Annotated in this window: 55 protein-coding genes; 25 read left to right on the plus strand and 30 right to left on the minus strand. The window is 64.4% G+C overall.

Translation table 11 applies throughout. The annotated features are described in order from the left end of the window. Positions 1-311 precede the first annotated feature (311 nt). The 3 genes from DCO45_RS22695 to DCO45_RS11690 all read right to left on the minus strand — a co-directional run bounded on the left by DCO45_RS22695 (position 312) and on the right by DCO45_RS11690 (position 3181). The gene (locus tag DCO45_RS22695) at positions 312-1589 is read right to left on the minus strand and encodes a S1 family peptidase (protein ID WP_133248139.1); all 1278 of its coding nucleotides are present in this window, start codon (positions 1587-1589) and stop codon (positions 312-314) included. Positions 1590-2159: 570 nt separating this feature from the next. Further along, positions 2160-2954, minus strand: coding sequence for a type I methionyl aminopeptidase (gene map / locus DCO45_RS11685; protein ID WP_116926017.1), 795 nt, complete (start codon positions 2952-2954; stop codon positions 2160-2162). After that, a complete protein-coding gene (locus tag DCO45_RS11690; protein ID WP_116926018.1) occupies positions 2951-3181 on the minus strand; it encodes a ParD-like family protein in 231 nt (76 codons plus the stop codon). Before DCO45_RS11690 ends, map begins: the two co-directional genes overlap by 4 nt. A 173-nt stretch (positions 3182-3354) precedes the next feature. Between DCO45_RS11690 and DCO45_RS11695 the strand changes: the two genes are divergently transcribed. Continuing rightward, positions 3355-4020 (plus strand): PadR family transcriptional regulator, encoded by a 666-nt coding sequence (locus DCO45_RS11695; protein ID WP_133248140.1) that lies wholly within the window; start codon positions 3355-3357, stop codon positions 4018-4020. A gap of 125 nt (positions 4021-4145) precedes the next feature. Beyond that, entirely contained in the window at positions 4146-5054 is a 909-nt protein-coding gene (gene bla, locus DCO45_RS11700; protein ID WP_116926020.1) for a class A beta-lactamase, read from the plus strand. A gap of 12 nt (positions 5055-5066) precedes the next feature. Here the strand turns inward: bla and DCO45_RS11705 are convergent, their stop codons facing one another. Continuing rightward, the gene (locus DCO45_RS11705) at positions 5067-6044 is read right to left on the minus strand and encodes a hypothetical protein (protein ID WP_116926021.1); all 978 of its coding nucleotides are present in this window, start codon (positions 6042-6044) and stop codon (positions 5067-5069) included. Positions 6045-6089: 45 nt separating this feature from the next. Then, positions 6090-6887 (minus strand): tyrosine-protein phosphatase, encoded by a 798-nt coding sequence (locus tag DCO45_RS11710; protein ID WP_116926193.1) that lies wholly within the window; start codon positions 6885-6887, stop codon positions 6090-6092. Positions 6888-7077: 190 nt separating this feature from the next. Here DCO45_RS11710 and DCO45_RS11715 point away from each other — a divergent pair, with 190 nt between their 5' ends. After that, positions 7078-8310, plus strand: a complete 1233-nt coding sequence (locus DCO45_RS11715; RefSeq protein WP_116926022.1) for an acyl-CoA dehydrogenase family protein — start codon at positions 7078-7080, stop codon at positions 8308-8310. Further along, a complete protein-coding gene (locus DCO45_RS11720) occupies positions 8307-9341 on the plus strand; it encodes a phosphotransferase family protein (protein ID WP_116926023.1) in 1035 nt (344 codons plus the stop codon). The genes DCO45_RS11715 and DCO45_RS11720 overlap by 4 nt, the downstream gene beginning before the upstream one ends. A 111-nt stretch (positions 9342-9452) precedes the next feature. On the opposite strand, the gene DCO45_RS11725 is transcribed toward DCO45_RS11720, so the two are convergent. The 4 genes from DCO45_RS11725 to DCO45_RS11740 all read right to left on the minus strand — a co-directional run bounded on the left by DCO45_RS11725 (position 9453) and on the right by DCO45_RS11740 (position 14583). Next, entirely contained in the window at positions 9453-11096 is a 1644-nt protein-coding gene (locus tag DCO45_RS11725; RefSeq protein ID WP_116926024.1) for an MFS transporter, read from the minus strand. A 45-nt stretch (positions 11097-11141) separates the two neighbouring features. Next, complete coding sequence (locus DCO45_RS11730; protein ID WP_116926025.1) at positions 11142-13040, minus strand: amidohydrolase; 1899 nt, start codon at positions 13038-13040, stop codon at positions 11142-11144. 73 nt (positions 13041-13113) lie between these two features. Next, the gene (locus tag DCO45_RS11735; RefSeq protein ID WP_116926026.1) at positions 13114-13809 is read right to left on the minus strand and encodes a hydrolase; all 696 of its coding nucleotides are present in this window, start codon (positions 13807-13809) and stop codon (positions 13114-13116) included. 63 nt (positions 13810-13872) lie between these two features. Further along, complete coding sequence (locus DCO45_RS11740; protein WP_116926027.1) at positions 13873-14583, minus strand: pirin family protein; 711 nt, start codon at positions 14581-14583, stop codon at positions 13873-13875. 122 nt (positions 14584-14705) lie between these two features. On the opposite strand from DCO45_RS11740, the gene DCO45_RS11745 reads away from it, so the two are divergent. Continuing rightward, complete coding sequence (locus DCO45_RS11745) at positions 14706-15653, plus strand: LysR family transcriptional regulator (RefSeq protein ID WP_116926028.1); 948 nt, start codon at positions 14706-14708, stop codon at positions 15651-15653. Here the strand turns inward: DCO45_RS11745 and DCO45_RS11750 are convergent. Next, complete coding sequence (locus DCO45_RS11750; RefSeq protein ID WP_116926029.1) at positions 15650-16606, minus strand: DMT family transporter; 957 nt, start codon at positions 16604-16606, stop codon at positions 15650-15652. The two genes, DCO45_RS11745 and DCO45_RS11750, sit on opposite strands and share 4 nt — an antisense overlap. 289 nt (positions 16607-16895) lie before the next feature. Between DCO45_RS11750 and DCO45_RS11755 the strand changes: the two genes are divergently transcribed. Then, positions 16896-17279: a VOC family protein gene (locus tag DCO45_RS11755; RefSeq protein ID WP_116926030.1), complete on the plus strand. Its 384-nt coding sequence runs from the start codon at positions 16896-16898 to the stop codon at positions 17277-17279. Positions 17280-17343: 64 nt separating this feature from the next. On the opposite strand, the gene DCO45_RS11760 is transcribed toward DCO45_RS11755, so the two are convergent. Then, the gene (locus DCO45_RS11760; protein WP_116926031.1) at positions 17344-18540 is read right to left on the minus strand and encodes a multidrug effflux MFS transporter; all 1197 of its coding nucleotides are present in this window, start codon (positions 18538-18540) and stop codon (positions 17344-17346) included. 176 nt (positions 18541-18716) lie between these two features. Beyond that, the gene (locus DCO45_RS11765) at positions 18717-20741 is read right to left on the minus strand and encodes an acetoacetate--CoA ligase (protein WP_116926032.1); all 2025 of its coding nucleotides are present in this window, start codon (positions 20739-20741) and stop codon (positions 18717-18719) included. Positions 20742-21488: 747 nt separating this feature from the next. Between DCO45_RS11765 and DCO45_RS11770 the strand changes: the two genes are divergently transcribed. The 4 genes from DCO45_RS11770 (at position 21489) to DCO45_RS11785 (ending at position 24251) form a co-directional block, all read left to right on the plus strand. Further along, positions 21489-22544, plus strand: a complete 1056-nt coding sequence (locus DCO45_RS11770) for an acyltransferase (RefSeq protein WP_116926033.1) — start codon at positions 21489-21491, stop codon at positions 22542-22544. Between the two features lie 103 nt (positions 22545-22647). After that, positions 22648-23292 (plus strand): DUF924 family protein, encoded by a 645-nt coding sequence (locus DCO45_RS11775; RefSeq protein ID WP_116926194.1) that lies wholly within the window; start codon positions 22648-22650, stop codon positions 23290-23292. 110 nt (positions 23293-23402) lie between these two features. Then, positions 23403-23945, plus strand: coding sequence for a ferritin-like domain-containing protein (locus DCO45_RS11780; RefSeq protein WP_116926034.1), 543 nt, complete (start codon positions 23403-23405; stop codon positions 23943-23945). A 63-nt stretch (positions 23946-24008) separates the two neighbouring features. Further along, positions 24009-24251 carry a hypothetical protein gene (locus DCO45_RS11785; RefSeq protein WP_116926035.1) on the plus strand — a complete coding sequence of 81 codons (243 nt, stop codon included), beginning with the start codon at positions 24009-24011 and terminating at the stop codon, positions 24249-24251. A 380-nt stretch (positions 24252-24631) separates the two neighbouring features. Here DCO45_RS11785 and DCO45_RS11790 read toward each other — a convergent pair whose 3' ends face one another. The 7 genes from DCO45_RS11790 to DCO45_RS11820 all read right to left on the minus strand — a co-directional run bounded on the left by DCO45_RS11790 (position 24632) and on the right by DCO45_RS11820 (position 31300). Then, positions 24632-24958 (minus strand): DUF4148 domain-containing protein, encoded by a 327-nt coding sequence (locus tag DCO45_RS11790; RefSeq protein WP_116926036.1) that lies wholly within the window; start codon positions 24956-24958, stop codon positions 24632-24634. A 139-nt stretch (positions 24959-25097) separates the two neighbouring features. Further along, positions 25098-25415, minus strand: a complete 318-nt coding sequence (locus tag DCO45_RS11795; protein ID WP_116926037.1) for a DUF4148 domain-containing protein — start codon at positions 25413-25415, stop codon at positions 25098-25100. A 371-nt stretch (positions 25416-25786) separates the two neighbouring features. Then, positions 25787-26500 (minus strand): tRNA-uridine aminocarboxypropyltransferase, encoded by a 714-nt coding sequence (locus DCO45_RS11800; protein WP_232539637.1) that lies wholly within the window; start codon positions 26498-26500, stop codon positions 25787-25789. Positions 26501-26663: 163 nt separating this feature from the next. Beyond that, complete coding sequence (locus DCO45_RS11805) at positions 26664-27275, minus strand: class I SAM-dependent methyltransferase (RefSeq protein WP_116926039.1); 612 nt, start codon at positions 27273-27275, stop codon at positions 26664-26666. A 103-nt stretch (positions 27276-27378) separates the two neighbouring features. Further along, positions 27379-27741, minus strand: coding sequence for a DUF4124 domain-containing protein (locus DCO45_RS11810; protein ID WP_116926040.1), 363 nt, complete (start codon positions 27739-27741; stop codon positions 27379-27381). 21 nt (positions 27742-27762) lie between these two features. Further along, entirely contained in the window at positions 27763-28296 is a 534-nt protein-coding gene (locus DCO45_RS11815; protein ID WP_116926041.1) for a hypothetical protein, read from the minus strand. Between the two features lie 55 nt (positions 28297-28351). Next, complete coding sequence (locus DCO45_RS11820; RefSeq protein WP_116926042.1) at positions 28352-31300, minus strand: DNA topoisomerase III; 2949 nt, start codon at positions 31298-31300, stop codon at positions 28352-28354. 162 nt (positions 31301-31462) lie between these two features. Here DCO45_RS11820 and DCO45_RS11825 point away from each other — a divergent pair, with 162 nt between their 5' ends. The 3 genes from DCO45_RS11825 to DCO45_RS11835 are packed head-to-tail and all read left to right on the plus strand — an operon-like array spanning position 31463 to position 33916. After that, entirely contained in the window at positions 31463-32185 is a 723-nt protein-coding gene (locus DCO45_RS11825) for an SET domain-containing protein-lysine N-methyltransferase (protein ID WP_116926043.1), read from the plus strand. Next, positions 32182-33033: a biotin--[acetyl-CoA-carboxylase] ligase gene (locus tag DCO45_RS11830; RefSeq protein ID WP_116926044.1), complete on the plus strand. Its 852-nt coding sequence runs from the start codon at positions 32182-32184 to the stop codon at positions 33031-33033. The genes DCO45_RS11825 and DCO45_RS11830 overlap by 4 nt, the downstream gene beginning before the upstream one ends. Positions 33034-33073: 40 nt before the next feature. Beyond that, the gene (locus DCO45_RS11835) at positions 33074-33916 is read left to right on the plus strand and encodes an SPOR domain-containing protein (protein ID WP_116926045.1); all 843 of its coding nucleotides are present in this window, start codon (positions 33074-33076) and stop codon (positions 33914-33916) included. Positions 33917-33928: 12 nt separating this feature from the next. Here the strand turns inward: DCO45_RS11835 and DCO45_RS11840 are convergent, their stop codons facing one another. Next, positions 33929-35383 carry a sensor histidine kinase gene (locus DCO45_RS11840; RefSeq protein WP_116926046.1) on the minus strand — a complete coding sequence of 485 codons (1455 nt, stop codon included), beginning with the start codon at positions 35381-35383 and terminating at the stop codon, positions 33929-33931. Between the two features lie 63 nt (positions 35384-35446). Continuing rightward, positions 35447-36133 (minus strand): response regulator transcription factor, encoded by a 687-nt coding sequence (locus DCO45_RS11845; RefSeq protein WP_021026639.1) that lies wholly within the window; start codon positions 36131-36133, stop codon positions 35447-35449. 277 nt (positions 36134-36410) lie between these two features. Here DCO45_RS11845 and DCO45_RS11850 point away from each other — a divergent pair, with 277 nt between their 5' ends. Continuing rightward, positions 36411-37352, plus strand: a complete 942-nt coding sequence (locus tag DCO45_RS11850; protein WP_133248141.1) for an SdiA-regulated domain-containing protein — start codon at positions 36411-36413, stop codon at positions 37350-37352. 20 nt (positions 37353-37372) lie between these two features. On the opposite strand, the gene DCO45_RS11855 is transcribed toward DCO45_RS11850, so the two are convergent. Then, positions 37373-37861: a helix-turn-helix domain-containing protein gene (locus tag DCO45_RS11855; protein WP_116926048.1), complete on the minus strand. Its 489-nt coding sequence runs from the start codon at positions 37859-37861 to the stop codon at positions 37373-37375. A 188-nt stretch (positions 37862-38049) separates the two neighbouring features. Here DCO45_RS11855 and recA point away from each other — a divergent pair, with 188 nt between their 5' ends. The 4 genes from recA to DCO45_RS11875 all read left to right on the plus strand — a co-directional run bounded on the left by recA (position 38050) and on the right by DCO45_RS11875 (position 40587). Next, complete coding sequence (gene recA, locus DCO45_RS11860; RefSeq protein ID WP_116926195.1) at positions 38050-39126, plus strand: recombinase RecA; 1077 nt, start codon at positions 38050-38052, stop codon at positions 39124-39126. 87 nt (positions 39127-39213) lie between these two features. Next, the gene (gene recX / locus DCO45_RS11865; protein ID WP_116926049.1) at positions 39214-39663 is read left to right on the plus strand and encodes a recombination regulator RecX; all 450 of its coding nucleotides are present in this window, start codon (positions 39214-39216) and stop codon (positions 39661-39663) included. Between the two features lie 84 nt (positions 39664-39747). Then, positions 39748-39999 (plus strand): VF530 family protein, encoded by a 252-nt coding sequence (locus DCO45_RS11870; RefSeq protein ID WP_116926050.1) that lies wholly within the window; start codon positions 39748-39750, stop codon positions 39997-39999. Positions 40000-40107: 108 nt separating this feature from the next. Beyond that, positions 40108-40587 carry a VOC family protein gene (locus DCO45_RS11875; RefSeq protein ID WP_116926051.1) on the plus strand — a complete coding sequence of 160 codons (480 nt, stop codon included), beginning with the start codon at positions 40108-40110 and terminating at the stop codon, positions 40585-40587. A gap of 19 nt (positions 40588-40606) precedes the next feature. Here the strand turns inward: DCO45_RS11875 and yddG (DCO45_RS11880) are convergent, their stop codons facing one another. The 5 genes from yddG (DCO45_RS11880) to DCO45_RS11895 form a co-directional block, all read right to left on the minus strand. Beyond that, positions 40607-41527 (minus strand): aromatic amino acid DMT transporter YddG, encoded by a 921-nt coding sequence (gene yddG / locus DCO45_RS11880; RefSeq protein WP_116926052.1) that lies wholly within the window; start codon positions 41525-41527, stop codon positions 40607-40609. 161 nt (positions 41528-41688) lie between these two features. Then, on the minus strand, positions 41689-41838 hold the full coding sequence (locus DCO45_RS22950; RefSeq protein WP_165841183.1) for a hypothetical protein: 150 nt from the start codon (positions 41836-41838) through the stop codon (positions 41689-41691). Positions 41839-41962: 124 nt separating this feature from the next. Beyond that, entirely contained in the window at positions 41963-42901 is a 939-nt protein-coding gene (gene yddG / locus DCO45_RS11885; protein WP_116926053.1) for an aromatic amino acid DMT transporter YddG, read from the minus strand. 166 nt (positions 42902-43067) lie between these two features. Next, a complete protein-coding gene (locus tag DCO45_RS11890) occupies positions 43068-44024 on the minus strand; it encodes a glyoxylate/hydroxypyruvate reductase A (protein ID WP_207788074.1) in 957 nt (318 codons plus the stop codon). A 65-nt stretch (positions 44025-44089) separates the two neighbouring features. Next, positions 44090-44935 carry an IclR family transcriptional regulator gene (locus tag DCO45_RS11895; RefSeq protein ID WP_021026627.1) on the minus strand — a complete coding sequence of 282 codons (846 nt, stop codon included), beginning with the start codon at positions 44933-44935 and terminating at the stop codon, positions 44090-44092. A gap of 200 nt (positions 44936-45135) precedes the next feature. Here DCO45_RS11895 and DCO45_RS11900 point away from each other — a divergent pair, with 200 nt between their 5' ends. Genes DCO45_RS11900 through DCO45_RS11930 form a run of 7 tightly spaced genes read left to right on the plus strand, consistent with a single transcriptional unit; the run spans position 45136 to position 51857 of the window. Beyond that, complete coding sequence (locus DCO45_RS11900; protein ID WP_116926054.1) at positions 45136-46209, plus strand: ABC transporter ATP-binding protein; 1074 nt, start codon at positions 45136-45138, stop codon at positions 46207-46209. Further along, the gene (locus tag DCO45_RS11905) at positions 46206-47063 is read left to right on the plus strand and encodes an ABC transporter permease (RefSeq protein WP_116926055.1); all 858 of its coding nucleotides are present in this window, start codon (positions 46206-46208) and stop codon (positions 47061-47063) included. The genes DCO45_RS11900 and DCO45_RS11905 overlap by 4 nt, the downstream gene beginning before the upstream one ends. 17 nt (positions 47064-47080) lie before the next feature. Further along, on the plus strand, positions 47081-47875 hold the full coding sequence (locus DCO45_RS11910; protein ID WP_116926056.1) for an ABC transporter permease: 795 nt from the start codon (positions 47081-47083) through the stop codon (positions 47873-47875). Then, positions 47875-48237: a (2Fe-2S)-binding protein gene (locus DCO45_RS11915; protein WP_116926057.1), complete on the plus strand. Its 363-nt coding sequence runs from the start codon at positions 47875-47877 to the stop codon at positions 48235-48237. Before DCO45_RS11910 ends, DCO45_RS11915 begins: the two co-directional genes overlap by 1 nt. Beyond that, positions 48234-49667, plus strand: a complete 1434-nt coding sequence (locus DCO45_RS11920; RefSeq protein WP_116926058.1) for an FAD/NAD(P)-binding oxidoreductase — start codon at positions 48234-48236, stop codon at positions 49665-49667. Before DCO45_RS11915 ends, DCO45_RS11920 begins: the two co-directional genes overlap by 4 nt. Then, positions 49660-50784 (plus strand): FAD-binding oxidoreductase, encoded by a 1125-nt coding sequence (locus DCO45_RS11925; protein WP_116926059.1) that lies wholly within the window; start codon positions 49660-49662, stop codon positions 50782-50784. The genes DCO45_RS11920 and DCO45_RS11925 overlap by 8 nt, the downstream gene beginning before the upstream one ends. Positions 50785-50795: 11 nt before the next feature. Further along, on the plus strand, positions 50796-51857 hold the full coding sequence (locus tag DCO45_RS11930) for an ABC transporter substrate-binding protein (RefSeq protein ID WP_027010839.1): 1062 nt from the start codon (positions 50796-50798) through the stop codon (positions 51855-51857). A gap of 100 nt (positions 51858-51957) precedes the next feature. On the opposite strand, the gene DCO45_RS11935 is transcribed toward DCO45_RS11930, so the two are convergent. The 3 genes from DCO45_RS11935 to argC form a co-directional block, all read right to left on the minus strand. Next, positions 51958-53079 (minus strand): c-type cytochrome, encoded by a 1122-nt coding sequence (locus DCO45_RS11935; protein ID WP_243419328.1) that lies wholly within the window; start codon positions 53077-53079, stop codon positions 51958-51960. Between the two features lie 12 nt (positions 53080-53091). After that, positions 53092-53760, minus strand: coding sequence for a c-type cytochrome (locus DCO45_RS11940; RefSeq protein ID WP_116926060.1), 669 nt, complete (start codon positions 53758-53760; stop codon positions 53092-53094). Positions 53761-53902: 142 nt separating this feature from the next. Next, positions 53903-54835: an N-acetyl-gamma-glutamyl-phosphate reductase gene (argC, locus tag DCO45_RS11945; RefSeq protein ID WP_116926061.1), complete on the minus strand. Its 933-nt coding sequence runs from the start codon at positions 54833-54835 to the stop codon at positions 53903-53905. Positions 54836-54897: the final 62 nt, after the last annotated feature.

Raw genomic sequence — 54897 nt, forward strand, 5'->3', positions numbered from 1 at the left:
GCGTTTGGACTTCTTCTCGAATCCGGTAGCCAGGCTCATTTGCTTCATGCGCGGATCATCCCATGCGGTGGGGCGGGCTGGGACTTTTGCAGAGTTTCCTTAGTTGGGGTTTTTGCTGCTAAGGCGTAACTGGTAGGACTAGTTATATTTTCGATTGGGTCTCATCAATTCCCCGAGTACTATCTCCGAACAGGTTTTTTTGTAGCCCTGCCGGTCTACTTCCTCTGAAGGTTTGTATTCCGGCAAGGTACAAATGTACAGTGAACTAATGAGAACTTAGGTTTTAAAAGGATGCTAATGATAATTCAATGCTAATTAGTTAAGATTTCAACATTGGGATGAATTGCCAAATATGGTGTTAACGTCTGAATCGTAGTTTTTACTCTATTTGAGTTGTTGTTATAGCATCCATAATTATTATTATCAATATAGCCGGAAACCACACCCACAGCATTTCCATTGGATGCAGTTCGATCAGTAGGGTAAACAACTGGGCCACCAGAGTCCCCAGGCTCACTGCAAAATGAAGCAATAGTAAGTCTCAAAGCCCGACCATTTCGGTTGACAGCAGTATTAACCGATTCTACCAATCCGCAGCGTCTTCCGGAAATCTTGCCATCTGCACATAACGAAGATCCGCGCATTGCATTAGTTATTGGTATGACAGGCTTCACGGTTCGCCCCACTGCATGCCCTGGGATTAGGTTGAAAGCCTCATTCACATTGCCAAACAGAACGCCATCAATGTTATTTCTATAATATGTATTGGCCAAAAAATCGCCTATATATGCTCCCATGCGTGGATTTCGAAAACCTCCAGAGTCTATATATACTGCTTCTGTGTCATCCACTATTTCGCAATGCCCTGCAGTTACCACTACCCCAATAGATGTGCCTTTTAATTTGGCATTGAATCCCGAAGTGCAGCCACCTTTAAATAAATTAGAGCTAGGTGGCGTTCCTCGATTTGCGATTACGATAGGGGATCCACTAGGTAGTGAAGGCTTTGCACTTGGCCTTTCAGGTGCATCTTGATTTTCAAAGACGATCATATCAAAATTATATTTTTCTACACTAAATAATAATTGAATATTTTTGATATTGAGTGATTTTGTGCTAAGTACAATTTTATTTCGTCTTGGGTCGACATCTAGGGAGAATATTAGGACGTCCCCATCTGCATCCTTTAGGGTAAAAAATTTATCGATGATTTTTTCTTTTAATTCGTTGAGCTGTTTTAAAGTATATTTAGCCGAGACAATTTTCAAGTTGGTTTCTTCTTTGTATCTTTTATGAACTATGATTTCATCGGTGACTGCAAGAACTTGATATGCTTTTCCTTCTGAATCATGCTCAATCCAAGTCCCTGCATAAAGATCACTTATCTCGGATTTGAATTTTTCCTCATTCGCATTGGCAGCTAACACGATTTTTTGATTTTCATTCACTGCGTCTTCGGAAAGGCCTGCATTTTTCAAAGCTTGAGATTTTGAAATAAATGGCTCTGTGTTTTGAGCGGATGCATTGAAAGATATAAGTGTATTCAAGAGGGCTATCGCAAAAGCATTTGAAAATAAAATTCTTTTCACAAGCAAACTCCTTGAAAATGATGAATGTCAGCCTAGTTGGGATTTGTGGGAGTATCCAAAAAATTTGTGTTTCTTTGGAGTTTTGATCATATGTTGGTGAAGTTGCTAGCGTCAAGCATTTTTAACACACTTCAAAAAATGGTTCCTAAGGGTACATGTTCTTTTATTTGTTAATATTCAGAAAAACAATATTTCTATAGTTTCTCGTTTATTTCGTCATATTTATGCCAAAAAAGCCGATCACCAAGGCATATTCAGATGAAAAGTATACGGAGTGTGCAAAGAATAAAGAGGGAGTAGAGAGATCACCTGAGCCGAAAGCGCAGCTAACGAAAGGAGACAAGCTTCGGTGCGGTGTTTCAGTATGTTTTTCAAATGGGCCTGTCTGAGAACTTGGTTCCTACGCTTTAGCAACTTAGAGGACCCCACCGAAGTCTCGCGCTTTGTGTTCAATACCAGCGTCTACCAGGTCGAGCACGGCGAAGTCATCGCCGATGGCCATAGCAAATGAGCCTGCAAGCACCTGGATGCGCTGGTCGAGCCGGAGGGGCTGGGCAGGGCGACTAAGGCTTAGGCCGGCGTGTAACTGCCGGTGCCATGGGGCCAGGTCGTCAGCACCTCATGGCCATCGGGCGTCACCGCCACCATGTGCTCCCACTGCGCCGACAGCGAATGGTCCTGGGTCACGACGGTCCAGCCATCGGCCAAGGTCTTGACCTGGCGCTTGCCGGCATTGAGCATCGGCTCGATCGTGAACAGCATGCCCGCCTCTAGCACCAGCCCCTCGCCCGGGTTGCCGTAGTGCAGCACATTGGGGGCATCGTGGTAGGTTTGGCCTATCCCATGGCCGCAGAACTCGCGCACCACGCCAAAGCCTGCCCCTTTGGCCACCGTCTCGATCGCATGTCCGATATCGCCCAAGGTGGCGCCCGGCCGCACCTGGGCAATCCCCGCGCGTAATGCCTCGTAAGTCGTCTCGACCAGTCGTTTGGCCAGAATGCTGGGCGTGCCGACAAAGTACATGCGGCTGGTGTCGCCAAACCAGCCATCCTGGATGACGGCCACATCGATATTGACGATGTCGCCCTTTTTCAGAATCCGGTCCTCGGACGGAATGCCGTGGCAGACGACATGGTTCACCGAGGTGAGGATGGTCTTGGGATAGCCCTGGTAGCCCAGATTGGCCGGCACCGCCTTTTGCACGTTCACGATGTAGTCGTGGCAAATGGCATCCAGCGCCGCGGTGCTGACCCCCGGCACCACATGGGGCGCAATCATCTCCAGCACCTCGGCCGCCAGCTGCGCCGCCTGACGCGCACGGGCCAGCTCGCTCGCCGTATGCACCGGCGTGATGCTTTGCGTCATGCCGCCATCCTTGCCTTGGCAACCAGCGCATGGATATCTAGGCCGCCGTCCAGCTCCGCCTGCACCAGCACCTGGCAGATCGCGCGGTGGTCCAGATCAGGGTACATCTCGGCAAGCATGCCCACCCGCATCCAGTGCTCGGCCTGCGCATTGATGGAACGGGAGAGCGCCGCGCCCGCGACCCGCAGATTCTCATGCATAGGGTCGGAAATTTTGACGATGCCCATGACTATCCTCTATAAAACATACGCAGATTGTATATGTTTTATACATTATTCGTTTATGCGCGGTGTGTGTGGCGATGTCGGTATCGGCAATAAAGATATATCTTTACAAAAAACCGGCTTGAAATCTTCCATTGAAAGATATATCTTAGATGCATCTTAGTAAAGGAACACAGATGCCACATCCCCATCACCACTTTCAGCACCACCCCCACCTCTGCAGCCCCCGTGGCCGCCATATGGGCGAAGAGGGCGGCCCTGGCCGGGGCCCACGCCACCATGGCAATGGCCCGGGCCACGGCCCGCACGACCATGGCCATGGCCATGGCCATGGCCACGGGCCAGATGCTGCGCGCCACCTGGCGCACAAGCGTGAGCGCATGTTCGAGGCTGGCGGCCTCAAGCTGCTGGCGCTGCATTTGATTGGCCAGCAACCCAGCCATGGCTACGACGTGATCCGCGCCGTGGGCGAGCTGGTGGGCGGCGACTACCAGCCCAGCCCCGGCACGATCTACCCGACCTTGAGCTACCTGGTGGACATGGGCCATGCAACCGCCAGCGAATCCGAAGGCGGGCGCAAGCGCTACACCATCACCGCCGAAGGCGAGCAGGCCCTCGCCGAGCAGGCCGATGCGCTGCAGCTGCTGCTGACGCGCCTGGCCCGTGGCAAGGACCGCGATGCCCGCCAGCGCCCGCCGCAGCTGGTGCGCGCGATCGAGAACTTCAAGATGGCCCTGCGCCTGAAGATGGCCGGCGACGGCGAGACGGCGCTGTCGGCCGAGCAGATCGACAAGATGGCCGCGCTGCTGGACGAGGCCGCTCTGAAGATCGAAAAGGCCTGAGCGCGTTCCGGGCCTGTTGCCCGGCCGCCGCAAAGCTTGCGCCATATCGTGTCGCCAGGCCCTGGGCCGGGGTATGCTCGGTAGCTATCCATCCTCCGGGATGACAACCTCTACCGAGCAAGACCATGCAACGACGCCACTTTGTAGCCGCCACCCTGGTCATGGGCAGCGGCTCTGTTTTTGGCCTAGCCGGCTGCGCATCCCGCCAGTCAGCCCATCCCCGTGCCGACCGTGCGCTGCACAAGGCGCTGACCCTGATTGAAGCCCAGAGCGGTGGCCGCCTGGGCGTTTATGCGTTCGATGCCGAGACTGGCGGCGAGGCCGGCTACCGCAGCGATGAGCGTTTTGCCATGTGCAGCACCTTCAAGACCTTGCTGGCCGCGCATGTGCTGTACCTGGGGCAGACGGGGGCGCTGGACCTGGGCCAGCAGGTACGGGTGACTTCGGCCGACATGGTGCCCTATGCGCCGGTGACGGAAAAGTACCAGGACCAGCCCGGTGGCATCAGCCTGCTGGAGCTCTGCGAAGCGATCGTGGTGGTCAGCGACAACGTCGCGGCCAACCTGCTGCTGCGCGCCAGCGGCGGGCCGGAAGCCTTGACGGCCTGGCTGCGCACCCTGGGCGACAAGGCCACGCGCCTGGACCGCATCGAGCCGCTGCTCAACACGGCAGCGCCCGGCGACCCGCGCGACACCACCACGCCGCGTGCGATGCAGGCGACCTTGCAGGCGCTGCTGCTGGGAGATGTGCTCAAGGGCTATGGCCGCGCGATGCTGCAGCAGTGGCTGAGCGACAGCCGCACCGGCGACCAGCGCGTGCGCGCGGGCCTGCCGTCGGAGTGGCGCGTGGGCGGCAAGACTGGTGCCGGTGCCCACAGCACCGCCAATGACTGTCTGATCGCCTGGCCCAATGCCGCCTCGGAAGGCCTGATCATCACAGCCTTCCTGACCGGCGGCGAGCGCACAACGGCGCAAAGCGATGCGGTGATGGCCAAGGTGGGCGCAGCGATTGCGCAATGGCACGCTGCGCTGTAAGCGACGCTACCCCTACGATTTGGCAGCTTGCTGGCGCGGCCCCGCCAGCAAGCCCTTGCACAGCTGCAGCAGCGCCCAGACCAGTACCAGCGGTATCACCAGCGTCTGCAGCGCAAACACCACCATCAAGGTCACCAGCCGCTCGACCTGCTGGTCGAGCTGCTGCTGCAGTTCGCTGAGCTTGTCGCGCAGCGCATCGCCCGGGTTGCGTACGAGATCCTGCACCCCCGATGCCGCCTGGCTGGCCGATTGCTGGGCCTGCTGCCCCCATTGCTTGAAGCGTTCCCACAGGCCGGATGACGGCGTCACGGCGGGGTTGGCCGGCGGGGTCGGCGTTGCTGCGTCCGCACTTGGCGCCTTGGCCGGGGCGCGCACATCAAACTGCTGCAGCTGGCCGACAGCGCCTTCGGTGGCGATCTGGTTTTTCTGGTAGGTGCCAGCCATAAAGTGCTGGAACAGCGCCTCGCTGCCGATGATGGTGACCGGCATTACCAGCCGGGTGAACAGCAGCACCACCAGCAAGCGGCTGAGCCAGGTGGGCACCGCCTGCTGGCGCCAGCGCAGCAGCAGCCAGGCCAGCGCGATGGCGGTAAGCACGCCGGTCACGCCATAGCTGCCACCCATCGATAGCAGCAGCTTTTGCAGGCCAAAGGCAATGCTGGCCCAGAGCATCCAGTCGGCAAACTGCGCCACCAGGTCGCTGATGGGGGCCAGCACCTGACCCAGCGTCAAGGTCAGGCCCACGCCCATCGGCTGCACGGCCAGCTCGGTGCCCTGCAGCACCGAGACGACGCTGTGCAGCGCACGGGCGGTGGCAAAGCTGAGCAGGGAGCGTTGCAGGCCATCATCCACATAGCGGTCGGCCATGGCCTGGAAAGCCGGTAGCCAGCACAGCACAACGGCCAGCACCAGCAGGCTGGCCAGTGCGATCTGGCGGGGCGTCCAACGGGATGCGACCAGGGGGCGCGGAGAGGGGAGCGGTTGGTTCATCGGCGGGCGGCCAGCGGGGTGGCCGTGGGTCGAAGGAACAACCGATTATTCCAGATACATCTGCGCGAGCTTTTGCTGCGCCTTTGCATCCACGCCCAGCACCTTTTCCACATAGTTGGGGATGCTGCCATAGTCCTGCAGCACAGGCTCGATGGCGGCGGTCAGGAAGGGCTCCTGCACCCGCCACAGCACCTGCAGCACTTCCTCGGGGATGTGGGCGGCAGCGGCCACGGCTTCGGCCGGGCGGTGGTAGTAGTCGTTGGTCAGCAGGTAGTCCTGCAGCACGACATCCTGAGGCACACCCAGGGTGGTCAGCAGCAAGGTGGCGGCCCAGCCGGTGCGGTCCTTGCCGGCGGTGCAGTGGAAGACGATGGGCGCATCACTGTCGAGCAGCATCTCGAAGAACTGTGCAAACGGCGCGGCATTGTCGTGGATAAAGCTGCGGTAGGTGTCCTGCATCAGCACGACGGTGTGGTCGGGCGTCAGGCGCTGGCCTTGCTGCATCAGGCTGAAGGCGCGCTGCACAAGCGTTGGCTCAATGGCCAGCGAATGGTGCTGCAGGCCATCGATCGCATAGTGGTCCACGGTTTGCTCGCGCTGGCCGCGAAAATCGGCCGAGCGGGCCACGCCCAGCTCGCGCAGCAGCTGCAGCTGGGACTCGGGGCTGAGCAAGGCCAGGTGGTCAGAGCGGAACAGCTTGCGCCAGCGCACCGTGCGGCCGTCCAGGCCCTGGTAGCCGCCCAGATCGCGGAAATTGGTGGTGCCCGCCAGTGGCAGGTGGCGGCTATGGGCCTGGGGGGTGGCCTCGGAGGTGATGGGTGCAGATTCGGCTTGGATGGGCATGCTTTGTTTATAGCCCATCTGCAAGTCCGGGGTACGACACCAGGGTGTCATCCCTTTGCAGCGCTTTTGAGCGCCGCAGCGCCGGGCGGGCGACTCTGTCTCAACCGTGACGGCCTGGCACGCCGGGCATGGCACCATTTGCCCATGGGTCCTCGCCTGGGGGCCCGCCACCGCTACCGAAGACCGCACCATGGATTTTTCCCTGTCCCCCCAACTGCTGGCACTGCGCGACAAGACCCGCGCGTTTATTGCCGAGCAGGTGATTCCGCTGGAAAACGATGCCCGGCAAAGCCGCCATGGCCCGGATGAGGCGCTGCGCCGCGAGCTGGTCGAGCGCGCCCGCGCGGCCGGCCTGCTTACGCCCCATGCCTCGCGCGAGTTGGGTGGGTTGGGGCTCACGCATGTCGAAAAGGCGGTGGTGTTTGAGGAGGCCGGCTACTCCTGGCTGGGCCCGACGGCACTCAACATCCATGCGCCCGATGAAGGCAATATCCACCTGATGGAGGCGGTGGCCACCCCGGCCCAGCAGGCGCGCTGGCTGCGCCCGCAGGTAGCGGGCCAGCTGCGCTCCTGCTTTGCGATGACCGAGCCGGCGCCCGGTGCCGGATCCGACCCGGCCGCGCTCGCCACCGTGGCGGTGCGCGATGGCGATGACTACCTGATCAGCGGGCAGAAATGGTTCATCACCGGCGCCGAAGGGGCGGACTACGCCATCATCATGGCCCGCACCGAAGACGGCGGCGCCACGATGTTCCTGAGCGATATGGACCAGCCCGGAATCACGCTGGAGCGATCCATGGATGCGATGGATGCCTGCTTTACCGGCGGCCACGGCGTGCTGCGCTTTGACCAGCTGCGTGTGCCCGCCAGTGCCATCCTGGGCGAGGTCGGCAAGGGATTTCGCTATGCCCAGGTGCGCCTGGCGCCCGCGCGGCTGACGCACTGCATGCGTTGGCTGGGCCAGGCCCGGCGCGCGCAGGATGTGGCGCTGGCCTATGCCCGCCGCCGCACCGCCTTTGGCAAGCCGCTGTCCTCGCACGAGGGCGTGGGCTTTATGCTGGCCGACAACGACATGGACCTGCACACCGCGCGCCTGCACATCTGGCACACCGCCTGGCTGCTGGACCAGGGCGAGCAGGGCAGCTACGAGTCGAGCCGGGCCAAGGTCGTCTGCTCCGAGGCCGAATGGCGCGTGGTGGACCGCTGCGTACAGATTTTGGGCGGGCAGGGCGTGACCATGGAAACCCCGGTGATGCGCATCTTCATGGACATGCGCGCCTTTCGCATCTACGACGGCCCCAGCGAGGTGCACCGCTTCAGCATGGCGCGCAAGCTGGTGCAGGCGGCCGAGAAGGATGCGCAGGCCGAGCGCGGTGTGCCGGCGATCATCCAGGCGGTGCCCGCAGCGCCGCGCCCGCTGTGAACGCCGCCTCCAGCCCGCAGGCGCTGGCGCAGCGGCTGCAGCCTTATTTGCAGGACCTGGGTCTGTCGGGTGGCGAGGCGGTCACGGTGAGCGTGCTGGCGGGCGGCCAGTCCAACCCCACCTACAAGCTGCAGCTGGGCGACCGGCAGATGGTGCTGCGCAAGCAACCCGCTGGCAGCCTGGTGGCCGGCGCGCATGCGATTGACCGTGAGCACCAGGTGATGCAGGCCCTGGCCGGCACGGCGGTGCCCGTGCCGCGCATGCTGGCCTATTGCGACGATGCCGAGCTGCTGGGCACGCCGTTCTACCTGATGGATTTTTTGGACGGCCGGGTGCTGGTGGACCCGGCCTTGCCCGGCATGCAGCCGGCCGAGCGCGGCGCGCTGTATGCCGAGATGAACCGCGTGATCGCCGCGCTGCACCAGCTGGACCCGGCCGCGCTGGGCCTGGGCAGCTATGGCCGCGCCGGCGGCTATGTGGCGCGGCAAACCAAGCGCTGGAGCCAGCAGACCCAGCAGTTGCGGGTGCCCGTAGACCCTGCGATGCAGCAGCTGATGGACTGGCTGCCCCAGCATCTGCCCCAGGCCGAAGAGACCACCCTGGTGCATGGCGACTACCGGCTGGACAACCTGGTTTGGCACCGCAGCGAGCCGCAGATCATTGGCGTGCTGGACTGGGAGCTGTCCACCTTGGGCGATCCGCTCGCCGACCTGGCCTACCACGGCATGGCCTGGCGTGTGCCGCCTGCGCTGTGGCGCGGCATGGGTGGTTGTGATCTGGCGGCCTTGGGCATCCCCGACGAGCGCGCCTACCTGGCAATGTATGCCGAGCGCGCGGGCCGCGACCCGGGCCCGTTGTGGGAGTACTACCTCGCCTTCAACCTGTTTCGCATGGCCGCCATCCTCTACGGTATTGCGCAGCGCGCTGCTGATGGCACCGCCGCTGCTGCCGATGCAGTGGCCACAGGCGCCAAGGCCGGCCCGCTGGCAGCGCTGGGCTGGCAATGCGCACAGGCTTTTGAGCGCGGTTGATCAGCACGCAGAAAAACCGCCACCCGCTGCGGCAGCGGGGCTGGAGCAGTCCCAAAAAGTCGCAAAAAACCCAGGCTGCCGCTGGGCAGACTGGGTGCTGGGATTCAACGATCAGGCATGGCCCTGGGCGGGGTGGTTCACCGACAGGAAATGCTGGACCACCGGGGGCTCGCTGCCTTGGTGGTACTGCGCCACTTCGCTTTGCACATCGGCATCGCTATGGGTGACCCGCTTGTGCTGGCGCAGGTGCTCGGCCCAGGATTCCACCTGGAACCACTCCATGAAGTGGTCCTCGGAGGCGGTGTCCTGCACGATGCCCCAGGCATAGGCGCCATCGCGGCGGCGGGCGGCAGACAGGCGGGCGAGGGCCTTGAGGAAGGGCGCATGGTTGTCCTTGGCCACGTGGTAGCGGATCTGGATCATCACCGGGCCCCGGTCCTTGTCGACGGCGTGGGCGGTCAGTGGCTCGGGCCAGTGGTTGGATGGGACCAGGTCGGCCTCGCCTTCGGGCAGCTTGATGCGGTGGGCGATCAGGCCCATCACGACCAGGCCGGCAGCGCCCACCAGCAAGGTGCTGGGTACACCCAGCGCCTTGGCGGTAAAGCCCCAGCTCAGGCTGCCGAAGGTCATCGCGCCGTTGAACACGGTGAGGTAGACGGCCAGCGCACGGCCCCGCACCCAGTTGGGCAAGATGGCCTGGGCGACACCGTTGAGCGTGGTGAGCGCGGTGATCCAGGACTGGCCCAGCAGCAGCAGTGCTAGCACGGCAGCCCATTGGGGCGGCGACATCGCCAGGAAGGCCATCACGGCAGCCGACACCAGGGCCGACATCAGCAGCAGGCCATCGGAAGACAGGCGGGCACGCAGCTTGGGCAGCAGGAAGGCACCGCCAATGGCGCCGACACCAACGGCGCCCAGCAGCACACCGTAAAAGCCTGCCCCACCGCCCAGCAGCTGGCGGGCCACCAGGGGCAGCAGCGCCCAGACCGAGCTGGCCAGTGCAAAGAACAGGAAGGCACGCAGCAGCACCACATGCAGCTCGCGGCTGGAGCGGGCATAGCGCAGGCCGGCACGGAAGGCGCCGGCAAAGCGCTCGCTCAGGTCGTCCTGCTCGGCCTTGGGGCGCGGCCACCACAACAGCGCAGCAATCACAAAGGCGTAGCTGATCACATCCACCCCATAGGTGACCGAGGCACCCAGGCCCGCCAGCACCACACCACCCAAAGCCGGGCCAATGGCGCGGGCAATATTGATGCCCAGCGAGTTGAGCGCGACGGCCGACTTGAGATCCCGCTTGGCGACCAGCTCGGGCACTATGGCCTGCCAGGTCGGGCCCATCAGTGCGGCGCCAATGCCACCCAGAAAGGTCAGTGCCACGAGCGAGCCCACCGTCTGCATGCCCATCGCCGACAGGGTCATCAAGGTAATGCTGACGCAGGCGAGCAGCACCTGGATGGCGATCAGAAACTTGCGGCGGTCCAGGATGTCGGACAGCACGCCCGCCGGTATCGCCAGCAAAAAGGCCGGGGCCGAGGCTGCCGCCTGCACCAGGGCGACTGCGGTGGGCGAGGACGAGAGGTCGGTCATCAGCCAGGCGCTGGCCACATCGCGCACAAAGCTGCCGGTGTTGCCGACGACGGTGGCGATCCACAGCACGGCAAACAGTTTTTGCTGCAAGGGGGCAAAGCTGCCGCCGGCGGGCTGGGCCGGGGCCGCGGGCGGCGCCGGGGGATGGTCGGGATGGGGGTGGTTCATGGCAGGTCTCGGATCAGCAGAATTTGAAAAGGGGGGCAGGCTCGCTCAGGACATCCAGCAGGAGCAGCCCAGTGCACCAAAGAAGCCTTGCATGTCGGAGGCCGGTACTTGGGACGCCCAGGCATTGGCATGCTGGTGACCGTGCATGCCGCATTGGCTGCCGCAGCCGCAGCCAGCAGCCAGGCTGCGGTAGCGCGCGGGGTTCAGCGAGTTTTTGCCAGCGCCTTCGGGCTCGCCCCAGGCGCCATAGCCACCAAAGCGGCGCACGGGCGACCAGTCGGGCATCGCAGGGGGCAGGGGGTTGTCGTCATGGCGGGCAAAGCTGCCTGCGCCATACACCACCCGGCCACCTACGACGGTCAGGTCGGAGGTGAGGAAGGAGATCTCATCCTCAGGCACCTGGAAATAGTCCTTGCTCGGCACGATCAGGTCGGCAAACTGGCCCACCTGGATGCGGCCACGCGCACCTTCCTCGTTGGAGAACCAGGCCACGTTCTCGGTCCACATGCGCAGGGCGGTTTCGCGGTCCAGCAGGTTGCGCTCGGGGTACATCTGCATGCCGCCGACGGTCTTACCGGTCACCATCCAGGACAGCGACACCCATGGGTTGTACGAGGCCACGCGGGTGGCATCGGTGCCCGCAGAGACCTTGACGCCTTTTTCCAGGATTTTCTTGACCGGCGGCGTGGCTTCCATCGCCTTGTGGCCATAGCGCTCGGCAAAGTACTCGCCCTGGTAGGCCATGCGGTGCTGCACGGCAATGCCGCCGCCCAGCGCAGCGATGCGGTCGATCGAGCGGTCGGAGATGGTTTCGGCGTGGTCAAAGAACCAGTTCAGGCCGTCGATGGGTGTTTCCTGGTGCACCTTTTCGAACACATCGAGCGCGCGGCTGATGGTCTCGTCATAGGTGGCATGCAGGCGCCAGGGCCATTGGTTCTGAACCAGCACGCGCACCACATCTTCCAGCTCGGTCTCCATCTGCGGCGGCATGTCGGGGCGGGGCTGGCGAAAGTCTTCAAAGTCAGCGGCCGAGTACACCAGCATTTCGCCCGCGCCGTTGTGGCGGAAGTAGTCGTTGCCCTGCTTGTACTTGACCGACTGCGTCCACTGCAGAAAGTCGTCCTTCTCTTCCTTGGGCTTTTGCGTGAACAGGTTGTAGGCCAGGCGCACGGTGATCTGGCCTTGCTGGTTCAGTTCTTCGATGACCTGGTAGTCATCGGGGTAGTTCTGCGATCCACCACCGGCGTCGATGACACCGGTCACGCCCAGGCGGTTGAGCTCGCGCATGAAGTGGCGCGTGGAGTTGACCTGATACTCGAAGGGCAGCTTGGGGCCCTTGGCCAGGGTGGAATAGAGGATGGTGGCATTGGGCTTGGCCAGCAGCAGGCCCTGCGGGTTGCCCTGGCTGTCGCGCACAATCTCGCCGCCCGGTGGCTGGGGCGTGTCGCGGTGGTAGCCCACGGCGCGCAGCGCAGCGGCGTTGAGCAGGGCGCGGTCATACAGGTGCAGCAGGAACACGGGCGTGTCCGGCGCAATCGCATTGATCTCGGCCAGGGTCGGCAGGCGCTTTTCGACAAACTGGTGCTCGCTAAAGCCGCCCACCACGCGCACCCATTGCGGCGCCGGCGTGATCGCCACCTGCTGGCGCAGCATCTCCAGCGCATCGGCGAGCGACCGCACCCCATCCCAGCGCAGCTCCATGTTGAAGTTCAGACCGCCGCGAATCACATGGGTGTGGTTGTCGAACAGGCCGGGCAGCGCGCTGCGGCCTTGCAGGTCGATCTTGCGGGTGCCGCTGGCAGCCAGCGCCAGCACCTCGGCATCACTGCCCACCGCGACAAACTTGCCATCGCGGATGGCCACAGCGCTGGCCGTGGGCTGGGCCTTGTTCAAGGTGGTAAAGCGGCCGTTGTGAAAAATGGTGTCGGGGCTGGAGGTGGTCATGGCAGTGGCGTGCGGGGTGGGTGGTGCGGGGAGGCCAGCGGGGGGGGGGGCTACCCCACCACAAACAAGGCAATTAAACAGCGGGCTTGGGGCCGATGGTGTTGCCGTGCTGCGCACGCTCTGGGGATTTGTGCACCATCGTGTACGCATAGTCCACGCCCATGCCATAGGCACCGGAGTGTTCGCGCACGATGTCCATCACCGCGTCATAGGTCTCGCGCTTGGCCCAGTCACGTTGCCATTCCAGCAGCACCTGCTGCCAGGTGACGGGCACCACACCAGCCTGCACCATGCGCTGCATCGCCTGGTTGTGCGCTTCGAGCGAGGTGCCGCCCGAGGCATCAGCCACCATGTAGATCTCGTAGCCGGCGTCATGCATGGCGCTGAGGGCAAAGGTGGTGTTGCAGACCTCGGTCCACAGGCCCGAGACGATGATCTTCTTGTGGCCCTTGGCAACGTTGGCGGCCAGCGCATCACGCACATTCTGGTCGTCCCAGGAGTTCATCGACGTGCGCTCCAGGATGGGGTTGCTGGGGAATACGTTCAGCAGCTCTGGGTAGGTGTGGCCCGAGAAGCTGTGGGTCTCGACCGTCGTGATCGTCGTCGGCACGCCAAACACCTGGGCCGCCTTGGCCAGGCCCACCACGTTGTTCTTCAGCGTCTGGCGGTCGATGGACTGCACGCCAAAGGCCATCTGGGGCTGCTGGTCGATGAAGATCATCTGGCTGTTGGCGGGGGTCAGGACTTCGAGGAAAGATTTGTTGGTCATGGTGCGTGCTCTTGAAAGGTTAAAAAACGGGAAGGAAGCTGTCTACAAAGGATCTACAGGTGCTCAGTTCAGGGCCGGTGCATCCACCAGCACGATTTCGGTGTCTTCCGTGGCGGTGATGCGGATCGTGGTCTCGCCATGGATGGCAGCACCATCGCGGCTGGACAGCGCCACACCATTGACCGAGGCACTGCCCTTGGCAAGGACGAGGTAGCCATAGCGGTCGGCATGGTCAAAACCGTAGTCCAGGCTTTCACCGGCCTTGATCGTGGCACCCAGCACCCGGGCATTGGCACGGATGGGCAGCGCGTCGCCATCACCGTCCATGCCGCTGGCCAAGGTCACGAACTTGCCGCTGCGGTCGCCCTTGGGGAAGGGCTTGGCGCCCCAGCTGGGCTTGTCGCCTTGGCGGTCGGGCAGGATCCAGATCTGGAAGATGCGGGTCGTCGTGGACTCGAGGTTGTATTCCGAGTGGCGCACGCCGCTGCCGGCGCTCATCACCTGCACATCACCGGCTTCGGTGCGGCCTCGGTTGCCCAGGCTGTCTTCGTGGGTGATCGCACCTTCTCGGACATAGGTGATGATTTCCATGTCGGCATGGCCGTGCGGTGGGAAGCCGGTTTGCGGCGCGATGGTGTCATCGTTCCAGACCCGCAGAGCGCCCCAGTTCACGCGCTGGGCGTCACGGTAGTCGGCAAAAGAGAAGTGGTGCTTGGCATCGAGCCAACCGTGGTTGGCACCGCCCAAGCTGTCAAAGCTGCGTCGTTCAATCATGTCTTTCTCCAGGTGTTTTGTTGTCGATGAAGAAAGTGTAGGTCGCCTTGAATATGATTAAAATAGAAAATATAGAAAAGCATTCATTCCATATTTGATGTGATTGAGAAAGCGATGAAGCCATGAGCAAGCTGCCTGACCTGGAGGCCTGGGCCATTTTTGCCAAGGTCGCCGAGACCGGATCGTTCGCGCGCACCGCTGCCGAGCTGGCGCTGTCGCAGGCAACGGTATCGAAGGCCATCACGCGGCTGGAGGGCCGCATGAAGACCAGCCTGTTCCACCGCACCTCACGCCGCATGGCGCTGACCGATGCCGGCAGCAGCGCGCTGGAGCGGGCCACGCGCATCCTGCAGGAGGGCGAGGCGGTGGAGGCCGACATCACCGACCGCTCCACCAGCCTGCGCGGCCAGATCCGCATTGCCGCGCCGATGTCCTTTGGCATTGCGCGGCTGTCGCCGATCCTGCCCAAGTTCATGAAGATGCACCCGGATGTGGAGCTGAACCTGCACTTTGCTGACGAGCAGGTGGACCTGATCCGCGACCGCTTTGACCTGGCGCTGCGCATTGCCAACCTGAGCGATTCGAGCCTGATTGCGCGCACCCTGTGCAAGGTGCGCATCTTGCTGGTCGGCTCACCGGCCTATTTCGAGCGCTATGGCCACCCGGTGCACCCGCGCGATCTGGCCCAGCACAAGGGCCTGCAGTACAGCCTGGCGCGCTATGGCACCAGCTGGCGCTTTCGCCATGCGCGCCATGGCGAGTACACGCAGGTGATGCCGATACAGATGCAAGTCAACAATGCCGAGGCGCTGCAGCCCGCACTGCTGGCCGGCATGGGGCTGGCGCTGCAGCCGTCATTTCTGGTGTGGCAGGAGCTGCGCGATGGCAGCCTGCAGACCGCCATGCCGGGCTGGGAGGCCGATGTGCTGTCGCTGAACATCGTCACCCCGCCGGGCCGTACGCGGCCGGCGCGCGTGCAGGCCTTCATGGACTATGCGGCCCAGCAGTTCATGAACGAGCCCTGGGCGGAGCTGCCGCCGCAGCTGGCCGAGAACCCGCTGGCGGTTTAGCGCGCTGCCGCTGCAGCCGCCGCAGCACGCGGTGTGCGCCGGCCCCAGTTCATCACCGCGGTGCCCGCCAGCGCCATCGCGCCCCCGGCGAGCATGGGTGCATCGATCTGCTCGCCCAGCCACAGGGCCGAGCAGGCCACGCCAATCACCGGCACCAGGGTGATATAGCCCGATGCCGCGCCAGCGCCCAGTGCCTTGACGCCATCAAAGTACCAGGCGTAAGCCAGCGCGGTAGAGCCCCAGGCCAGAAACAGCAGCGCGCCCCAGGCGGACAGGCCCGCATCGAAGGCCTGGGCCATGCCCTGCGGCCCTTCGACCACCAGGCTGGCGGCCAGCAGCATCACGGCGCCAATGGTCGCAGTGACGGCGGTGGTGGACAGCGCATCGACCCCGGCCAGAATCGCCCGGCCCAGCAAGGTGTAGCTGACCCAGCAGGCCACGCAGCCCAGGATCAGCAGTTCGCCCCGGCCCAGGCCACCGGCCAGCAGCTGGGCTGGATCGCCATGCGAGATGACCAGCACCGCACCCAGCGCCGCCAGCGCCATGCCCAAGGCAATCGTGCGGTTGATGCGTTCCCGAAAGATCCAGGCAGCCAGCAGCAAGGTGAGCACCGGGTTGAGCGTGATGACCAGCGCCGCCTTGCTGGCGGGCAGGTACTGCAGGCCACTCAAAAAGCAGGCCGCGTAACCAAATACGCCTGTAGCTGCAGCGGCGGCCATGCCCAACCAGCGCTTGGGCGACCAGTGCCTGAGCCCGGCCATGCCGCCTGCCGCATACAGCCAGACCAGCAGCACCACGGCGGCCAGTACAAAACGCAGGCCCGACGCTGCCAGTGGCGGCATGTGCTGGGCCACCATGCGGCCACTGGGCCAGGACGCGCCCCAAAGCAAGGCCATGCCCATCAAACGCAGGTGTGAGGCGGCCTGTGGGCCGAGAATATTCTGTAAATTCATGTGTGGATGGTGCCTGCACCCGGCGCGCGCAACGCACGCCAGCAGGCTCGGGGCGACAATAGCGGCTGTGCGTGTTCGGTGATTGGCAGGCAGGCGACAGGTGACCAGAACCAGGGGCTAAGGACTGGCACTTGCACGGCCAGGCACTGTTGTGTGCTGGCTGCAAACCGGCCCGCGCGATGGTGGATACTGCGCGACAAGCGCCCGTTTTCAGCCGCCCGCCAGCGCCGCTATAGTGGCAGCTGCCCGATCTTTCCCCAACGTCTTACCCATCTGCAAGGAGACACCCATGTTCAGCCACATCATGCTCGGCACCAGCGATCTGGAGAAATCACGCCAGTTCTACGACGCCTTCCTCGCCGAGTTGGGCGTGCCCCCGGGTGCCGCCAACAAGAACCGCTATTTCTGGCGCGCCAATGGCGGCACCTTCAGCGTCAGCACCCCCATCAATGGCGAGGCAGCCACTATCGGCAATGGCAGCACGACTGGCTTTGCCGCCAGCAGCACCGAGCAGGTCGACCAGGCCCATGCGGTGGGCCTGGCCCATGGCGGCGTGGCCTGTGAAGACCCACCGGGCTGGCGCGGCGAAGGCCCTGCGGCCCTGTACCTGGCCTACCTGCGCGACCCCGATGGCAACAAGCTCTGCCTGGCCTACCGCCAGCCCAAGGTTTAAACCTCCAAAAGCAAAAACGCCCCGCAAGCTGCGGGGCGTTGTCGTTAGAGGTCGTTGGCAGGCATCAGACCCGGGCGCCGCGCCGGCCGCCCAAGGTGATCCAGGTCAGCAGCACGCCGCACAGCGCGCCGGTGGCCATGCCCACCACCATCGGCAGCGGTTTGCCGCTGGAGAACAGGCCCACGATCTGCATGGCGACCGCGCCGGTCAGCATCTGCAAGGTGCCCAGCAAGGCCGAGGCTGTGCCGGCAATCTGGCCATGCGCCTCCAGCGCCAGCACCGAAGTCGTGGGGATCACCAGGCCCATCAAGCCGCTGGCGACAAAGTACAGGCCAATCAACACGGCGAGCTGGTCGCCACCCACCAGGTAGTAGGCCAGCAGGCAGCACATCACCACACCGCTGGCGGTAGCGGCCAGCTTGACAACGGGCACCAGGCCAAAGCGCTTGCCCAGCATGCCGGTAAACTGCGCCGCGCCAATAAAGGCAATCGCATTGAATGCAAAGGCCATGCTGTACTGCGTGGTGCTGAGGCCGTAGTGGTTGATCAGCACAAAAGGCGAGCCGGCCAGGTAGACAAAGAAACCGGCCATCGCGCAGGCGCCGATAAACACCAGGCCCAGGTAGTGCCAGTCGCGCAGCAGCAGGCCATAGGCCTGGAGCACACCGCCCAGGCTGCTGTCCACGCCGTTGTTGGATGCGCGCGTCTCGGGCAGGCCGCGCGCCATGGCCACCATGCCGATCAGCGCGGCCACTGCCACCACCCAGAACACCATGCGCCAGCCGCCGATTGCAATCACCCCGCTGCCGGCCAGCGGCGCGAGGATGGGCGAGACGCTGAAGACCAGCATCAGCAGCGACATCATGCGCGCGGCCTCGTGGCCGGTGTGCAGATCACGCACCACCGCACGCGGAATGGCCATGCCCGCTGCCGCGCCGAGGCCCTGGATAAAGCGCAGCACCACCAGCGTGTGGATGTCCTGCGCCAGCGCGCAGCCGACGCTGGCCAGCACAAAAATCGCTAGGCCCAGGTAGAGCGGCTTCTTGCGGCCCCACATATCGGCCAGGGTGCCAAACAGCGGCTGGCCCACGCCCAGCGCCAGGAAGAAGGCCGTCAGGCTGGCTTGCACGGCCCCGACGGGCGCTTGCAGGCTGGCGCCAATCTGCGGCAGGGCCGGCAGGTACATGTCGATGGCAAAGGGGCCAATGGCGGATAGCAGGCCCAGGATAAACACCAGGCGCAGAGAAATGGATGAAGGCATACAGGTTGCAGACACGCAGGCGGGTGGCCTGCGCGTCTTCAGGAGGAGGGTCGGAGGCGAGAAGGCGCTGTGGCGCGGGCCCTGGGGCTCAGGCGCCGAGGCTGGGGGTCCCAGCCGGAGCGTCTCGATAGCTTTCCATTATCGCACCGTCCGTCCATCGCTGCAGCGCAGGGCTTTCAGCCAGCGGCCGGCTGGCTGAGCCGCGCCAGATGCTGGGCGGCAAAGGCCTCGAACCAGGGCAGGCAGCCGGGGTTGGCCATGGTCTGCGGGTTCAGCACCTTGTCCGCAGGCTGGCCCAGCAGCAGCTTTTTGATCGGCAGCTCCAGCTTTTTGCCGGTCAAGGTGCGCGGCACCTCGGACACCTGCGCGATGGTGTCGGGGATAAAGCGGGGCGACAGCGCAGTGCGTATCGCCTGCTCGATGCGGCCCTGGATGGCGGCGTCCAGCACCAGGCCCTCGCGCAGCACGACAAACAGCGGCATATAGCTGTTGCGGCCCAGGTACTCCAGGTCGATGACCATCGAATCCTGCACTTCGGGCAACGCCTCGATGGCGTTGTAGATCTCGCTGGTGCCCATGCGCAGGCCCTGGCGGTTGATGGTGGCGTCGCTGCGGCCATAGATCACGCAGCTGCCGTCGCTGTTGATCTGGATCCAGTCGCCATGGCGCCAGATGCCGGGCCAGTGGTCGAAATAACTGTCCAGGTAGCGCTGCTTGCCCGGGTCGTTCCAGAAGTACAGCGGCATTGAAGGGATAGGCCGGGTGCAGACCAGCTCGCCGACCTCGTCGCGCACGGCCTGGCCTTGTTCGTTCCATGCCTCCACCGCATGGCCCAGCCAGCGGCATTGCATGCGGCCGGGCGCCTGGGGCAGGCTGCGGTTGCCGCCGATGAAGGCGCCACAAAAATCGGTACCGCCCGAGATATTGCACCAGAACACCTCGCCGGCACCGGCTGCCTGCAGCTGGGCGCTGCCCCAGCGCTGCACCTCGGGTGCCAGCGGCGAGCCGGTGCTGCCCAAGGTGCGCACCTGCTGCAGGCCAGGGATCGCGCCCACGTCGAGGCCGGCCTTCATGCAGTTGCTGAAATAGGCGGCACCCGCACCAAAGATGCTGGTGTGGTGGCGCGCGGCAAAGCGCCACAGCACGCCCCAGTCGGGCTGGCTGCTGCTGCCGGCCGGGTGGCCGTCGAAGATGGTGATCGTGGTGCCAAACAGCAGGCCGCTGACCTGGATGTTCCACATCACCCAGCCGGTGGAGCTGTACCAGAGAAAGCGCTCGCCCGCATGGCTGTCGCTGTAGCTGGCGCCCAGGTCGTTGTGCAGCCCCGCCACATGCAAGGCCAGCAGGATGCCGCCGGTGCCATGCACGATGGGCTTGGGCAGGCCGGTGGTGCCGCTGGAGTAGACGATCCAGATCGGGTGGTCAAACGGCAGCCATTCGGGCTCGAACGCCGCGACGGCATGTGCGTCCTGGCCGGTGGTGGCCCAGTCCCAGTGGTGGCTGCCCACCGGGGCGGCGGCATAAGGGGTCTGCACGGTCAGGCAGTGCTGCACCGTGGGCAGCTCGGCCAGCAAGGACTGCACCACAGCACTGCGGTCCAGCGGCTTGCCGCCGTAGTAGACGCCATCGACGGCGATCAAGGCCTTGGGCTCGATCTGCTTGAAGCGGTCCACCACGGCGGCCACGCCCATGTCGGGGGCGCAGACGCTCCAGACCGCGCCGAGGCTGACGCAGGCCAGCATCGCGACCACGGTCTCGGGGATATTGGGCATATAGGCGGCCACGCGGTCGCCCCGGCCAATGCCCAGGCTGCGCAGCGCCACCGCCACCGAGGCCACCTGGCGCTGCAGCTCGGGCCAGGCCATCTCGCGCATCTGGCCGAGTTCGTTGTCGCTGACGATCGCCGGCACCCCGGCCTGCTGGGCCGCTGCCGTGTGGCGCAGCAGCTGGCGCGGCAGGCTGACCTGGGCGCCGCTGAACCAGCGCGCATCGGGCATGGCATCGTCGCTCAGCACCTCGGTGATCGGCGTAGGAGATTCAAGCTGGTAGTAGTCCCAGATGCTGCGCCAAAATGCGGCCAGATGCTCGACCGACCAGGCATGCATGGCCTCGTAGTCGTCAAAGTGCAGGCCATGCTGCTGGCTGAGCCATTGCGCGTAGTGCTCGATCTGGGGCAGGGGGGAGGGGGCAGAGGTGGTCATGGCAAAAGAAAAAGCGTAGCCCGAGCGTACGCAAAGCGGCGCGCGCTTGCATGGGGGTTAGCACGCAAGCTGTCACCCTGGCAGCAGGTGCGCTGTTTCTGGTCCCAGGGCCTCCGGCATCCTGATTTGCAATGTTATTTTTTGTCAGTTGCATCCCGCTTTTTACGACAGCAGGGCATCGCTAGCTGGCACAATTCGCGCCCGGGTGCTGACGGGTGCCTTTCGTTTTTTCCTACACAGCGCTTGCGGGCCCGCAGGCGATCATCGCCATGCAGGCTTGGCACAGCGTGCGAAGCAGGCAGGGGCCCCGGGCGCAGACCCAGCGGGCCAGGCAAGGCAGAGGGGATGGACGGCGAGGAGCGGGCGTGCTGGGCCACCAGGCGCAAGCGCTGCAAGGTGACTGCAAGATGGACGCATTTGCGGTGCATTGGTCACAAAATAAAGCATCCACGCCGGAACTAAATCGATAGGCTCGGGTTCTCAATCGTCGCGCCTTGGCGCATGGTTGGTATTCCCCAGCAAGCCCTGGAGAACAGCGGCCATGCGGGGATCACAAAGCCCGATGGGTCAGCTTTCGTGCCACTTGGCGCGTTAAGCACAGATGTTTAATTCCCAGCAAGCGCTGGTTGGGCAGCCTCCGGGCCTGCACCCAGGCAGCGCAACAATTGACACCAAGTCTGGGAGCGCGGCAACGGCTTTGGCCCTGCTGCGGTTAGATGGAGATCTTTGGTTTTGTCTGGATTCCGTATGAAATACAACCCTGCGCTCGATGGTATGCGCGCAGTGGCCATTGTTCTGGTGTTCCTGTCACACGCCCATGCGCCGATGTTTGACGGCGCCTTCTTCGGTGTGGACCTGTTCTTTGTGCTCAGCGGCTTTTTGATCACGTCGCTGTTGCTGAAAGAACACCAGCAATCGGGCCGGCTTGACTTCTGGCGCTTTTACAAGCGCCGCTTTTTGCGCCTGGGCCCGGCCTTGCTGCTGTTTCTGGCCGCCTACTGGCTGTTTGCGCCGCTGATCTGGCCCGGTCTCGATGATGTGAACCAGGACGTGGTGGTCTCTGCGCTGTACCTGGCCGACTACGGCATCGCCTTTTTTGACAGCCCGGACACCTTGCTGCACATGTGGTCGCTGTCGGTGGAAGAGCACTTCTACCTGGTCTGGCCGCCGCTCTTGGTGCTGCTGCTGGCGCATACCGCGCGCAAGCAGCTGTGGCGCCCGGTGCTGCTGCTGGTGGCGCTGATGTTTGTCTGGCGCGCCTACTGGGTGGTCCAGGGCCAGCACTTCTACGAAATCTTCTTCCGCTTTGACACCCGCGCCACCGGCATGCTGCTGGGCAGCGCGCTGGCCGCTGTGGCCGTGCACCGCCCCGAGTGGATGGATGCGCTGCATGCACGCCAAAAATACCTGCTGTGGCTGCTGCCGGTGCTGCCCTTTGCCGTGATTGGCTACGGGTGGGACGACGCCGGTGCGCTGCTCTGGGGCTTTGCGCTGGTGGAGCTGGTGGCCGCTGCCATCATCGTTGCCGTGAGCAAGCAAAAGGGTGTGCTGTTCGACATGCTGAGCCTGCCGGCCCTGGTCTGGGTTGGCAAGATGTCCTACGGTATCTACCTCTGGCACTACCCTGTTGTGCGCCTGCTGCGCGCCCACACCGACTGGCAGTGGGTGGTGATCCTGGGCCTGCCGATCTCGGCCGCGTTTGCCGCGCTGTCTTTCTACACCATCGAGCGCTGGGCGCTGGGTCTGCGTGACCGCTCCAGCAGCAAGCCAGTGCAGCAGCCTGCCGGCTCGCGCACCGCATAAGCGGCGGTCACCCAGAACAAAGCCGGGCCTTGCCCGGCTTTGTTGTTTCTGCAGGCTGCTGCTGCATGGTAAAAAACGGGCTTTGATTGATACAGGCTTCGCCATGACCTCAGCTTCCGCATCCCCACCTGCACCCGCACCCATCGCCTCTGCCGACGAGGTACTGCAATTCTGGTTGGGTAGCGCTCGCCCCAGCAACAGCGAGGCCTTGCAGCACAAGCAGCAATGGTTCAGCAAGTCCGATGCATTCGATGCGCGCATCCGTACGCATTTTGGCGCGACGGTGCAGGCGGCGCTCAAGGGTGATTTGCCTGGCTGGACAGAGGGCGTCTGGGATACGCTGGCCCGCATCATCGTGCTCGACCAGTTCACACGCAATATCTACCGGGGCACGCCCGAATCCTTTGCTGGCGACCCGCTGGCATTGCAGCTGGCGCTCGGCCTGTGCGACAGCGGCCAGGACCAGGCGCTGCCGGCAGTGGTGCGGGTATTTGTCTATCTGCCGCTGGAGCATGCCGAGGATGCGGCCTTGCAGCAGCGCAGTGTGGACCTGTTTGCCCAGCTGCGTGACAGCCACCCCGAGCCCGCCGAGCTGCAGACCTATCTGCAAGGCACCTGGGATTACGCGCTGCGCCACCAGGCCGTCATCACCCGCTTTGGGCGTTTTCCGCACCGCAATGCGATCTTGGGCCGCCGCAGCACCGCCGAAGAGCTGCACTATCTGGCCCAGCCCGGGGCGGGATTCTGAACTTTTAGCGCAAGCACAGTAGCCCTTGTCTCACAGACGCGGGGCTGCGGCGGGTTTACCTTGGAGGGGTACTGTTTACAAAACAACCTCCCACAAAAAAGGAAGCCACGATGCCAGATAAATCCCGCACCCCGCTGGCGCTTGATACCAAGCGTCTCGACGCCGCCAAGAAGAGCCTGGAAGAAGGCGCTGTGCTGCCCGATGACTCTCCATACCGTGAGGACATCATCCGTCTGCTCAACGATTCGCTGGCCACCGAGCTGGTCTGCATCCTGCGCTACAAGCGCCACCACTTCACCGCGACGGGCCTGGAATCGCCCGCCATTGCAGAAGAGTTCTTGGTACATGCGCAAGAAGAGCAGGCCCATGCCGACCGTATTGCGACCCGCATCGTGCAGCTGGGCGGCGAGCCCGACTTCAACCCCGACAGTCTGACGGCCCGCAGCCATGCCGACTACAACGACGACATGGACCTGCACTCGATGATCCGCTCCAACCTGGTGGCCGAGCGCGTCGCCATCGAGGCCTATACGCAGATGGTTGATCTGATCGGTGACAAGGACCACACCACGCGCCGCCTGATCGAGCAGATTCTGGAGCAGGAGCAAGAGCACGCCGATGAGCTGTCCGATTGGATGAAAAAGGCCCAATAAGGGCCACCACACCTGAACCGCAACCGAGTTGCGGTTTTTTTATGCCGATGGAGGAAAAGACGGATGACCGATACAGAAGCAACACGCAAGAATGCCAAGCACCTGCTCTACCTGATGGTCAACGAGGAGCTGCTGCGCGCGGGCGATGGTTTGGATGCGGAATCTTTGAGCCATGTGCTGGAGCGCCATGGCGTCAGCGCCGCAGAGCAGCAACCTGCCATGGACTATGCCTGCGAGCAAGGCTGGTTGCAGAAGGGCGAGAACGGCCAGCTGCAGATCACCGAAACCGGTTTTGCATTGGATTAAGAGCTGTGAGCACAGCCCAGCAAACCGGAGGTTTGCGGTTGAAGCTAGGCGTCCCCGACTAGGCGTCCCCGACTAGGCGCCGAGCCGCAGACAGTACGGTAGTACGACAAGGTGAGGAGCAGCCGGCCAGGCAACGACGTATCAAGGGTTGTGGTCGCGGCGCGAGGCGTAAAAAGACCACTGCCGGCGAACCGGCAGTGGCTACCAAGAGCACGGCCCAGACGCAACGGGACAAGGTCTGGCCGGGCTACGCACTAGATGCGTTTTTGTTGTGTGGCGGGCAGTGCCCGTCTTCATGCTGTCTCAGGCCCTGCCCAATGGCTAGGCCCTGACATCTGACCGCTCTGCCAGCGTCTGCCTTGCAGAGCGGTTTTCTTCGCTTATTCGCCGAAGGATTCGCCTTCAGGCAGGGTGCCGGCGACCAAGGCTTCATGGGCCTGCTGCTGCACTTGGGCGCGGCTGAGGCTGGAGGTGCTGCTTTCAGCACCGAAGGTGTTGATGCGGTCACCGATCACGGCCATGGCGCCATTGCGCTGGGCTTCGCTCACCTGGGCCTGCACGTCGGCGCGGGTCAGGGTGCTGTGTGCTGCTGGGTAGGCAGGGTAGTCCGAGCCATTGCCCACGGGGGCAGTGGTGGCTGCGCTGGCAGCACCGGCAAACACCAGGCCAGCGGCCATCATCAAAGCGGACATATTGCGTGCAAACATGGTTTCTCTCCACGGACCCGCGCTGCTGGCAAATCGCTGATTTGCGCTGTGAGAGCGGCGGCGTCCAAAAATAGGTTGATTCGAAATTTGGGGGCTGCGAGAGCGGACTGTGGCCCACTCTCAGCGTTCATGCCTGGGCTTATTCGCCGAAGCTTTCGCCTTCAGGCAAGGTGCCGGCAACGCGGGCGTCGTGGGCGGCTTTCACCACATCGGCGCGGGAGAGGTTGCTGCTGCCCTTTTCAAAAGCATTGGCTTGCAGCTGATCGCCCTTGAACAACAGGGTGCCGTTCTTCTGGGCTTCGACAAATTGCGCTTGCACCTCAGCGCGGCTCACGGCGCTGGTGGCAGCCACTGGGGGAGCAATCGACTGGTCGCCTTCAAAGGGATGGGCCTGGGCAACACCGGCACCCAACATCAGAGCAGCTACACCGGCGATCGAGAAAATACGTGCGTTCATTTTTAACTCCTGGAGAACTCCAGCGACTCACCATGAGGGGCTGGTTCGCTCAACGGGTGGTGCAGTGCACCTTGTGTGGTTCTCGTTGATCGATGTAGTTAGTGTATGCAGTGGCTCGCCTCCGATAAATAGCCTAAATCAGAATAGATTGTTCTGAAAAACGATCTAATGTTTTGGCGAATGCGCAATCGTCCCAGGAGGGCTTGCTACACGGTGCTTTCGTTGGAGAAGCCCGTGCGTAGGAGAATTCTGGCAAATCTGGCGTTGTGGTGTGCCCAAGGGTTTCTTGGTAAACCCTGTCAGGGTTGACGCGGGGTAGTGGCTGCCATAGCAACCAGATTAGCTATGTAGACACGACAGTGACAGCGCTGTCACAGAGGGTTTTGCAGCCGCTGGAGCTGCTGGTGCGCGGCGCTGTGCCATTCGGGCGGCAGCTGGTGCTTGGCCTGCAGGTAGTGGTGGGTGTAGATGTCCAGGTAGGTTTCCAGGGTCTGCGCGGCGCGCAGGTCGCCGGCGAGATCGAGGCAGAGGGCAGCGACCTCGGCAGTGCAGAAATGGTCATCGCGGCGCGAGCGCCGCAGCTGGTAGCGCGAGATCTGCTCGGGGTGCAGGCTGAGCACCGGAAATCGGTCCAGGTAAGGGCTCTTGCGGAACATCTTGCGCGCCTCGGGCCAGGTGGCATCGAGCAGGATAAACAGCGGCCTGCGAGCTGCACCGAGTGATGGTGGCGGCAGCTGCTGCACGGCGCGGCCGGGCTCATGCACAAACTCCTGGGGAAAGACCACATAGGGCTGCCATTGGGGATCGGCTAGCAGCGCCTCCAAGCCCGCATCCATCTCCGTGCGCGACCAGCCAAAGGCCCAGGTCTCGGCCACCACATCGGCGATTAGCCAGCCGGTGTTGCTGGGCTTGAGCGGCTCGGCATCGTGCATCAGCAGGCATATGCCCGCCGTGGTGGGCTGCGTGGGGCGCAGCGCGCAAAGGCAGTGGCTGGGGCGCAGCCGGCATCCCTCACAGCGCTCCCCCTTGGGGCCGCCTCGGGCCAGAAAAGGGCGGGTGCTGCGCTGCAGCCGCTCGGCGCGCAGGCGCGAGACGGCATGGGGGACAAGGGCACCAGCGGTGGTGGACGCGCTCGTCGTGGCGGCCTCGCTGGCAAGGGGGGAAGAGGGCAGGGATGACACGGGCGCTATTGTCCTCGCCCCGCCCAACCGAGCAGCGCAGCGGGTTTAGCGCTGCCCTTGGCGCCGCTCAGTTCTGCAACGCTTCGAGCGCAAACAGCGGCACATCGGCGCGCCGGCTCAGCCACACACCACCGCCCAGCTCGGTAAAACCCTGGGCCAGGCCACGGCGGTAGAGCTCGGCGCGGTGGCGGTAGAGGCGCGGGTCGGTCAGCTCGTCGTCGATGATGTCGCGCTCATAGTCTTCGCGCGCAACGGCTTCGACATAGAGCGCACCTTTGCTCAGCCGGCCCAGATTGGCCAGCGCCAGCTTCAGATCGGCCGGGCTCAGGTAGGGCAGCACGCCTTGGCAGATCACCAGGTCAAACGGCTGGCCATCGGCCGGCGCATAGTCCACGACCGAGCCTTGCTCCCAGCCGTAGCGCTGGCACAGGTACTCGCTGTACTCGACCCCGTGGTAGCTGGCCTGCGGAAAGTGCTGCGCAATCGCATCGCGCCACAGGCCGATGCCGCAGCCCACATCCAGCACACGCTGGACCGGCACGCGCACGTATTGCAGGTAGCTGCAGACAAAGGCACCCAGGCGCGCGGCATGCGCGGGGTCCACCACGCTGGTTTTCTTGTCGAAATAAAAGCGCTGGTAGTACGCCTCGTCAAACCATTGCTTGTCCGCTGATTGCACGCCTGTCCTTGATCGATGCCATGCAGCTCCGGTGTGCATGGCGCAGGCAGTATCGCGCAGATGGTGGCTGGGGGTAGCGCACTGCGGTATTGGCAAGGGGTGCTCAGCGCGCAATGACAGACAGGTTTTCCGGCACGATCTGCTCGAGGCTGCCTGCCGGGCAGGGGCCATCGGTGTAGATGGTCTGGCCGTTCAACTGGCATTTGCGCGGCACGGCAGCGGGCCACGCCGGGCCGGTGCCCGCCGCAGGATCGGCGCGCCGTGCCTGGCTGCGCTGCTGCTCCTCGGCGCTGGGCGGAGGCGGTGATGAGGCTTTGCGCCACAGCGTGGCGGCGGCCTGCTCGGCATCGCCGATGAGCGCCGGGCCACGCCATGCGTACACGGCGGCAGCGCAGGCCACCACCAGGGCCAGCCAGATCAGCCGGCGGTAGGCAGGGCGCAGGTACATGGTGAGGGGCACAGGCATGGGGACATGGCTGGCACTGTATCAGCCCCCTTGGTAAACGCGCAAATCGAGGTACAGCAGCAAAAACGCCAGCAGGCTGATACCCCCATTAATCCGGCGGGCCAGTGGCAGGTAGGCCGCGCTGAAATACCAGGGCCGGTGCGCGGGCAGGTGGCGCAGGATGTAGAGCAGCCCCATCTCCTGCATATTGCTGAAATGCGGCTGGCTGTCCTTCTTGAGCTTCTGGATGATGGCGGCATCGCTGACCATCACCACCGACAGCACGGTGGCGATGATGACGGCGCCCAGCAGCCACTGCTGCCAGCGCGGCGCATGCGGTCCGTTCAAGCCCAGGCTGAACCAATGGCTCAGCATCAGCACCGCCAATACCGCAAACAAGCGGTAGAAGATGGCCTGCCAGTGCGCCCGGCTGGGCTCGGTCAGCTGGCCTCGGCGCCGCGCCTCGCGGTCAATGATGCGCGCGAGCAGCCAGGCCACGCCATGAAAGCTGGCCTCCAGCAGCAGATAGATGCCTGCAGCCAGGGCCAGCAGCTGCAGCGGCTCACCCTTGGCCATGCTCAGCGCTACGGGCAGGCACGGTGGGCTGCGCGGTGGTGCTGCATCCCGGCGCTCAGCTCACATGCTTGCCAACAATGCCGGCGATCTCGAACATGCTGATCTGGTCCTTGCCAAACAGCGGCTGCAGTTTGGCGTCGGCATTGATCGCGCGTTTGTCCTTGGCGTCCTGCAGGCCGTTTGCCTTGATGTAGTCCCAGAGCTTTTTGATGACTTCGGGGCGCGAGGTGGCCTCGCTGCCAATCACGGCGGCGAGCGCCGGGCTCGGGGTCAGCGTGGCGGCAATCTTGCGCGGCGTTTTGGCGGCGGATTTGGTGGCCGTCTTGGAGGCGGTCTTGGTAGCGGTCTTGGTGGCGGTTTTGGCCGCCGTCTTGGTCGCTTTGGCAGCGGTCTTGCTGGCCGTCTTGGTTGCGGTCTTGGCGGCTGCGCCCTTGCGCGGCGGGAACTTGCTGTCGCGCGGCTCGAACTCGAAGTTCACCTTGCCGGCTTCCTTGTCCCAGGCCAGGAAGGCCTTGAAGCTGCGCCGCGTGCGGTTGGAGACGAACTTGTCGAGCAGGTCGGTCTTGCCGGTGGCCAGCAGCTTGGCCATCTGGTCGCGCTCGATGGGCTGCTGCAAGATGATCTGGCCGCTCTTGAAGTCGCAGCTGGGCGTGGCTTGCTGGGCCGTGGGTACGGCCTTGCTGCAGACATAGTTGGCGCCATGCTCGAACACGGGCGCGCCGCACTTGGGGCAGGCGCCCAGGGTGTTCTGGCTGCCAAAGTCCACCAGCTCGCCCGATTCCTCGTCGGACTTGTTGTCCTCGAACAGGAACTCGAACTTGTAGTTGTTGTTGTCCTCGTCGCGCACGATGGCCACTTCGGCGGCAAAGGGCCAGCCGGCCTTGGAGCGGAAGCCATCGAGCGGGCCGATCTTGCGATCGCGCAGCAGCTGGTCGGCCTCGGCGGTCTCGAAGGTGCGGCCGGCAGGCGATTTGGTGAACGAGAAGCCGCAGCCTTCGCCGTTGCCTCCCACGCCCGTGCAGGCATAGCGGCGGTAGTTTTCCTTGACCACGCCACCACAGTTGGGGCAGGGCGCGGACAGGGTGGCGTAGTCGCCGGGGATGGTGTCGCGGTCGTATTCCTTGGCCTTTTTCACCAGGCGCTCGGTCATGGCCTGGATCTCGGCCATGAAGGCTTCGCGCGAGAGCTGGCCTTTTTCCATCTGCGCGAGCTTGTACTCCCACTCACCGGTCAGGTCGGCACGCGAGAGCTCTTCGACCTGCAGCCCGCGCAGCAAGGTCATCAGCTGGAAGGCCTTGGCCGTGGGGATCAGCTCGCGGCCTTCGCGCAGCATGTATTTTTCGGTCAGCAGGCCTTCGATGATGGCCGCGCGCGTCGCAGGCGTGCCCAGGCCCTTTTCCTGCATGGCTTCGCGCAGCTCGTCGTCGTCGATCTGCTTGCCGGCGCTCTCCATCGCGCCCAGCAGGGTCGCTTCCGAGTAGCGGGCGGGCGGCTTGGTCTTGAGGCCCTTGGGCTCGACCGGGTCGGCCGTGGGCTTCTCGCCGGGCTGCACCGGCACCAGGTTCTGGCCCTTGTCGCCTTCCTTGGCGTCTTCCACTTCGTGGGCCGCTTCCTTGCCGTAGATGGCCAGCCAACCGGGCTTGACCAGCACCTTGCCTTCGGTCTTGAAGTGGTGGTCGTCAATTTGGCTGACGCGCGTGGTGACCTGGTGCTCGGCGCTGGGGAAGAACACTGCCATGAAGCGGCGCACCACCAAGGTGTAGAGCTTGTGTTCGGCCTCGCTCAAGGCACCGGGCGCCTGCGTGGTCGGGATGATGGCAAAGTGGTCCGAGACCTTGCTGTTGTCAAAAATGCGCTTGTTGGCACGGATGTAGTTGGCGCCAATGGCCTGCTGCGCAAACGGCGCGAGCTGCTGCATATTGCTGTGGGCCAGCATCTCGAAGGTTTGGCGCGCGACGGGCAGGTAGTCCTCGGGCAGCGCGCGCGAATCGGTACGCGGGTAGGTCAGTGCCTTGTGGCGCTCGTACAGCGCCTGGGCCAGCGCCAAGGTGGTCTTGGCCGAGAAGCCGAACTTGCTGTTGGCCTCGCGCTGCAGGCTGGTCAGGTCAAACAGCAGGGGCGATGCCTGGGTGGTGGGCTTGGACTCTTCGGTCACCGTGGCGGGCTTGCCGCGCACGGCCTCGGCAATCGCCTGCGCCTCCTGCTGGCTCCAGACGCGGTCGGCGCGCGCCTCGGCGTCGTCGCTTTTCTTCCAGGCCGGGTTGAACCACTTGCCCGGGTAGGCGCCCGCCTGGGCGTTGAACTCGCCGTGGATTTCCCAGTAGTTGCGGCTGACGAACTTGCGGATCTTTTCCTCGCGCTCGACGACCAGCGACAGGGTGGGGGTCTGCACACGGCCCACGGTGGTCAGGAAGAAGCCGCCATCGCGCGAGTTGAACGCGGTCATCGCCCGCGTGCCGTTGATGCCCACCAGCCAGTCGGCTTCGGAGCGGCTGCGGGCGGCATCGGCCAGGCCCAGCATCTGGTTATCGGAGCGCAGCTTGTTAAAGCCGTCACGGATGGCTTGGGGCGTCATCGACTGCAGCCACAGGCGCTGGATCGGCTTGCCCAGGCCGCCCTTGGCGCCACCGGCGTATTGCTCGATCAGGCGGAAGATCAGCTCACCTTCGCGGCCCGCGTCACAGGCGTTGATCAGCGCGGTGACATCCTTGCGCTTGGCCAGCTTGACGACGGCGTTCAGGCGCGTCTTGGTCTTGTCGACCGGCTTCAATTCAAAGTAGGGCGGGATCACCGGCAGATGGGCAAAGCTCCACTTGCCGCGTTTGACATCGAATTCTTCGGGGGCCTGGATCTCCACAAGGTGACCCACCGCGCTCGTCACGATGAAGGTCTCGGCTTCAAAGTAGTCGTCGTGTTTGGCAAATTGGCCTGCCACCGGCGTCAGTGCACGAACAATGTCTTGTGCAACGGACGGCTTTTCTGCAATGACCAGGGTCTTGGACATGGGTTCACTCTCATCAAACTGGGGTCTGCCAACACTGTGGGTTGCTGGCTCTCTGAGCACGCTCTTACAATGCACGCTTTACGCGCATGTGCGCGGGCGCCTGCATGTGTACGTGTGCGCACATGCGCATGTGCTTATTTTTAAAGTAGCAGAAAAAATCCCATGCCGAACCATGTTCCCCATTTTTCAACAGGTCGTCGTATCCAGGTACGGCGTTCGGGCGTGCACGGCAGGGGCGTTTTTGCGTTGCAGGATATCGCAGAAGGCGAAGTCATTGTCGAATATGCGGGCAAGGTCATCAGCTACGAAGAAAGCCAGCGCCGCCACCCGCATGACCCCGACCACCCCAACCACACCTTCTTTTTCCAGATCGATGGCGACCGCGTCATCGACGGAGGCGATGGCGGCAACTCGGCCCGCTGGATCAACCACAGCTGCGAGCCCAACTGCTTTGCCGAAGAGGCCGATGACCGCATCTTCATCAGCGCGCTGCGCAACATCAGCGCTGGCGAGGAGCTGGGTTATGACTACGGCCTGATCATCGAAGAGCGCTACACCGCCAAGCTCAAGGCCGACTATGCCTGCCACTGTGGCGCGGCCGAATGCCGGGGCACGATGCTGGCGCCCAAGCGCGGCTGGAAGCCCAAGGTGCCCGCCTCGGATTTGCCCGAGCCGGTGCTGCCCAAGAAGCGCAAGGCCAAGGCAGCATATGCCGATGCGGCGAAGCCCGCCAAGCCTGCCAAAGTGGAAAAGCACAAGGCCAAGGCCGCAGACAAGGCCCTGAGCAAGGAAAAGGACAAGGCCAAGGACAAGAAAAAGAGCGATAAGAAGGCCAGAGCCGACAAGAAGACCCAGGGCGCCAAGGCCGCCAAGGCGGGCGCATGAGCGAGGCGCAGAACACGCCGATTCGCTGGCCCGCTGAAGCGATCTGGGAGGCGGTGGAGCCGCAGTTGCCGGGCTTCACGATCGAGGTGCTGCCCAGCATTGACTCGACCAATACCGAGCTGATGCGCCGCGCCCGCGCGGGCCGGCAGGAACCCATCTTGCTGGTGGCCGAGCAGCAGACGGCAGGGCGCGGGCGCATGGGCAAGCCCTGGCGCAGCGAGGCCGGTGATTCGCTGCTGATGTCGCTGGGCCTGCCGCTGGCGCCAGCCGACTGGTCGGGCCTGTCGCTGGCCGTCGGCGTGTCGGTGGCGCAAAGCCTGCAGCCCCAGCTGCCCGAGGCCGGCTCCAGCACCCCCACCATTGGCCTCAAATGGCCCAATGACCTGTGGCTGACCGGCGACCACAAGCTCGCCGGCATTCTGGTCGAGACCGCCAGCTTTGTCTCGGCCCGTACGCATGCGGGTGATGGCCAGCAGCAGACCGAGCGCTATGTGGTGATCGGCATCGGCATCAATGTGCGGGCCCCGCTGGCCGAGGGCCTGTCGACGATTCCCGGCAGCCTGCAGATGCTGGACGGCCGCTGGGATGCACCCCAGGCGCTGCAGGCCGTGGTGCCGCCGCTGGTGGCCGCCATCCAGGCCTTTGCGCAGCAGGGCTTTGCGCCGCTGCAGGCGGCCTATGCGGCGCGCGATGCGCTCGCCGGCCGCGAGGTCGGTCTGAGCGATGGCACCGCTGGCCTGGCGCTGGGCGTGGCCGCCGATGGCGCCTTGCGCGTGCAGACCGCCGCCGGCGTCGTCGATGTGACCAGCTCGGAAGTCAGCGTGCGGCCCCAGGCGGGCGCGGCCTGAGCGCGCCGCAGGATCAGAGAACTATCAGACAGGAGCGGAGATGATTCGTTTTGCCATCGTGCTGCTGCTACTGGCCAATGCCGGCTACTACGCCTTCTCGCAAGGCATGCTGCGCAGCCTGGGCTGGGGCCCGGAAGACCCCTCCGAGCCCGAGCGGGTGCAGCAGCAGGTCAAGCCCGAAGCGCTGCGCATTCTGACGCCGCAGGAAGCCAAGCAGGCCCAGGAGCAGCCCCGCACGGCGCCGGCAGAGACCGCCCCGGCGCCAGCCCCGGTGGCCGCACCCGCACCTGCTTCCGCATCCGAGCCCGCTGCCGTTGCGGTGGCTGAGCCGGCCACCGACACCGCAGACAAAACGGCTGCAGAAGCCGACAAGCTCGCAGCCAAGACAACGGACAAGCCCGCCGACAAGCCGGCAGAGAAACCGGAGAAGCCCGAGAAAAAAGAATGCCTGGTGGCCGGCAACTTTGACGCCAAGCAGGTCGACGCGCTGCGCCTGCAGCTGGCCAAGCTGCCAGAAGGCAGCTGGCGCCTGGACAGCAGCACCAGCGCCGGCCGCTGGATGGTCTATGTCGGCAAGTTCAGCAGCCAGGAGGCGCTGGACACGCGCCGCGACGAGCTGCGCGCGCTCGACATCAGCACCGACCGCGCCCGCATCGCCAGCCTAGAGCCGGGCATCTCGCTGGGGCGCTTCTCCAGCGAAGAGGCGGCCGAGCGCCATCTGGCGTCCATGGGCAAAAAAGGCGTGAGCGGCGCCAAGGTGGTGGTCGAGCGCCCCGAGGCCGTGAGCTACACCGTGCGCTGGCCCAAGATGGATGCGGCCACCAAGAAGCGCGTGCAGAGCTGGCATGTGATGGACGGCAAGGAGCTGCGCAGCTGCTCCTGATGGCAGGGCCGTTCAGCTGGACAGCTGCGGCGCCAGCGTGGTTGGAAAGCACACGCTGAACACCACGCCGCGCTGGGCCTGGCGCGGGTGCGCGTCTTCCAGGCCCACGGTGGCGCCATGCTGGCGGGCGATTTCCTGCACGATGGGCAGGCCCAGACCCGAGCCATCGACCTCGCTGCCCAGCACGCGGTAGAAGGGCTGAAAAATACGCTCGCGCTCTTCTTCGGGAATGCCGGGGCCCGAGTTCTCCACCTGCAGCACGATCACATGGCCAAAGGGGTCGGCCATCAGGCGAACATTGATGACGCCCGGCGCGCTGGCGCTGGAGGGTGTGTAGTTGATCGCGTTGTCCAGCAGGTTGCGCACCAGCTCGCCCAGCAAGGTGGCATTGCCGTTGACCCAGACTTCGCGGTCCTCGACCTGCATGCCGTCATAGCCCATGTCGATATGCTTGGCCAGGGCCCGGTCAATGCCGTCATGCATGGCGTCGAGCACAATCTCGGCCAGGTTGCAGGGCGTGCGCTGCAGCAGCGCGCTGGGCCCTTCGGCGCGCGCCAGCGACAGCAACTGGTTGACGGTGTGCGTGGCGCGAATGCTCGAGCGCCCGATCTGCTGCAAGGACAGCTTGAGGTCGTCTTCCTTGGCATCGGCGCGCTGGGCCATCTCGGCCTGCATGCGCAGGCCCGCCAGCGGGGTTTTGAGCTGGTGCGCAGCATCGGCGAGGAAGCGCTTCTGCGTGGCCAGTGAATCGTTGAGGCGCTCTAGCAAGCCATTGACCGAGTCGACCAGTGGCACCACTTCGAGCGGCACATCCTTGTGCTGGATCGGCGAGAGGTCTTCGGACTTGCGCGCGCGGATGCGCTCTTCGAGCAGGTGCAGGGGCTTGATGCCGCGCGCCAGCGCCAACCAGACCAGCAGCACCGCCAGCGGCAGGATGACGAACTGCGGCAGCATGACGCCCTTGATGATTTCGGTGGCCAGCACGCTGCGCTTCTCGCGCGTCTCGGCAACCTGGATCAGCGCCAGGTTGGGCTCGGGCAGCGACAGCTGCACCCAGATCCAGGCGATGCGCACATCCACGCCGCGCAGCTCGCCATCGCGCAGCTGGACCATGCCGACGCTGCGCTCCAGGTCCTTGGCGGGCATGGGCAGGGCCGATTCGCCCGCGAGAAACATGCCCGACGGGGTGGTCACCTGGTAGTACACCTTGTCGGCATCGTCGGCGCGCAGGATCTCGCTGGCCGGCAGCGGCAGGTTGAAATAGGTTTTGCCGCCTTGCACCCCCACCAGCTGCGCCAGCGCATGGGCGTTGTATTCGAGCGCGCGGTCAAAGGGCTTGTTGGCCAGGTCCTGGGCCACCAGCCAGGTCAATGCCAGCGATACGGGCCACAAAAGCAGCAGCGGCGTGAGCATCCAGTCAAGGATCTCTCCGAACAAAGATCGCTGCTCGCTGCGAAACAGGGCCAAGGCTGTCCTTGCGTGAATGGGGCCGGGGGCGGCCATCGCCCCGCTGTGGCCGGAGGGTGGAGGTCAGTGCGGGGCCGGTGGCTGGATCTTCTCCAGGCAATAACCCAGGCCACGCACGGTGGCAATGCGGATGGGGCCCTTTTCTATCTTCTTGCGCAGGCGGTGGATATAGACCTCGATCGCATTGGTGCTGACCTCCTCGCCCCATTCGCACAGGCGCTCGACCAGCTGGTCCTTGCTGACCAGCCGCCCCGAGCGCTGCAGCAGCACCTCCAGCAGGCCCAGCTCTCGGGCCGAGAGCTCGAGCATGCGGCCGTCGAACGTGGCCACACGCCCGGCCTGGTCGTAGGCCAGCGGCCCATGCTGGATCAGGCTGGTGCTCATGCCCACGCCCCGGCGCGTGAGCGCCCGCACACGGGCTTCGAGCTCGGACAGCGCAAAGGGTTTGGCCATGTAGTCATCGGCGCCCAGGTCAAGGCCTTGGACCCGGTCGTCCACGCTCTCGGCGGCGGTGAGAATCAGCACCGGAATGGCCGAGCCCCGGGCGCGCAGCTTTTTGAGCACTTCGAGCCCATGCATGCGCGGCAGGCCCAGGTCCAGAATCAGCAGATCAAAAGCATTGTTGGCCATCAGGGCGGCATCAGCCTCGGTGCCATTGGAGACATGGTCGACCACGGCGCCGGAGTTGCGGAGACTGCGCAGCAGGCCATCGGCCAGCACCTGGTCGTCTTCGGCAATCAGTATTCGCATGCAGTCTCCTATCGGTGTTGTCGTCGTGATGTGGATGGTGCCAATGATTCTAGGCGAGTCCATGGCCTGGCTGGCTACCTAAGCATAGATCAAAGCGGGTGAGCCGCGAGGCCGTGGTGCGCCGCGCTGGCCTCCTGCTTTTTTTGTTGCAAAGACGTAAATCCGGCCGGGCCGTCATCAAACCGGGGCAGGCCTCACGTAGGATAGCGCCTCGTCTTGACCAGAACACGCGGGCACCCGGCCTGTGGCTGGTGGGGGGAGATTGCAGCAGGTGGTGATGAAACCAGGGTCCAAGGTACAGGTCAGATGGCAGGCGTCGCAGCGGCAGCGCCGCTTGGTCGCGGTGACGGCCCTGCTGGTGCTGACCGCCCTGTACCTGCAGTGGCACCACGTCATTGCCATGCCGGGGCAGACCGATGCGCTGCAGTCTGCACCGCGCTCGGCACCGCCTGCCAACCTGCCGCACTACCGGGCCAGCATCGATGCCAAGGTGGTCAGCGGCATTGCCGACAACCTCTCAGGCCTGGCCTTCAACCCCGAGACCCAGACCTTGTTTGCGGTGACCAACCGCCCGCCCCAGATTGCCGAGCTGAGCACCGATGGCCGCTTGCTGCGGCTGGCGCCGCTGCTTGGCGCCCGCGACACCGAAGGCATCGCCCATATCCAGGGCGACTGGTTTGCGATTGCCGACGAGCGCAGCAACCGCATCTACTGGGTGCAGTTTGGCAAGGGGGTGACCGAGGTATCGCTCGACCACAGTCCCTATGTGCAGCTCAATGACATCGCCATCAAGAATTTTGCGCTTGAAGGCCTGGGCTGGGATGCCAAGCGCCAGCAGCTGCTGGCCGTGACCGAGAAATGGCCGATGCAGGTGCTGGTGATGGATGCGCCGCTGTCCAAGCTCAAGCCGGGCCTGGTCGATATGAAAGTCTCGACCTGGGAGGTGCCGGCGGTGGACGACATGCCCAGCACCGATCTGGCCGCCATCGAGGTCGATCCGCGCAGCGGCAACCTGCTGCTGCTGGGGGAGGAGTCGTCGGTGCTGTACGAATACAGCCGAGCCGGTGACCTGCTCAGCGTGATGCCGCTGTGGGCCGATATGGCGGGGCTGGCCAACCGGGTGCCGCAGCCCGAAGGCCTGGCGATGGACCACAGCGGCAACATCTACATCGTCTCCGAGCCCAACCTGTTCTACAAATTCGAGCGCAAGCGCCGCTGAACGCAGCAAAGCGCAACCGCTCAGCTGTCGGCCCCATAGACCTCCAGCCCCAGCTGCACCACGGTGGCGACCTGCTCGCCGACCTCGGCGCGGAACTCCGCCTCGGCCTGGGTGACGGCCCGCTCAAACGCCTGCAGCCACAGCAGGCCGGTCTCGGTAAAACGCACGATGCGGGCGCGGGCATCGCGCGGGTCGCGCTCGCGGGTCACCAGGTTCCAGGCTTCGCACTGGTCCACCAGCTGGGCCATGGCCTGCTTGCTCATGCCCGCGCGCGCCGCCAGGTCCACCAGGCGGTCGCCGGCCAGCGACAGGTGGCGGGTGATGTGGACATGGGCGGCGCTCACCTGGTCGCGCTCGGCCAGGTGCGACAGCGCCAGCGGCACGGCCTCGTCCTGGGCCATCAGCTGCAGCACACGGGTATCAAAACGGCGCATCGCGTGGCCCAGCAGGCGGCCCATATGGGTCAGGCGCCAGCTGTCATCGGGCAAATGGGGCAGAAGAATGGGCATGGCGAGCAGTCTAAAAAGCTGAAAAAGGGCGAAGTCGCTATTGTGCATATAGTCAACTAAACTGACTAAAAAAATGCTTCTATAAAATATACCCATCCCATAAACTACTGTTCAAGCATCCAGGCTGTATATGCAAACAGCTGGATCCCCAGATCGACGACATGACCATCAAACGCAAGGAGAAATCCATGAACGCACCCGCCACCAAACCCGAAGCCAACAGCGAAAAAGCCAAGGCCCTGGCCGCCGCCCTGGCCCAGATCGAAAAGCAGTTCGGCAAGGGCACCATCATGAAGCTGGGCGAAGGCGAAGCGGTGTCGGACATCCAGGTGGTGTCGACCGGCTCGCTGGGTCTGGACATTGCGCTGGGCGTTGGCGGCCTGCCACGCGGCCGGGTCATCGAGATCTACGGCCCTGAATCCTCGGGCAAGACCACCTTGACCCTGCAGGTGATTGCCGAGATGCAAAAGCTGGGCGGCACCTGCGCCTTCATCGATGCCGAGCATGCGCTGGACACCAGCTATGCCCAAAAGCTGGGCGTGAACCTGGGCGATATCCTGATCAGCCAGCCCGACACCGGTGAGCAGGCGCTGGAGATTGTGGACAGCCTGGTGCGCTCCGGCGCGGTGGACCTGATCGTTGTCGACTCGGTCGCGGCCCTGACCCCCAAGGCGGAAATCGAAGGCGAAATGGGTGACCAGCTGCCCGGTCTGCAGGCCCGCCTGATGAGCCAGGCACTGCGCAAGCTCACCGCCACGATCAAGAAGACCAACTGCATGGTCATCTTCATCAACCAGATCCGCATGAAGATCGGCGTGATGTTCGGCAGCCCCGAGACCACCACCGGCGGTAATGCGCTGAAGTTCTACGCCTCGGTGCGCCTCGATATCCGCCGCACCGGCACCATCAAGCGTGGTGACGAGGCCATCGGCAACGAAACCAAGGTCAAGGTGGTCAAGAACAAGGTATCGCCTCCGTTCAAGACGGCCGAGTTCGACATTCTGTTTGGCGAAGGCATCTCGCGCGAAGGCGAAATTCTGGACATGGGCGTCAATGCCCGCATCATCGAGAAAAGCGGTGCCTGGTACGCCTACAACGGCGAGAAGATCGGCCAGGGCCGTGACAACTCGCGCGAGTTCTTGCGTGAGAACTCCGACCTCGCCATCGAGATCGAGAACAAGGTGCGCGAGAGCCTGAACATCAGCCTGCGCCCCGCCGAAGACGGCGTGGTGGACGGCCCGGTAGCGACCGGCACCGAAGGCTGATAGCCGCCTAGCCACAGCGCTGAGAATAGCTGCTTGTGCACAGAACCTGTGCGCAAGCAGCTATTTGTTTTATAGCAATTTGAACCGATGTCTTTCAGCAAACTCTCCCTCAAGGGCCGGGCGCTGCGCTATCTGGCGCAGCGCGAGCATTCGCGTGCCGAGCTGCTGGCCAAGCTCGGCCCCCATGTGCAAGAGGGCGAGGACCTGGCAGCCATCCTCGACGAGCTCGAAGCCAAGGGCTTCATCAGCGCCCAGCGCGTGGTCGACAGCGTGATCCACACCAAGGCCGCCCGCTATGGCGCCAGCCGCGTGCTGCAGGAGCTGCGCCACAAAGGCGTGGATGCCCTGCTGATCGCCGATGCCCGCGAGCGCCTGCGCAGCACCGAGCTGCAGCGCGCCCGCGAGGTCTGGCAACGCCGTTTTGGCGCGCCGCCCGAGAGCCCGCAGGAGCGGGCCAAGCAGATGCGCTTTCTGGCCAGCCGGGGGTTTGGTGGGGATGTGGTGCGCCAGGTGCTGCGCGGCGGAGATGGCGATTAGCCGCTGAAGAGTGCCCCGCCGGGCTGCGCAGATGTGCGGCCCGCAAAGCCCCAGCCACGCGGCCCGTGCCCCGGCTGGGCGACAATGGCGGCCATGAGCACCGCCGAACAGCCCAACAACCCCCTCCATGGCCTGACCCTGGAGCACATCCTGAACGAGCTGGTCGCGTACTTTGGCTGGGAAGAGCTGGGTGAGCGCATCCCAGTGCGTTGTTTTTGCCTGGACCCGAGCATCAACTCCAGCCTGCGCTTTTTGCGCAAGACGCCCTGGGCGCGCGAGAAAGTCGAGGGTCTGTACCTGTTCATGCTGCGCGAGAAAAGGCGCAGCGGCGCCTGAGGCCTTGTCGCCCGCAGTGCGGCGGCGTCCTTGCTGTGCAGCGCTGTCCTACTTGCAGGCGGGCTGCGAGCCGCTAGGCTAGTCGTCTGTGCAAACAGGAGACCGACGATGACCGCAAAAAATACCGTATGCCTCTGGTACCAGGGGGATGCGCTCGATGCCGCGCAGTTCTATGCCCGGACTTTTCCGGACAGCTCTGTGGGCGCCGTGCACCGCGCGCCGGGGGACTACCCCGATGGCCGGCAGGGCGATGTACTGGTGGTGGAGTTCAACGTGGCGGGCATTGCCTGCATTGGGCTCAACGGCGGGCCGCATTTTCAGCACAATGAGTCCTTTTCCTTCCAGATCGCCACGGACGACCAGGCCGAGACCGACCGCCTGTGGAACGCCATCGTTGGCCATGGCGGGCAGGAAAGTGCCTGTGGCTGGTGCAAGGACCACTGGGGCATCTCCTGGCAAATCACGCCCCGCATGCTGACTGCGGCCATGTCCGACCCCGACCGCGCTGCGGCCAAGCGCGTGTTCGAGGCGATGATGGGCATGACCAAGATTGACATTGCCGCGCTGGAAGCGGCGCGCAAGGGCTGAGCAGTCAGCCCTGTGCTGCTTATGTGCTGCGGGTACACCACCAGCAGATCAGCGAGCCGGCGGTCACCAGCATTACCCCCTGCCAAAAGCTCCACGACGGCTGCACCTGCAGCCAGACGGTGCCTACCAGCGCCGACAGCACGGGCGTGAAGTACGAGCCCACGGCCATCACCGTGAGGTTGCCCGCGCGCAGGCCATGGTCCCAGCAGCTGTAGCCCAGCGCGGTGAGGCCGCTGAGCATGCACAGCTGCACGATGGCCGGCAGCGACAGGTGCAGCGCCGGCTCATCGCTGAGCGCGTACTTGACCCAGAGCACCGCGCCCACGGCCCAGAGAAAGGCGGGCAGCGCATTGGCGCCATGCGCATAGCGCTTGGCGATGACCGAGTAGCAGGGCCATAGCCAGGCGGCCGAGAACGCCAGGCCATAGGCGAGCGGGTTGCTTTGCACATTGGCCCAGAGGCTGGCGATGGACAGCGCGCTGTCGCCCTTGAGCACCAGCACGATGCCGGCCATGGCCAGCAAGACCCCGGGCACCAGGCCCGCACGAAAGCGCTGCAGCCCAAAAACGGTGGCCAGCACAATGGTCAGGCTCGGCCACAGGTAGTTGATCATGCCCAGCTCCAGCGTCTGGCCCCGGTTGCTGGCAAAGCCCAGCGACAGCGACAGCGCGATCTCGTAGAGCACAAACAGCAGGCCGCAGCCCCAGAGGTAGACCGGGTGCATGGCGCGCAGCTGCGCCAGGCGCGGGCGGCCAAAACGCAGCGTGACCAGCAGGGCGCCCAAGGTAAACACCGCTGCCGCCCCGCCAATGGGCCCCAGGTGCTCGGCCACGCTGCGAAACAGGCCCACCGACGTGGACCAGCACAGCACGGCCGACAGGCCAATCAAGGTGGCGCGTTGCGAAGCGGCCTGGGAAGAGGGCGTCGGGGAGGAAGACATGGGAGCGCGGCTGGATGCAGGGACAGCTGTGAAAAGCAGCCTTGCATCCTAGCCGGAAAAGCACAGCCCTGCAGGCCTGGTAGCCAGCATCGAGCTGCTACCTAGCTGCCATTCAGTGGCGCCCGGCAGGTTGGCGCAGTGTGGCTTGGGGCGATTAGCGCTTAGGCGATATGGCTGCCAAAGACCAGTGCGGCAGCTATGGTGGCCACCACGGTGAGCACGGCAAATGCGATCAGGCCACGCAGCTCCAGGCGCTTGTCGGCATCTTGCTCGGCGGCAGTGGGGATATGGTTGGGGCGGGAGTAGTCCATGGGCAGCTCGGAAAAAACGCGGTCAACCCGCCCACTATAGTGCGCCGAGCGCGTTTGGCCAGCGGGCGACGACTAGGTGTTTGTATGTGTATACCAAACCGGCATGCATGCGGCAGCCACCCCTTTATCCGGCCAGCTTTTTTCCATCGGCCAAGGTGGGGCTGCGGGTGTACCACCAGCAGACCAACGATCCCAGCGTCACCAGCAGCACCCCTTGCCAAAAGCTCCAGGACGGCTGCACCTGCAGCCAGACGGTACCGACCAGGGCCGACAGCACGGGGGTGAAGTAAGAGCCCACGGCCATCACCGTGAGGTTGCCCGCGCGCAGGCCATGGTCCCAGCAGCTGTAGCCCAGGGCGGTCAAGCCGCTGAGCAGGCCCAGCTGCAGCAGCGCGGGCAGGGTAAAGCGCAGCGGTGGTTCGGGGCTGAGTGCGTACTTGATCCACAGCACGGCGGCCACGGCCCAGAGAAAGGCCGGCAGCGCATTGGCGCCCTGGGTGTAGCGCTTGGACACCACCGAATAGCAGGGCCAGAGGCAGGCCGCGCACAGCGCTAATGCATAGGCCAGCGGGTTGCTTTGCACATTGGCCCAGAGGCTGGCCAGCGACAGCGCGTTGTCGCCCTTGACCACCAGCACAATGCCGGCCATCGACAGCAGCACCCCCGGCACCAGGCCGGCGCGAAAGCGCTGCAGCCCCAGCACCGTGGCCATCACCAAGGTCAGGCTGGGCCAGAGGTAGTTGATCATGCCCAGCTCCAGCGTCTGGCCCCGGTGGCTGGCCCAGCCCAGGGACAGCGAGAAGGCAATTTCATTGAGCACAAACAGCAGGCCGCAGCCCAGCACATAGGCCGGGTGCATGGCCTTGAGCTGCGCGGCGCGCGGCAGGCCAAAGCGCCAGGTCACCAAGAAGGCGCTGAGCGAGAACACGCAGGCGGCCCCGCCTATCGCCCCCAGGTGTTCGGCAACGCTGCGGAACAGGCTCACCAGTGCAGACCAGCAGAGCACGGCAGAAAGCCCAATCAGCGTCGCGCACTGGCTGGGCACAGGGGAAGGGGTGGACATGGAGAGGAGGGGATGCAGACGAGGGCGGCTCGCATCCTAGCGGCTATTGGGCGGCCCTGATGGTGCCAAGGGCTTGGCATCGCAAAACACTCGGATATGGCGCCAGTAGCGGCCTGGCAGCAGCCCGGCTTTCAGCTGCCTGGCCGGCCCCATGTACCCGGGTTGATCAGTAGCCGCGCACCCGGTCAAAGCAGTTGTCCAGCGCCTGCCCGGCCTGCCACTGCGCCATCGACAAGGCCACCTGGCGCGCCTTGGCGCGGCGGCTGGCGCTGGCGGCGATGTGGGGCGTGAGGATGACGCGCGGGTGTGTCCACAGCGGCGAGTCAGCCGGCAAGGGCTCGGGCTCGGTGACATCCAGCAGCGCACCGCCCAACTGGCCGCTGTCGAGCGCAGCCACCAGGTCGGCGCTGTGGAGCTGCGTGCCCCGGCCGGCATTGACCAGCTGGGCGCCAGCGGGCAGATGGGCAAACAGCTGGGCATTGAGAATGCCCCGGGTCGCAGGCGTATCGGGCAGCAGGCAGATGAGCACCTGGCTGCTGCGCAAAAAGGCGGCCTGCTCTTCCTGGCCGCAGTAGCTGGTCACGCCCTCGATCTGCTTGCGCGTTTGCGACCAGCCCTGCACCGGGTAGCCCACGGCGCGCAGCATCTGCGCGGCAGCAGCCCCCAGGGTGCCCAGGCCCAGAATGCCCACGCGCAGCTCGCTGGCCACATGGGGCGGGTTGAATTCGATCCACTGCTGCTGGCGGTGCTGGGCCAGCGCGCGCGGCATGTTTTTTTGCAGCATCAAGGTGGCCATCAGGCAGAACTCGGCCATGCGCTGCTGCGACTCGCCCGTGACCATGCGCACGATGGGCAGCGCTGGCGGCAGTTCGCTATCGGCCAGGATATGGTCCACGCCAGCGGCCGAGCTGAAGATGGCCTTGAGCTGCGGATAGCGGGCCAGCGCGCCGGTCTCTGGCTCCCAGACCATCGCAAAATCCACCAGGCTGCGGTCAGCCGGCGGCCTGTTCCAGTCATGCACGACCACATGGGGTGCAAATTCGGCAAACAGGGCCGTCCATTCCGGGATCGCAGCGCTGCCGCCGCTTTTGATGATGAGGTGCAAAGGGGTGCTGGAGGCCATGGCGGGGGTCAGTAGCGCTGAAAGGGTGAGAGGGCGGGAGAAAAGGGGGTAGAGGCTGGCGCCGCTTACATCGAGCGGGTGCGGTCCCCGGTGGAGATCGCATGCATCGGGTGGCGCAAGGTCGGGTCAAAGGGGTTGATCTGGGCGCTCAGCGTTTTGGCTTCGCGCAGCAGCATGTCGCGCACGATGGGCAGGCGCTCGTCGCTCAGGCGCGCGGTGTGGGTGCCGATCGACAGGGCGGCGACCACCTGGCCACCCCGGTCAAACACCGGCACGGCCAGGCCGGCCATGCCTTCGAGCAGGCCGGAGTTCTTGGCGGTATAGCCCTGGCGGTGCGCCTTGTCGATCTCGGTGCGCATGTAGACCTCGTCATAGACGTTGTAGTGCTGCATGCGCGGCAGGTTGAAGCGCAGCACCTCCTCGCGCTCGGCCTCGGGCAGGTTGGCCAGGATGACCAGCGAGCCCTGGCCCACACCCAGCGCCACGCGCCCGCCGATATCGCCGGTGAAGGTGCGGATCGGGAACTGGCCTTCGATGCGGTCCAGGCAGACCGCGTCAAAGCCCGAGCGCACCATCAAGATCACCGTGTCATTGAGGCTGGCGCACAGGCGCAGCAGCACCGGGCGCGCGAGGCTGCGCAGGTCGCTCACCGCGCCGGCCTGGGCGGCCAGCGAGAACAAATCCAGGCTCAGCCGGTAGAGCTTGTGCACCTGGTCCTGCTCCACCATGCCCTCCTGGATCAGGCCCTGCAGCAGCCGGTGCGTGGTGGCCTGGGTCAGGCCGATTTCCTTGGCCAGATGGGTCACGCGCACGCCTTCGGTCTGGTGCGCGGCCAGCGCGCGCATCACCAAAAAGCTGCGGTGCAGGGTGCCGCGCTGGTGGCTGTTGTCCTCAGAGGTGTCGGTGCTCATGGTTTTCCGGAATAAAAATTCGGTGGATCTGATTTTTATTCCATTTATCGGAATAAATCAAATTTATCTTCCATTATCAGTGTTTACACCGTGTATGGATTCAAACCACATTCCGAAAATAGATAAATAGTTGCAAATGTCGTTCATTCGTGCGACATGGCCGACGGGCCCCGCAACCCTGTGCCACCGAGGTGATTTCCATGAGTTTTCTGCGTATCCACAACGTCTCCAAACAGTACGGCCCCAACCGGGTGGTCAGCCAGTTCAACCTGGATGTGCAAAAGGGCGAGTTCGTCTCCTTGCTCGGCCCCTCGGGCTGCGGCAAGACCACAAGCTTGCAGATGATTGCCGGCTTTGTGGATGTGACCGAAGGCCGTATTGAGCTCGACGGCAAGGACATCACGCGCGCCAAGGCCAATGAGCGCGGCCTGGGCATCGTGTTCCAGACCTATGCGCTGTTCCCGCACATGACCGTGCGTGAGAACGTCGAGTTTGGCCTGGAGATGCGCAAGGTGGCGCAGCCCGAGCGCAGCGAGCGCGCCAGCGAAGCGCTGGCCCTGGTGCACCTGGGGCCCTATGCCGACCGCTACCCGCGTGAACTCTCGGGCGGCCAGCGCCAGCGCGTGGCCCTGGCCCGGGCGCTGGTTATCAAGCCACCGGTGCTGCTGCTCGATGAACCGCTGTCCAACCTGGATGCCAAGCTGCGCGAGGAGATGCAGTTCGAGCTGCGCGAGATCCAGCGCAAGGTGGGCACGACCACCATCATGGTCACGCACGACCAGAGCGAGGCGATGTCGATCAGCGACCGCGTGGTGGTGATGGAGGCCGGCCGTATCACCCAGGTGGACACGCCGCACACGGTGTACGAACACCCGCACAACGCCTTTATCTCCACCTTCGTCGGCAAGGCCAACCTGCTGCAGGCCACCGTGCATGCCCAGGGCGGCCAGTGGCTGGCGCATGTGGGCGATGTGCAGATGGCGGTGCAGGATGTGCCGGCTGCTGCGGCCAGCCACGGCACGCGTTTGTTGCTGGGCCTGCGCCCCGAGAAAATCCAGCTGTCGGCCAGCTCGGCCGGCCGCACCCAGGGCACCGTGCGCGAGCGCTTCTTCCTGGGCAACCTGTGGCTCTACACCGTGGAATGCCCGCTGGGCAGCATCACCGTGACGGCAGCCAACGATGGCGAGGCGCCCCACCAGGTGGGCAGCCAGGTGGGCATCGACTGGTCCGACCGCAATGTGCGCCTGATCGCCGGTGACGGGGTGGCCGCATGAGCGAGCGCCGCACCTGGGCCCCCTGGGCCATGAGCGCTCCGGCGCTGCTGCTGTTTGCGGTGATGCTGGCCGTGCCGCTGCTGCTGACCACCATCCTGTCCTTCAATGCCTACCACGTGGACACCGGCCCGGTCGCGGGCAGCTTCACGTTTGAGCACTATGTGCACATCGTCACCGACAGCTACTACTACGAGATCTTCTGGCGTACCTTGTGGATCTCGGGCCTGGTCACCCTGATCTGCATCGCCATCGGCGCGCCCGAGGCCTACATCCTGAGCAAGATGCGCGCGCCCTGGCGCTCCATCTTCTTGCTGATCATCCTGGCGCCGCTGCTGATTTCGGTGGTGGTGCGGGCCTTTGGCTGGAGCATGCTGCTGGGCCCAGAAGGGCTGATCAATGACATCTTCCGCCTGGTGGGCATCGGCCCGGTCAAGCTGCTCTACAACGAGACGGCCATCGTCATTGCACTGGTGCATGTGATGCTGCCCTTCATGGTGATCCCCGTCTGGACCTCGCTGCAAAAGCTCGATCCTTCGGTCGAGAGCGCCTCGCTATCGCTGGGTGCCTCGCACTTCACCACCTTGCGCCGCGTGGTGTTTCCGCAGGTGCTGCCCGGCATTCTCTCGGGCAGCCTGATCGTGTTTGGCCTGGCTGCCAGCTCGTTTGCGATTCCCGGCCTGCTGGGCGGGCGCCGGGTCAAGATGGTCGCCACCCTGATCTATGACGAGTACCTGCACGAGCTGAACTGGCCGCTGGGCGCGGCCATCGCCTTTGTGCTGCTGGCCGCCAACCTGGTGATCATGCTGGGCTGGAACCGCATGGTTGAAGGCCGCTACAAGAAGACCCTGGGCTGAGAGGCGAGGTAACTGACATGCAAAAAAACGGACCCATTGCCCTGATCTTCAACGCGCTGGTCATCATCTTCATGCTGGCGCCGCTGGTGATCGTCTGCCTGGTGGCCTTCACCCCGGCCGAGACTCTGACCCTGCCCACCACCAGCTTCTCGCTGCGCTGGTTTGAGCAGGTGCTGCACCATGCCGACTTTGTCCAGTCGTTCTGGAACAGCCTGGGCCTGGCGGTGGCTGCCGCCTCCATCTCGACGGCGCTGGCTGTGCCCGCTGCCATTGCGCTGGTGCGCTATGAGATCCCCGGCCGTGGCGCGCTGCAGGCGCTGTTCCTGTCGCCGCTGATCATTCCTCACCTGGTGCTGGGTGTGGCGATGCTGCGCATGTTCTCGCTGGTGGGCGGCCAGGGCAGCTTTGGCTGGCTGATCTTTGCCCATGCGCTGGTGGTGATGCCCTACACCATGCGCCTGGTGATGGCCGCGCTGATTGGCTTTGACCGCAGCGCCGAGCAGGCCGCCTACTCGCTGGGCGCGAGCAATGCCAAGGTGTTCCAGCGCATCACCTTGCCGATGATTCTGCCCGGCATCACCGGCGGCTGGCTGCTGGCCTTCATCAACAGCTTTGACGAGCTGACCATGTCGATCTTTGTGGTCTCGCCCAGCACGGTGACCTTGCCGGTGCGCATGTACATGTATGCCACCGAGTCGCTGGACCCGATGATGGCAGCGGTGTCGGCGCTGATCGTTTTCATCACGCTGGGGCTGATGCTCTTGCTCGACAAGGTCTATGGCCTGGACCGCATCCTGATCGGCAAGCACTGATGGCACACGCTACTCCCCTTTTGCCGGCCGGCCAGCTGGTGCGCCTCAAGGAGCAGGGCCGCGCGCCGCTGCACTTCGTGCTCAACGGCCAGCCGGCCCAGGCGCTGCAGGGCGACACGGTGCTGACTGCCGTGCTGACCCAGTCGGCCCAGCTGCGCAGCCATGAGTTTGCCCACACCCCGCGCGCGGGCTTTTGCATGATGGGCGCCTGCCAGGACTGCTGGGTCACGCTGGGTGGTGAGCAGGCCGGCCGCAAGCTGCGCGCCTGCTCGACCTTGCTGCAGGCGGGCATGCAGATCTGCACCACGGCAGAGGCCGTGGCCGCTGCCAATGCCACCAATGCCAGCCAGGTGCAACCATGATCGGCAGCGATTTCTACCTGGACGATCCCCGGCCCGCTGACGGCCCGCCCGTCATCGTGGGTGCCGGGCCCGCCGGCATCCGCGCCGCGCAAACCCTGCTGGCCCATGGCCTGCGCCCGGTGGTCATTGACGAGGCACCCCAGGCCGGAGGCCAGATCTACCGCCGCCAGCCCGATGGCTTTGGCCGCACGCCCAAGGATCTGTATGGCTTTGAGGCTGGCCGCGCCAGCGACCTGCACCAGACCTTTGACCGCCTGCGCCCGCAGCTGGACTACCGGCCCGATACGCTCGTCTGGAACGCCCAGGGCCACAGCCTGGACCTGCTGCACACGGCGCAGCGCACAGCCAATACCCTGCGCTGGCGCGATCTGATCGTCGCCACCGGCGCCACCGACCGGGTGCTGCCTTTGCCCGGCTGGACCCTGCCGGGTGTCTACACCTTGGGAGGCGCCCAGGTGGCCTTGAAGTACCAGGGCTGTGCGATTGGTGACGCGGTGGTGTTTGCCGGCACCGGCCCCTTGCTGTATCTGGTGGCCTACCAGTACGCCAAGGCCGGTGGCCGGGTGCTGGCAGTGCTGGATACGGCCCCGGCGGTGCAGCGCTACAAGGCGGCACCCGCCATGCTGGCCCAGCCGGCGGTGGCGGCCAAGGGCGTGTATTTTTTGAGCTGGCTGATGTTCCACGATGTGCCGGTGCACCATGGCGTGCAGCTGCTGCGCGCCGAAGGCGCAGACCGCGTGCAGGCCCTCGTGTGGAAGGATGCACAGGGCGCCGAACAGCACACCGCCTGCAGCGCCATCGGCCTGGGCTATGCGCTGCGGCCCGAGACGCAGCTGGCCGATCTGCTGGGCTGCGAGTTCGCCTTTGCCCCCTTGCACCGCTGTTATGTGCCGCAGATCGATGCCGACCGGCGCAGCAGCGTGCCCGGCGTCTATTTGGCGGGCGATGGCGCCGGCATCATGGGGGCTGACGCGGCCGAGATGTCGGGCGAGCTGGCCGCACTGGCTTTGCTGCAGGACCGGGGCATTGCAACCGATGCAGCGCGCCAGGCCAAGCTGCGCCAGCAGCTGGACAAGACGCAGCAGTTCCGCCAGGCGCTGGAGGTGGCGTTTCCCTTTCCCGACGACTGGGCGGCGCGTGCGCCCGATGCGCTGGTGGTCTGCCGCTGCGAAAACATCACGGCGGCTGAGCTGCGCGCTACCGCTGCCACCCAGCCGCAGGGCGATATCAACCGCATCAAGGCGCTGTGCCGGGTTGGCATGGGCCGCTGCCAGGGCCGCATGTGCGGTGTGGCTGCGACCGAGATCCTGGCCGACACCTTGAAGGTGCCGGTGGCGCAGATAGGCCGCATCCGGGGCCAGGCGCCGATCAAGCCCCTGCCGCTGGACATGACCGTGGTCAGCACGGACCAGGAGGCCAGCCATGGTTAAGCAACTGGCCACCGAGGTGGTGGTGATTGGTGGCGGCATCATGGGCGCGAGCACGGCGCTGTTCTTGCGCAAACGCGGCATCCAGGTGGTGGTGGTCGAGCGCGATCTGTGCGGCTCGCGCTCGAGCGGCGTCAACTTTGGTGGTGTGCGCCGCCAGGGACGGTCGCTGGCGATGCTGCCGCTGTCGCAACGCTCTCATCAGCACTGGGGGCGCCTGACCGAGTTGATTGGCACCGAGGCCGAGTACGAGCGCTCGGGCCACTTCAAGATTGCCCGCTCGCAGGCGGATATGGAATCGTTAGTGCGCTATGCCGAGAAGACGCGCGACTGTGGGCTGGACCTGCAGCTGCTCGATGGCGCGGAGCTGCACAAGCGCTTTCCGGTCGGCGGCGCCAAGGTCGTGGGCGGCTCGTTCTGCCCCGATGATGGCCAGGCCAATCCGCGCCTGCTGTCGCCGGCCTTTGCCACGGCGGCCGCGCGGGCCGGGGCCCAGGTGTTCGAGCACAGCCCGGTGCTGGATGTGGCGCACAATGGCCAGCGCTTTGTGGTGCGCACGCCCGAGATGGAGATCCGCGCGAATGTGGTGGTCAACGCCGCAGGCGCCTGGGCCGGCCAGTTTGCCGAGCAATGCGGCGAGCCGGTGCCCATGCGCATCCGGCCGCCGGCCATGGGCGTGACCGAGCCCTTGCCCTTCTTTTTGCACTGGAGCCTGGGCGTGGAGGGCGGCAGCATCTACTGCCGCCAGGTGCGCCGGGGCAATGTGGTGTTTGGTGGCGGGCCTGGCCTGGTGCTGGACGACACCCGCGCGCGCAACCGCCACACCACCGTCTGGGCGCAGCTGCCGCAGCTGGTGGAGCTGCTTCCCCAGTTGAAGAACGCCCAGCTGATCCGCACCTGGAGCGGCAACGAAGGCGCCTTGCCCGACCACGAACCCATCATCAGCGCCAGCAGCCGCCTGGCCGGTCTCTACCATGCCTTTGGTTTTGCCGGCGGTGGCTTCCAGCTCGGGCCGGGCGTGGGCGATGTGATGGCCGAGCTGATTGCCCAGGGCCGCAGCAGCACACCGATCGATGCTTTCCGTATAGACCGATTTACCGACCTCGCATGTTCAACCTGAAAGGAATCCACATGTCTTCTTGGACGACGACCCTCAAAACTCCTGTGCGCGCCATCGCCCTGATGGCCTCTGTGGTGGCTGCGGCCAGCGCGGTGCAGGCACAGACCAAAACCATCTACATCGGCATGAATGGCGGCAACATGGAGCGCACCTACTCGCAGTTCGTGTTCCCCGCGTTCGAGAAGGCCAACAACGTCAAGGTGGTGGTGGTGCCGGGAACCTCGACCGATATCCTGGCCAAGGCCCAGGCTTCCAAGGACAAGGCCCAGATGCAGGTCATGACCCTGGATGACGGCGTGATGTACCGCGCCATCAGCATGGGCCTGTGCGAAAAGCTCAAGCCCGCTGCCGGCTACAGCGAGATCCCGGACATCGCCAAGATCAAGGACAGCGCGATCGGCCTGTCGATGGGCCTGACCGGCCTGGCCTACAACACCAAGATGTTTGCCGAAAAGGGCTGGGCTGCACCCACTTCCTGGAACGACCTGGCCGACCCCAAGCTCAAGGGCAAGGTGGTGGTGCAGTCGATGCCGGCCTCGTCCTTTGGCCTGCATGCCTTTTTGATGTTCAACCGCCTCAAGGGCGGCAACGAAAAGAACGTGGACCCGGCCTTCAAGGCCTGGCCGACGACCATTGGCCCGAATGTGGTGGAGTACATCCCCAATTCGTCCAAGGTGGTGGAGATGATGCAGGCCGGTGATGCAGCCATCTTCCCCTACACCCTGACGCAGGCCGAGCTGATGAAGTCCAAGGGCATCCCGATGGAATATGTGGCGCCCAAGGAAGGCGCTGTTGTGCTGATGACCGCCATGTGCGTGCTCAACAACAACCCCGAGTCCGAGCTGGCGCAAAAGCTGGTGGAGTACCTGGTGAGCCCGGAAGCCCAGGCGCTGGCGATGGAAAACGGCAGCTACAACCCCGTGAACCCCAAGACCAAGCTGCAAGGCAAGCCGGCCGAAGAGCAGAACAAGATGAACGCCATCTTGAAGAACGCCGTGGCCGTGGACTGGGATGTGGTCAACGCCGACCGCCCCGAGTGGAACAAGCGCTGGAACCGCACGGTGGAGCGCTGATCACCGGCAGGTGCCTGGTGGCATAGCGCCTGGCACCTGATTGGACCGATAGCAAAGCTGCCAACGCATGCCCTCTACAGGGGCGGCGTTGGCAGTTTTTTTATGGGGCGCCCCGGCCCAGTTGCTGGCCGTTGACGGTCTGGCCGTAGAGCGAGAACTCGCTGTCGTGGAAGCGCTTTCGCGTATCTGCAATATTGCCGGTAAAGCGCGGGTCCTGCGGGCGCTCGTGGCTGTTGATGTAGGTCGCCACATCCCAGGCGTCCTGGTCGCTGAGCGTATTGCCTTTGCCAAGCGGCATATTGGCCTTGATAAAGCCGGTGGCCTTGTCCACCTCATGCATGCCGGCGCCCCAGTTGTACGAATGCTTGCCCCAGAGGGGAGGGAAGACCTGCACATCGCCGCTGCGCTGGCCCTGGCCGTCATCGCCATGGCACAGCGCGCACTGGGCGTTGAACACCTTCTGGCCGCGCGCATAGTCGGGCACCTGGGCGGGTTTGGCCACCTTGGGGTAGCCGGCGCCGGGCAGCTTCTCCCCCACTGGCGCGCCCTTGGACATCCAGTAGGCATAGGCCTCCAGTGCTACCAACACCTCATCGCCATGGGGCGGGGCCTTGCCGTTCATGCTGTACATGAAGCAGCCGCGCAGGCGTTCGGAGAAGGTGTCCACGCTCTTGGTCTTGCTGCGGTAGGCCGGGTATTGCGTGTAGGCGCCCCACAGCGGTGCGGAGTGGGCGGCGCGCCCTGCATCCAGGTGGCAGTTGACGCAGTTGAGCGTATTGCCGACAAAGGCCTTGGCCTGTGTGCTGGTGTGCAGAAAGATCTGCTCGCCCCGGCGGACCACATCGCCCATCGGGCCTTCGGGAATCGCATCGGCGGCGGGCGGGGCAAAGGCGGTAGTGCTGGCAGCAGCTGGCGCTTTGGCTGCGCTGGCGGTGGCAGCTGCTGGGGCTGGTTGGGCTGCATCCGATGCGGCGGTAGCGGGTGCGGGGCTGGGGGTGGCGGGTGCTGCTGTTTTTTGCGCGGTCTGGGCGGGCGCTGCGGCGGGCCGCTCATGGGCCAGCTCGCCCATGCTCTTGCTCACCTGCACGCCAAAGCTGATGGCGGCCACGAGCACGATGGCGACAACCACCACCACAAAGATCTTGAGGTAATGCCACTCGCTGTGCTGGACGCGGGCCTGCTCCTCGGGCGTTTCCACATGGTTGGGGCGCTGGTATTCCATGGGATTCTCCGCTCAAGGCTTGGCGGCGCCCGAGGCGCCGGCGTAGTACTGGGCGATGGCGTTGACATCATCGCTGCTGAGCTTTTTGGCAATGCCTTCCATGAGGCCCAGCGGCCCGGGCGGGCGGCTGCCTTTTTTCCAGGCATCAATCTGCTCTTGCATATAGCTGGCGCTGAGCTTGGCAATGGCGGGGAAATGCGCACCCACGCCAGCGCCACCAGGCCCATGGCAGCTGCTGCAAGCAGGTATGCCATCTTGCATGCGGCCACGCTCCACCAGCCAGGCACCCTTGTCCTTGGCATCGGCCTGGCCCGGCGAGGCGGCAATGCCCGATGGCAGACTGGCAAAGTAAGTGGCAACATCGGCGCGCTGCTGCGGCGTCAAACCCTTGGCGATGGGCGCCATGATGGGGTTGCCACGCGCGCCATCGGCAAAGGCATCCAACTGCGAGCGCAGATAGCTGGCACCCTGGCCGGCCAGTGGCGGGAAGGCAGCCATGCCCTGGCCTTTGGACCCATGGCAGCTGGCGCAGGAGGCCACGCTGGGCGGCAGGCCGTTGTTGGCGATCTGCTCGCCTTGTTGGGGGTTGGCGTTTTGGGCCTGGGCGGCTGCACAAAGCAGCAGCGCCCAAGGCCAGACAGCGCCAAGCTGGCGCAGCGGGCGTGTGGGGCGTTGTCTCATCGTGTTATGGCTGTAGTTTGGACCCATGTTAGGCAGAGAATGCCTGGGGCGGTGTCGGCCAATGTCGATGGTGTTGCACACCCCGCGCGCATGAAAAAAGCCGCTGGCGAGCGGCTTTTCTGGCGGAGGGTGAGGGCTGAATTTACAGGTTCAGCATCAGCTTGAGGTTTTGCACCGCAGCGCCGCTGGCGCCCTTGCCCAGGTTGTCCAGGCGGGCGATGACCACGGCCTGGCGCAGCTGCTCGTTGCCGAACACGCGGATTTCCAGCTTGTTGGTGCTTGCCAAGGTATCGGCGGCCAGCTTGTTGTCGTTGGTGGGCGGCAGCACCTGCACCCATTGTTCGTCCTGGTTTGTCTTGGCGTAGTGGGCGGCCAGGGCGCCATGCAGATCGCTCAAGAGCGGCTTGCCGGGCAACTCATCGAGGTGCAGCGGCAGCTGCACCAGCATGCCCTGGGCAAAGTTGCCGACCGCAGGGATGAACACCGGGCGGCGGGTCAGGCCGGTGTATTTCAGGATTTCGGGGATGTGCTTGTGCGTCAGGCCCAGTGCATAGGCCTCATAAGGCGCGGCACCGCCGGCCTCATAGGCTTCCATCATCTGGCGGCCGCCGCCCGAGTAGCCGGACACCGAAGGCAGTGCCAGCGCGGCATCGGCGGGAACCAGGCCGGCATCGATCAGCGGGCGCAGGATGGCGATGGCGCCAGTGGCATAGCAGCCAGGGTTGGAGACGCGCTTGGCTGCTTGCACGGCGCTTTTCTGGCCCGCGCTCAGCTCGGGGAAGCCATAGACCCACTGGTCGTTGACGCGGTGGGCGGTGGAGGCATCGATGATGCGGATGCTGCGGCCGGTTTCCTGCTCGATGGCATCGACCATGGCCGTGGTGTCCTTGGCGGCATCGTCGTGCAGGCAGAGGATGACCAGGTCCACGCCAGCGATCAGCGCGCGTTTGGCCTCTGGGTCCTTGCGCAGCTCGGGCGCAATGCTTACCAACTCCACGCCGGGCATATCCACCAGGCGTTCGCGAATCTGCAAACCGGTGGTGCCAGCTTCGCCGTCGATAAACACTTTTGCCATTGCCATCACTCCTGCTGCGGGTTGGCGCCTGCGGGGCTGCGGGCGCTTGGGGTTCGGGAAAG

This window comes from Comamonas sp. JNW, from assembly GCF_003105075.1.
GTDB lineage: Bacteria > Pseudomonadota > Gammaproteobacteria > Burkholderiales > Burkholderiaceae_C > Comamonas > Comamonas squillarum.

Bases quoted from the DNA above. Each gene is read 5' to 3' on its own strand.
- map (WP_116926017.1), bottom strand. From the start codon at position 2,954: ATGACGCAAAGCATCACGCCGGTGCATACGGCGAGCGAGCTGGCCCGT.
- DCO45_RS11690 (WP_116926018.1), bottom strand. From the start codon at position 3,181: ATGGGCATCGTCAAAATTTCCGACCCTATGCATGAGAATCTGCGGGTC.
- DCO45_RS11695 (WP_133248140.1), top strand. From the start codon at position 3,355: ATGCCACATCCCCATCACCACTTTCAGCACCACCCCCACCTCTGCAGC.
- bla (WP_116926020.1), top strand. From the start codon at position 4,146: ATGCAACGACGCCACTTTGTAGCCGCCACCCTGGTCATGGGCAGCGGC.
- DCO45_RS11705 (WP_116926021.1), bottom strand. From the start codon at position 6,044: ATGAACCAACCGCTCCCCTCTCCGCGCCCCCTGGTCGCATCCCGTTGG.
- DCO45_RS11710 (WP_116926193.1), bottom strand. From the start codon at position 6,887: ATGCCCATCCAAGCCGAATCTGCACCCATCACCTCCGAGGCCACCCCC.
- DCO45_RS11715 (WP_116926022.1), top strand. From the start codon at position 7,078: ATGGATTTTTCCCTGTCCCCCCAACTGCTGGCACTGCGCGACAAGACC.
- DCO45_RS11725 (WP_116926024.1), bottom strand. From the start codon at position 11,096: ATGAACCACCCCCATCCCGACCATCCCCCGGCGCCGCCCGCGGCCCCG.
- DCO45_RS11730 (WP_116926025.1), bottom strand. From the start codon at position 13,040: ATGACCACCTCCAGCCCCGACACCATTTTTCACAACGGCCGCTTTACC.
- DCO45_RS11735 (WP_116926026.1), bottom strand. From the start codon at position 13,809: ATGACCAACAAATCTTTCCTCGAAGTCCTGACCCCCGCCAACAGCCAG.
- DCO45_RS11740 (WP_116926027.1), bottom strand. From the start codon at position 14,583: ATGATTGAACGACGCAGCTTTGACAGCTTGGGCGGTGCCAACCACGGT.
- DCO45_RS11745 (WP_116926028.1), top strand. From the start codon at position 14,706: ATGAGCAAGCTGCCTGACCTGGAGGCCTGGGCCATTTTTGCCAAGGTC.
- DCO45_RS11750 (WP_116926029.1), bottom strand. From the start codon at position 16,606: ATGAATTTACAGAATATTCTCGGCCCACAGGCCGCCTCACACCTGCGT.
- DCO45_RS11755 (WP_116926030.1), top strand. From the start codon at position 16,896: ATGTTCAGCCACATCATGCTCGGCACCAGCGATCTGGAGAAATCACGC.
- DCO45_RS11760 (WP_116926031.1), bottom strand. From the start codon at position 18,540: ATGCCTTCATCCATTTCTCTGCGCCTGGTGTTTATCCTGGGCCTGCTA.
- DCO45_RS11765 (WP_116926032.1), bottom strand. From the start codon at position 20,741: ATGACCACCTCTGCCCCCTCCCCCCTGCCCCAGATCGAGCACTACGCG.
- DCO45_RS11770 (WP_116926033.1), top strand. From the start codon at position 21,489: ATGAAATACAACCCTGCGCTCGATGGTATGCGCGCAGTGGCCATTGTT.
- DCO45_RS11775 (WP_116926194.1), top strand. From the start codon at position 22,648: ATGACCTCAGCTTCCGCATCCCCACCTGCACCCGCACCCATCGCCTCT.
- DCO45_RS11780 (WP_116926034.1), top strand. From the start codon at position 23,403: ATGCCAGATAAATCCCGCACCCCGCTGGCGCTTGATACCAAGCGTCTC.
- DCO45_RS11785 (WP_116926035.1), top strand. From the start codon at position 24,009: ATGACCGATACAGAAGCAACACGCAAGAATGCCAAGCACCTGCTCTAC.
- DCO45_RS11790 (WP_116926036.1), bottom strand. From the start codon at position 24,958: ATGTTTGCACGCAATATGTCCGCTTTGATGATGGCCGCTGGCCTGGTG.
- DCO45_RS11795 (WP_116926037.1), bottom strand. From the start codon at position 25,415: ATGAACGCACGTATTTTCTCGATCGCCGGTGTAGCTGCTCTGATGTTG.
- DCO45_RS11810 (WP_116926040.1), bottom strand. From the start codon at position 27,741: ATGCCTGTGCCCCTCACCATGTACCTGCGCCCTGCCTACCGCCGGCTG.
- DCO45_RS11815 (WP_116926041.1), bottom strand. From the start codon at position 28,296: ATGGCCAAGGGTGAGCCGCTGCAGCTGCTGGCCCTGGCTGCAGGCATC.
- DCO45_RS11820 (WP_116926042.1), bottom strand. From the start codon at position 31,300: ATGTCCAAGACCCTGGTCATTGCAGAAAAGCCGTCCGTTGCACAAGAC.
- DCO45_RS11825 (WP_116926043.1), top strand. From the start codon at position 31,463: ATGCCGAACCATGTTCCCCATTTTTCAACAGGTCGTCGTATCCAGGTA.
- DCO45_RS11830 (WP_116926044.1), top strand. From the start codon at position 32,182: ATGAGCGAGGCGCAGAACACGCCGATTCGCTGGCCCGCTGAAGCGATC.
- DCO45_RS11835 (WP_116926045.1), top strand. From the start codon at position 33,074: ATGATTCGTTTTGCCATCGTGCTGCTGCTACTGGCCAATGCCGGCTAC.
- DCO45_RS11845 (WP_021026639.1), bottom strand. From the start codon at position 36,133: ATGCGAATACTGATTGCCGAAGACGACCAGGTGCTGGCCGATGGCCTG.
- DCO45_RS11850 (WP_133248141.1), top strand. From the start codon at position 36,411: ATGAAACCAGGGTCCAAGGTACAGGTCAGATGGCAGGCGTCGCAGCGG.
- DCO45_RS11855 (WP_116926048.1), bottom strand. From the start codon at position 37,861: ATGCCCATTCTTCTGCCCCATTTGCCCGATGACAGCTGGCGCCTGACC.
- recA (WP_116926195.1), top strand. From the start codon at position 38,050: ATGAACGCACCCGCCACCAAACCCGAAGCCAACAGCGAAAAAGCCAAG.
- recX (WP_116926049.1), top strand. From the start codon at position 39,214: ATGTCTTTCAGCAAACTCTCCCTCAAGGGCCGGGCGCTGCGCTATCTG.
- DCO45_RS11870 (WP_116926050.1), top strand. From the start codon at position 39,748: ATGGCGGCCATGAGCACCGCCGAACAGCCCAACAACCCCCTCCATGGC.
- DCO45_RS11875 (WP_116926051.1), top strand. From the start codon at position 40,108: ATGACCGCAAAAAATACCGTATGCCTCTGGTACCAGGGGGATGCGCTC.
- yddG (WP_116926052.1), bottom strand. From the start codon at position 41,527: ATGTCTTCCTCCCCGACGCCCTCTTCCCAGGCCGCTTCGCAACGCGCC.
- DCO45_RS22950 (WP_165841183.1), bottom strand. From the start codon at position 41,838: ATGGACTACTCCCGCCCCAACCATATCCCCACTGCCGCCGAGCAAGAT.
- yddG (WP_116926053.1), bottom strand. From the start codon at position 42,901: ATGTCCACCCCTTCCCCTGTGCCCAGCCAGTGCGCGACGCTGATTGGG.
- DCO45_RS11890 (WP_207788074.1), bottom strand. From the start codon at position 44,024: ATGGCCTCCAGCACCCCTTTGCACCTCATCATCAAAAGCGGCGGCAGC.
- DCO45_RS11895 (WP_021026627.1), bottom strand. From the start codon at position 44,935: ATGAGCACCGACACCTCTGAGGACAACAGCCACCAGCGCGGCACCCTG.
- DCO45_RS11900 (WP_116926054.1), top strand. From the start codon at position 45,136: ATGAGTTTTCTGCGTATCCACAACGTCTCCAAACAGTACGGCCCCAAC.
- DCO45_RS11905 (WP_116926055.1), top strand. From the start codon at position 46,206: ATGAGCGAGCGCCGCACCTGGGCCCCCTGGGCCATGAGCGCTCCGGCG.
- DCO45_RS11910 (WP_116926056.1), top strand. From the start codon at position 47,081: ATGCAAAAAAACGGACCCATTGCCCTGATCTTCAACGCGCTGGTCATC.
- DCO45_RS11915 (WP_116926057.1), top strand. From the start codon at position 47,875: ATGGCACACGCTACTCCCCTTTTGCCGGCCGGCCAGCTGGTGCGCCTC.
- DCO45_RS11920 (WP_116926058.1), top strand. From the start codon at position 48,234: ATGATCGGCAGCGATTTCTACCTGGACGATCCCCGGCCCGCTGACGGC.
- DCO45_RS11925 (WP_116926059.1), top strand. From the start codon at position 49,660: ATGGTTAAGCAACTGGCCACCGAGGTGGTGGTGATTGGTGGCGGCATC.
- DCO45_RS11930 (WP_027010839.1), top strand. From the start codon at position 50,796: ATGTCTTCTTGGACGACGACCCTCAAAACTCCTGTGCGCGCCATCGCC.
- DCO45_RS11935 (WP_243419328.1), bottom strand. From the start codon at position 53,079: ATGGAATACCAGCGCCCCAACCATGTGGAAACGCCCGAGGAGCAGGCC.
- DCO45_RS11940 (WP_116926060.1), bottom strand. From the start codon at position 53,760: ATGAGACAACGCCCCACACGCCCGCTGCGCCAGCTTGGCGCTGTCTGG.
- argC (WP_116926061.1), bottom strand. From the start codon at position 54,835: ATGGCAAAAGTGTTTATCGACGGCGAAGCTGGCACCACCGGTTTGCAG.